59 protein-coding genes and 1 tRNA gene (2 of these 60 cut by a window edge) are annotated in these 56,997 nt (G+C 51.4%); 13 read left to right on the forward strand and 47 right to left on the reverse strand.

Features of this window, described 5'->3' with window-relative positions; all coding sequences use genetic code 11:
- The 11 genes from nuoF to tgt all read right to left on the reverse strand — a co-directional run.
- On the reverse strand, positions 1-638 hold the beginning of the coding sequence (gene nuoF / locus K7G70_RS10630) for an NADH-quinone oxidoreductase subunit NuoF (RefSeq protein WP_223788619.1). 640 nt of this gene lie to the left of the window's left edge; the window shows 638 of its 1,278 coding nt (coding positions 1-638); it begins with the start codon at positions 636-638; its stop codon lies beyond the left edge, outside the window.
- Positions 638-1,165 carry an NADH-quinone oxidoreductase subunit NuoE gene (gene nuoE / locus K7G70_RS10635; protein ID WP_223788620.1) on the reverse strand — a complete coding sequence of 176 codons (528 nt, stop codon included), beginning with the start codon at positions 1,163-1,165 and terminating at the stop codon, positions 638-640. The genes nuoF and nuoE overlap by 1 nt, the downstream gene beginning before the upstream one ends.
- Positions 1,162-2,415 carry an NADH-quinone oxidoreductase subunit D gene (locus K7G70_RS10640; protein ID WP_223788621.1) on the reverse strand — a complete coding sequence of 418 codons (1,254 nt, stop codon included), beginning with the start codon at positions 2,413-2,415 and terminating at the stop codon, positions 1,162-1,164. Before K7G70_RS10640 ends, nuoE begins: the two co-directional genes overlap by 4 nt.
- On the reverse strand, positions 2,415-3,128 hold the full coding sequence (locus tag K7G70_RS10645; protein WP_223788622.1) for an NADH-quinone oxidoreductase subunit C: 714 nt from the start codon (positions 3,126-3,128) through the stop codon (positions 2,415-2,417). The genes K7G70_RS10640 and K7G70_RS10645 overlap by 1 nt, the downstream gene beginning before the upstream one ends.
- Positions 3,125-3,658, reverse strand: coding sequence for a NuoB/complex I 20 kDa subunit family protein (locus K7G70_RS10650; RefSeq protein WP_488801380.1), 534 nt, complete (start codon positions 3,656-3,658; stop codon positions 3,125-3,127). The genes K7G70_RS10645 and K7G70_RS10650 overlap by 4 nt, the downstream gene beginning before the upstream one ends.
- Positions 3,628-3,984 (reverse strand): NADH-quinone oxidoreductase subunit A, encoded by a 357-nt coding sequence (locus K7G70_RS10655; protein ID WP_223788624.1) that lies wholly within the window; start codon positions 3,982-3,984, stop codon positions 3,628-3,630. Before K7G70_RS10655 ends, K7G70_RS10650 begins: the two co-directional genes overlap by 31 nt.
- A 28-nt stretch (positions 3,985-4,012) precedes the next feature.
- A tRNA-Leu gene (locus K7G70_RS10660) sits at positions 4,013-4,098 on the reverse strand.
- Positions 4,099-4,450: 352 nt separating this feature from the next.
- The gene (gene secG, locus K7G70_RS10665) at positions 4,451-4,969 is read right to left on the reverse strand and encodes a preprotein translocase subunit SecG (RefSeq protein WP_223788625.1); all 519 of its coding nucleotides are present in this window, start codon (positions 4,967-4,969) and stop codon (positions 4,451-4,453) included.
- 4 nt (positions 4,970-4,973) lie between these two features.
- Positions 4,974-5,759: a triose-phosphate isomerase gene (tpiA, locus tag K7G70_RS10670; protein ID WP_223788626.1), complete on the reverse strand. Its 786-nt coding sequence runs from the start codon at positions 5,757-5,759 to the stop codon at positions 4,974-4,976.
- Entirely contained in the window at positions 5,752-8,340 is a 2,589-nt protein-coding gene (gene gyrA / locus K7G70_RS10675) for a DNA gyrase subunit A (RefSeq protein WP_223788627.1), read from the reverse strand. Before gyrA ends, tpiA begins: the two co-directional genes overlap by 8 nt.
- Positions 8,341-8,547: 207 nt before the next feature.
- Positions 8,548-9,627, reverse strand: coding sequence for a tRNA guanosine(34) transglycosylase Tgt (gene tgt, locus K7G70_RS10680; RefSeq protein WP_223788684.1), 1,080 nt, complete (start codon positions 9,625-9,627; stop codon positions 8,548-8,550).
- Between the two features lie 216 nt (positions 9,628-9,843).
- On the opposite strand from tgt, the gene K7G70_RS10685 reads away from it, so the two are divergent.
- A complete protein-coding gene (locus K7G70_RS10685) occupies positions 9,844-10,839 on the forward strand; it encodes a DUF4253 domain-containing protein (RefSeq protein ID WP_223788628.1) in 996 nt (331 codons plus the stop codon).
- A gap of 125 nt (positions 10,840-10,964) precedes the next feature.
- Entirely contained in the window at positions 10,965-11,999 is a 1,035-nt protein-coding gene (locus K7G70_RS10690; protein WP_223788629.1) for an FAD:protein FMN transferase, read from the forward strand.
- Between the two features lie 43 nt (positions 12,000-12,042).
- Here the strand turns inward: K7G70_RS10690 and nqrM are convergent, their stop codons facing one another.
- The 8 genes from nqrM to K7G70_RS10730 all read right to left on the reverse strand — a co-directional run bounded on the left by nqrM (position 12,043) and on the right by K7G70_RS10730 (position 18,970).
- Positions 12,043-12,237, reverse strand: a complete 195-nt coding sequence (gene nqrM, locus K7G70_RS10695; protein WP_223788630.1) for a (Na+)-NQR maturation NqrM — start codon at positions 12,235-12,237, stop codon at positions 12,043-12,045.
- Between the two features lie 52 nt (positions 12,238-12,289).
- Positions 12,290-13,510: an NADH:ubiquinone reductase (Na(+)-transporting) subunit F gene (gene nqrF, locus K7G70_RS10700; RefSeq protein ID WP_223788631.1), complete on the reverse strand. Its 1,221-nt coding sequence runs from the start codon at positions 13,508-13,510 to the stop codon at positions 12,290-12,292.
- An 11-nt stretch (positions 13,511-13,521) separates the two neighbouring features.
- Positions 13,522-14,133, reverse strand: a complete 612-nt coding sequence (gene nqrE / locus K7G70_RS10705) for an NADH:ubiquinone reductase (Na(+)-transporting) subunit E (RefSeq protein ID WP_223788632.1) — start codon at positions 14,131-14,133, stop codon at positions 13,522-13,524.
- 17 nt (positions 14,134-14,150) lie between these two features.
- The gene (locus tag K7G70_RS10710; RefSeq protein WP_223788633.1) at positions 14,151-14,831 is read right to left on the reverse strand and encodes an NADH:ubiquinone reductase (Na(+)-transporting) subunit D; all 681 of its coding nucleotides are present in this window, start codon (positions 14,829-14,831) and stop codon (positions 14,151-14,153) included.
- A 9-nt stretch (positions 14,832-14,840) separates the two neighbouring features.
- A complete protein-coding gene (locus K7G70_RS10715) occupies positions 14,841-15,608 on the reverse strand; it encodes a Na(+)-translocating NADH-quinone reductase subunit C (protein WP_223788634.1) in 768 nt (255 codons plus the stop codon).
- Entirely contained in the window at positions 15,595-16,752 is a 1,158-nt protein-coding gene (locus tag K7G70_RS10720) for an NADH:ubiquinone reductase (Na(+)-transporting) subunit B (protein ID WP_223788635.1), read from the reverse strand. The genes K7G70_RS10715 and K7G70_RS10720 overlap by 14 nt, the downstream gene beginning before the upstream one ends.
- Before the next feature lie 3 nt (positions 16,753-16,755).
- Complete coding sequence (locus K7G70_RS10725; RefSeq protein WP_488801381.1) at positions 16,756-18,087, reverse strand: Na(+)-translocating NADH-quinone reductase subunit A; 1,332 nt, start codon at positions 18,085-18,087, stop codon at positions 16,756-16,758.
- Between the two features lie 406 nt (positions 18,088-18,493).
- Positions 18,494-18,970 (reverse strand): low molecular weight protein-tyrosine-phosphatase, encoded by a 477-nt coding sequence (locus tag K7G70_RS10730; protein ID WP_223788636.1) that lies wholly within the window; start codon positions 18,968-18,970, stop codon positions 18,494-18,496.
- A gap of 69 nt (positions 18,971-19,039) precedes the next feature.
- On the opposite strand from K7G70_RS10730, the gene K7G70_RS10735 reads away from it, so the two are divergent.
- Positions 19,040-19,891 (forward strand): PPK2 family polyphosphate kinase, encoded by an 852-nt coding sequence (locus K7G70_RS10735; protein WP_223788637.1) that lies wholly within the window; start codon positions 19,040-19,042, stop codon positions 19,889-19,891.
- 60 nt (positions 19,892-19,951) lie between these two features.
- Here the strand turns inward: K7G70_RS10735 and K7G70_RS10740 are convergent, their stop codons facing one another.
- The 5 genes from K7G70_RS10740 to K7G70_RS10760 form a co-directional block, all read right to left on the reverse strand.
- Positions 19,952-20,218: a YcgL domain-containing protein gene (locus tag K7G70_RS10740; protein ID WP_223788638.1), complete on the reverse strand. Its 267-nt coding sequence runs from the start codon at positions 20,216-20,218 to the stop codon at positions 19,952-19,954.
- 9 nt (positions 20,219-20,227) lie between these two features.
- Positions 20,228-20,371, reverse strand: a complete 144-nt coding sequence (locus K7G70_RS10745; RefSeq protein WP_223788639.1) for a hypothetical protein — start codon at positions 20,369-20,371, stop codon at positions 20,228-20,230.
- A 54-nt stretch (positions 20,372-20,425) separates the two neighbouring features.
- The gene (locus K7G70_RS10750; RefSeq protein WP_223788640.1) at positions 20,426-20,749 is read right to left on the reverse strand and encodes a hypothetical protein; all 324 of its coding nucleotides are present in this window, start codon (positions 20,747-20,749) and stop codon (positions 20,426-20,428) included.
- A gap of 105 nt (positions 20,750-20,854) precedes the next feature.
- Complete coding sequence (locus tag K7G70_RS10755) at positions 20,855-22,216, reverse strand: pyridoxal phosphate-dependent decarboxylase family protein (protein WP_223788641.1); 1,362 nt, start codon at positions 22,214-22,216, stop codon at positions 20,855-20,857.
- A gap of 2 nt (positions 22,217-22,218) precedes the next feature.
- Entirely contained in the window at positions 22,219-22,974 is a 756-nt protein-coding gene (locus tag K7G70_RS10760) for a helix-turn-helix domain-containing protein (protein ID WP_223788642.1), read from the reverse strand.
- A 122-nt stretch (positions 22,975-23,096) separates the two neighbouring features.
- On the opposite strand from K7G70_RS10760, the gene rhlP reads away from it, so the two are divergent.
- The 3 genes from rhlP to K7G70_RS10775 are packed head-to-tail and all read left to right on the forward strand — an operon-like array spanning position 23,097 to position 25,107.
- A complete protein-coding gene (rhlP, locus tag K7G70_RS10765) occupies positions 23,097-23,903 on the forward strand; it encodes a rhombotarget lipoprotein (RefSeq protein ID WP_223788643.1) in 807 nt (268 codons plus the stop codon).
- A complete protein-coding gene (locus K7G70_RS10770; RefSeq protein WP_223788644.1) occupies positions 23,903-24,499 on the forward strand; it encodes a hypothetical protein in 597 nt (198 codons plus the stop codon). The genes rhlP and K7G70_RS10770 overlap by 1 nt, the downstream gene beginning before the upstream one ends.
- Complete coding sequence (locus K7G70_RS10775; protein ID WP_223788645.1) at positions 24,478-25,107, forward strand: CAP domain-containing protein; 630 nt, start codon at positions 24,478-24,480, stop codon at positions 25,105-25,107. The genes K7G70_RS10770 and K7G70_RS10775 overlap by 22 nt, the downstream gene beginning before the upstream one ends.
- Positions 25,108-25,131: 24 nt before the next feature.
- Here K7G70_RS10775 and K7G70_RS10780 read toward each other — a convergent pair whose 3' ends face one another.
- Complete coding sequence (locus K7G70_RS10780) at positions 25,132-25,593, reverse strand: tRNA (cytidine(34)-2'-O)-methyltransferase (RefSeq protein WP_223788646.1); 462 nt, start codon at positions 25,591-25,593, stop codon at positions 25,132-25,134.
- Positions 25,594-25,708: 115 nt separating this feature from the next.
- Between K7G70_RS10780 and ubiA the strand changes: the two genes are divergently transcribed.
- Both ubiA and K7G70_RS10790 read left to right on the forward strand, forming a co-directional pair.
- Positions 25,709-26,566, forward strand: coding sequence for a 4-hydroxybenzoate octaprenyltransferase (gene ubiA / locus K7G70_RS10785; RefSeq protein ID WP_223788647.1), 858 nt, complete (start codon positions 25,709-25,711; stop codon positions 26,564-26,566).
- Positions 26,567-26,687: 121 nt separating this feature from the next.
- Positions 26,688-27,158: an Hsp20 family protein gene (locus K7G70_RS10790; RefSeq protein ID WP_431310021.1), complete on the forward strand. Its 471-nt coding sequence runs from the start codon at positions 26,688-26,690 to the stop codon at positions 27,156-27,158.
- Between the two features lie 72 nt (positions 27,159-27,230).
- Here K7G70_RS10790 and K7G70_RS10795 read toward each other — a convergent pair whose 3' ends face one another.
- The 10 genes from K7G70_RS10795 to K7G70_RS10840 all read right to left on the reverse strand — a co-directional run bounded on the left by K7G70_RS10795 (position 27,231) and on the right by K7G70_RS10840 (position 36,389).
- Positions 27,231-27,977, reverse strand: a complete 747-nt coding sequence (locus K7G70_RS10795; protein ID WP_223788649.1) for a hypothetical protein — start codon at positions 27,975-27,977, stop codon at positions 27,231-27,233.
- A 59-nt stretch (positions 27,978-28,036) separates the two neighbouring features.
- On the reverse strand, positions 28,037-29,290 hold the full coding sequence (locus K7G70_RS10800; RefSeq protein ID WP_223788650.1) for an arginine deiminase: 1,254 nt from the start codon (positions 29,288-29,290) through the stop codon (positions 28,037-28,039).
- A 5-nt stretch (positions 29,291-29,295) separates the two neighbouring features.
- Positions 29,296-30,348 (reverse strand): 2Fe-2S iron-sulfur cluster-binding protein, encoded by a 1,053-nt coding sequence (locus K7G70_RS10805; RefSeq protein ID WP_223788651.1) that lies wholly within the window; start codon positions 30,346-30,348, stop codon positions 29,296-29,298.
- Positions 30,341-30,808 carry a 1,2-phenylacetyl-CoA epoxidase subunit PaaD gene (gene paaD / locus K7G70_RS10810; RefSeq protein ID WP_223788652.1) on the reverse strand — a complete coding sequence of 156 codons (468 nt, stop codon included), beginning with the start codon at positions 30,806-30,808 and terminating at the stop codon, positions 30,341-30,343. Before paaD ends, K7G70_RS10805 begins: the two co-directional genes overlap by 8 nt.
- On the reverse strand, positions 30,808-31,560 hold the full coding sequence (gene paaC, locus K7G70_RS10815) for a 1,2-phenylacetyl-CoA epoxidase subunit PaaC (RefSeq protein WP_223788653.1): 753 nt from the start codon (positions 31,558-31,560) through the stop codon (positions 30,808-30,810). The genes paaD and paaC overlap by 1 nt, the downstream gene beginning before the upstream one ends.
- Before the next feature lie 11 nt (positions 31,561-31,571).
- The gene (gene paaB / locus K7G70_RS10820) at positions 31,572-31,844 is read right to left on the reverse strand and encodes a 1,2-phenylacetyl-CoA epoxidase subunit PaaB (protein WP_488801382.1); all 273 of its coding nucleotides are present in this window, start codon (positions 31,842-31,844) and stop codon (positions 31,572-31,574) included.
- Positions 31,845-31,852: 8 nt separating this feature from the next.
- Complete coding sequence (gene paaA, locus K7G70_RS10825) at positions 31,853-32,833, reverse strand: 1,2-phenylacetyl-CoA epoxidase subunit PaaA (RefSeq protein WP_223788655.1); 981 nt, start codon at positions 32,831-32,833, stop codon at positions 31,853-31,855.
- 72 nt (positions 32,834-32,905) lie between these two features.
- Complete coding sequence (gene pcaF / locus K7G70_RS10830; RefSeq protein WP_223788656.1) at positions 32,906-34,117, reverse strand: 3-oxoadipyl-CoA thiolase; 1,212 nt, start codon at positions 34,115-34,117, stop codon at positions 32,906-32,908.
- On the reverse strand, positions 34,114-35,589 hold the full coding sequence (locus K7G70_RS10835; protein WP_223788657.1) for a 3-hydroxyacyl-CoA dehydrogenase: 1,476 nt from the start codon (positions 35,587-35,589) through the stop codon (positions 34,114-34,116). Before K7G70_RS10835 ends, pcaF begins: the two co-directional genes overlap by 4 nt.
- Positions 35,586-36,389 carry an enoyl-CoA hydratase-related protein gene (locus K7G70_RS10840; protein ID WP_223788658.1) on the reverse strand — a complete coding sequence of 268 codons (804 nt, stop codon included), beginning with the start codon at positions 36,387-36,389 and terminating at the stop codon, positions 35,586-35,588. The genes K7G70_RS10835 and K7G70_RS10840 overlap by 4 nt, the downstream gene beginning before the upstream one ends.
- Positions 36,390-36,665: 276 nt before the next feature.
- On the opposite strand from K7G70_RS10840, the gene K7G70_RS10845 reads away from it, so the two are divergent.
- Both K7G70_RS10845 and K7G70_RS10850 read left to right on the forward strand, forming a co-directional pair.
- Positions 36,666-38,111, forward strand: coding sequence for a diguanylate cyclase domain-containing protein (locus K7G70_RS10845; protein ID WP_223788659.1), 1,446 nt, complete (start codon positions 36,666-36,668; stop codon positions 38,109-38,111).
- An 87-nt stretch (positions 38,112-38,198) separates the two neighbouring features.
- Positions 38,199-39,755 carry a serine hydrolase domain-containing protein gene (locus K7G70_RS10850; RefSeq protein ID WP_223788660.1) on the forward strand — a complete coding sequence of 519 codons (1,557 nt, stop codon included), beginning with the start codon at positions 38,199-38,201 and terminating at the stop codon, positions 39,753-39,755.
- Between the two features lie 63 nt (positions 39,756-39,818).
- On the opposite strand, the gene K7G70_RS10855 is transcribed toward K7G70_RS10850, so the two are convergent.
- The 4 genes from K7G70_RS10855 to rnhA form a co-directional block, all read right to left on the reverse strand.
- A complete protein-coding gene (locus tag K7G70_RS10855; RefSeq protein WP_223788661.1) occupies positions 39,819-40,634 on the reverse strand; it encodes an FHA domain-containing protein in 816 nt (271 codons plus the stop codon).
- Positions 40,635-40,719: 85 nt separating this feature from the next.
- Positions 40,720-41,997 carry a serine--tRNA ligase gene (gene serS, locus K7G70_RS10860; protein ID WP_223788662.1) on the reverse strand — a complete coding sequence of 426 codons (1,278 nt, stop codon included), beginning with the start codon at positions 41,995-41,997 and terminating at the stop codon, positions 40,720-40,722.
- Between the two features lie 109 nt (positions 41,998-42,106).
- Positions 42,107-42,808 (reverse strand): DNA polymerase III subunit epsilon, encoded by a 702-nt coding sequence (dnaQ, locus tag K7G70_RS10865; RefSeq protein ID WP_223788663.1) that lies wholly within the window; start codon positions 42,806-42,808, stop codon positions 42,107-42,109.
- A complete protein-coding gene (rnhA, locus tag K7G70_RS10870; RefSeq protein ID WP_223788664.1) occupies positions 42,805-43,302 on the reverse strand; it encodes a ribonuclease HI in 498 nt (165 codons plus the stop codon). The genes dnaQ and rnhA overlap by 4 nt, the downstream gene beginning before the upstream one ends.
- Before the next feature lie 30 nt (positions 43,303-43,332).
- On the opposite strand from rnhA, the gene gloB reads away from it, so the two are divergent.
- Together gloB and K7G70_RS10880 are read left to right on the forward strand one after the other, a co-directional pair.
- Positions 43,333-44,100 (forward strand): hydroxyacylglutathione hydrolase, encoded by a 768-nt coding sequence (gloB, locus tag K7G70_RS10875; protein WP_223788665.1) that lies wholly within the window; start codon positions 43,333-43,335, stop codon positions 44,098-44,100.
- A gap of 99 nt (positions 44,101-44,199) precedes the next feature.
- Complete coding sequence (locus K7G70_RS10880) at positions 44,200-46,758, forward strand: EAL domain-containing protein (protein ID WP_223788666.1); 2,559 nt, start codon at positions 44,200-44,202, stop codon at positions 46,756-46,758.
- Between the two features lie 51 nt (positions 46,759-46,809).
- Here K7G70_RS10880 and yaaA read toward each other — a convergent pair whose 3' ends face one another.
- Genes yaaA through recA form a run of 4 tightly spaced genes read right to left on the reverse strand, consistent with a single transcriptional unit; the run spans position 46,810 to position 50,357 of the window.
- A complete protein-coding gene (gene yaaA, locus K7G70_RS10885) occupies positions 46,810-47,589 on the reverse strand; it encodes a peroxide stress protein YaaA (RefSeq protein WP_223788667.1) in 780 nt (259 codons plus the stop codon).
- Positions 47,586-48,845: an adenosylmethionine--8-amino-7-oxononanoate transaminase gene (gene bioA / locus K7G70_RS10890; RefSeq protein WP_223788668.1), complete on the reverse strand. Its 1,260-nt coding sequence runs from the start codon at positions 48,843-48,845 to the stop codon at positions 47,586-47,588. Before bioA ends, yaaA begins: the two co-directional genes overlap by 4 nt.
- A gap of 13 nt (positions 48,846-48,858) precedes the next feature.
- The gene (locus K7G70_RS10895; protein WP_223788669.1) at positions 48,859-49,314 is read right to left on the reverse strand and encodes a regulatory protein RecX; all 456 of its coding nucleotides are present in this window, start codon (positions 49,312-49,314) and stop codon (positions 48,859-48,861) included.
- Positions 49,314-50,357, reverse strand: coding sequence for a recombinase RecA (gene recA / locus K7G70_RS10900; protein ID WP_348525081.1), 1,044 nt, complete (start codon positions 50,355-50,357; stop codon positions 49,314-49,316). Before recA ends, K7G70_RS10895 begins: the two co-directional genes overlap by 1 nt.
- A gap of 226 nt (positions 50,358-50,583) precedes the next feature.
- Between recA and mutS the strand changes: the two genes are divergently transcribed.
- Complete coding sequence (gene mutS, locus K7G70_RS10905) at positions 50,584-53,127, forward strand: DNA mismatch repair protein MutS (RefSeq protein WP_223788671.1); 2,544 nt, start codon at positions 50,584-50,586, stop codon at positions 53,125-53,127.
- A gap of 67 nt (positions 53,128-53,194) precedes the next feature.
- On the opposite strand, the gene K7G70_RS10910 is transcribed toward mutS, so the two are convergent.
- The 4 genes from K7G70_RS10910 to K7G70_RS10925 form a co-directional block, all read right to left on the reverse strand.
- On the reverse strand, positions 53,195-54,187 hold the full coding sequence (locus K7G70_RS10910; RefSeq protein ID WP_223788672.1) for an energy transducer TonB: 993 nt from the start codon (positions 54,185-54,187) through the stop codon (positions 53,195-53,197).
- An 85-nt stretch (positions 54,188-54,272) separates the two neighbouring features.
- Complete coding sequence (locus tag K7G70_RS10915; protein ID WP_223788673.1) at positions 54,273-55,067, reverse strand: enoyl-CoA hydratase-related protein; 795 nt, start codon at positions 55,065-55,067, stop codon at positions 54,273-54,275.
- Positions 55,068-55,083: 16 nt separating this feature from the next.
- Positions 55,084-56,691: a carboxyl transferase domain-containing protein gene (locus tag K7G70_RS10920; RefSeq protein ID WP_223788674.1), complete on the reverse strand. Its 1,608-nt coding sequence runs from the start codon at positions 56,689-56,691 to the stop codon at positions 55,084-55,086.
- A 3-nt stretch (positions 56,692-56,694) separates the two neighbouring features.
- A protein-coding gene (locus tag K7G70_RS10925) for a thiolase family protein (RefSeq protein WP_223788675.1) crosses the window boundary here: on the reverse strand, positions 56,695-56,997 show its final stretch. Its footprint extends 894 nt past the window's final position; 303 of the gene's 1,197 nt are visible here — the last part of the coding sequence; the start codon falls outside the window, past its right edge — the gene reads right to left on this strand; it ends in the stop codon at positions 56,695-56,697.

Below are 56,997 nucleotides of genomic sequence, written 5' to 3' on the forward strand. Positions count from 1 at the left end.
AATGATTCGGTGTTGTTGATGGTGGTGGGTTTGCCGTAAATGCCGAAATTGGCAGGGAACGGCGGTTTGAACCGGGGTTGGCCCTTTTTGCCTTCCAACGATTCCATCAACGCCGTTTCTTCACCGCAAATGTAGGCACCGGCCCCATGCACCGCATACAGGTCAAAATCGATCCCGGAATCTTTGATGTTGCGGCCCAACAAGCCGGCCTCATAAGCTTCTTTCAATGCCGCTTCAAAGTGCTCAAACGGTTCGTGGTGGAATTCACCGCGCAAGTAGTTGTAACCAACCGTGGCGCCCATCGCATAGCCACCAATCGCCATGCCCTCAATCACCGCATGCGGGTTGTAACGCAATATGTCGCGATCGTGGCAGGTGCCGGGTTCCGATTCATCGGAGTTACACAGCACGTATTTTTGTCCTGGGGCGTCTTTCGGCATGAAACTCCATTTCAAACCCGTGGGAAAACCCGCGCCACCACGACCCCGCAAAGCGGACGCTTTGACGGTGTCAATGATCTCATTCTGATCGGTTTTTTCAGCCAGGATTTTTTTCCAGGCATCGTAGCCACCTTTGGCCAGGTAATTGGCCAATGAATGGTCTTTGTCGGGATTCAAACAAACGTTGTATACCGCCATCAGGACAATCCTCCCAACAGTTTATCGATTTTTTCTTCGGTCAGGTTTTCATGGTAGTGGCCATCGATGATCATCATCGGGGCACCGACACAGGCCGCCACACACTCCTCTTCTTTGACCAAAGTGATGCGGCCATCCGCGGTGGTTTGACCCAATTGTATGCCGAGCTTCTGTTCGGCATATTTCACCACTTGATCGGCGCCTCTGAGCATGCATGAAATGTTGGTGCAAATGGCCACTTTGTGTCTGCCGACCGGCTCAGTGAAAAACATGGAGTAAAAATTCGCCGCTTCATAAGCCCAAACCGATGGAATTTCCAGGTATTGGGCCACCGCTTGCATGATCGGCTCACTGAGCCAACCCCCGTTTTGATCTTGAGCGGCATGCAAAGCGCCAATCAAGGCCGAACGGCGTTGGTCATGTGGGTATTTGGCCAACCATTGATCGATGTGACTGCGGGTCTCATCGCTCAACAGCTCCATCGCCAAAGATTTGTCGTCATGTTGTGGATTGACTTGATACATCATCGATCGATCTCCCCAAATACAATGTCCATGGTGCCAATCACCGCCACCACATCAGCCAGCATGTGCCCCTTGACCATGTCATTCATGGCCGATAAGTGAGCAAAACCAGGGGCCCTGAGCTTCAGTCGAAAAGGCTTGTTGGAATCATCAGATATCAAAAACACCCCAAATTCACCTTTGGGGGCTTCCACTGCGGCATACACTTCACCGGCCGGCACCGTATAACCTTCGGTGAACAGTTTGAAATGGTGAATCATCGACTCCATGTCTTCTTTCATCATTTCTCGGCTGGGTGGCGCCACTTTGTACTCATCGACCATCACCGGACCTGGGTTGTTTTTCAACCACTCCACACATTGCCTGACGATGCGGGCCGATTGGTTCATTTCTTCCATGCGCACCAGGTAACGGTCATAGCAGTCACCATTGACCCCGACTGGGATGTCAAAGTCCACTTTGTCATAAGCGGCGTAAGTTTGTTTTTTGCGCAAATCCCAAGCCACGCCGCTGCCGCGCAGCATGGGCCCAGAAAAGCCCCAAGCCTTGGCTTGTTCGGGTGACACCACACCAATGCCCACGGTGCGTTGTTTCCAAATGCGGTTGTCTTGCAACAGGGTGCGGTATTCATCCACTTTCTTAGGAAAGTCATTGGCAAAGGCTTCGATGAAATCCAATAAGGACCCCTCTCGCCATTCGTTAACGTAAGCCAGGTCTTTGCCTTTGGTCCATTTGCTCTCGGCATACTGTGGCATCTGATCAGGCAAATCTCGATAAACCCCACCGGGTCGGTAATAAGTGGCGTGCATGCGGGCTCCGGAGACCGCCTCATACATGTCCATACAGTGCTCCCGCTCACGAAACGCATACAAGAACAGGGCCATGGCACCCAAATCCAAGCCATGGGTTCCGATCCACATCAAATGGTTTCTGATGCGCGTGATTTCATCGAACATGGTGCGGATGTATTGTGCCCGGATCGGCACTTCGATGTTCAACAGTTGTTCAATGGCCCGCACATAAGCATGCTCATTACACATCATGGACACGTAGTCCAAACGATCCATGTAGCCTATGGACTGGTTGTAGGGTTTGGATTCAGCCAGCTTTTCGGTGGCTCGATGTAACAACCCCACATGGGGGTCGGCGTGTTCCACCACCTCACCATCCAATTCCAAAATCAAGCGCAACACCCCATGAGCGGCTGGATGTTGTGGCCCAAAGTTCATGGTGTAATTTTTGATCTCAGCCATTAGGAAGCCTCCTGATCATTCATGTTTTCAGCATAGCGGGAATCCCGGCGAATGGTTTTGGGCACCAACACCCTGGGTTCGATCGACACCGGTTGGTACACCACCCGCCCTTGGTCTTCGTCATAGATGACCTCGACGTTGCCGATCAAAGGAAAATCTTTGCGGAATGGGTGGCCAATGAATCCATAATCAGTCAAGATTCGGCGCAAATCCGGGTGGCCTTTGAAAATGATGCCATACAAATCAAACGCCTCACGTTCGAACCAGTTGACCCCCGGCCAAACTTCAATCAAGGATGGCACCATCAGCATGCCCTCATCGGGGGCAAAGCATTTGATGGTCAGGCGGCGGTTGTGTTTGACTGACAACAGTTGGGCCACCACCGCAAAACGATTTTCCATCGCTTCACTGCGGCGCTCACTCCAGGAGAAGCGGCCAGGTCCTTTGCCTTGTACACCACGACTGAAACCGGTCGAAGTGACGTCATCGGTCTGCCATTCGCTTTCGCCATAAGTCAGATAATCCACCCCACACAGGTCCATGCATTGTTCAAAGGCAAACGCCTCTTCATCCCGCAACAGCTTGGCCACTTCGGTCCAAGATTCAACCGGGATGGTGCATGTCACACCGTGTTCAGATTCATTGATTTGTACCAGGCCGTCGCTGAAATGCTCGGCCAATTCCTTGCTTAACTGAAATTTGTGGGTGCTCATGAGGTTCTGGAAATGGTGTTGGTGCGTTTGATTTTCTTTTGCAGCTGCATAATGCCATAAATCAATGCCTCGGCCGTGGGTGGACAGCCTGGCACATAGATATCAACCGGTACCACGCGATCACAGCCCCGCACCACTGAATAGGAATAATGATAATAACCACCCCCATTGGCACAAGAACCCATCGAAATGACGTATTTGGGTTCCGGCATTTGATCATAGACTTTGCGCAAAGCGGGTGCCATTTTGTTGACCAAAGTACCGGCCACAATCATCACATCCGATTGTCTGGGCGAAGGCCTGAAGATGACCCCAAAACGGTCCAAATCATAGCGTGATGCACCGGCTTGCATCATTTCGACGGCACAGCAGGCCAAGCCAAAGGTCATGGGCCACAAGGAACCGGTGCGTGCGCCATTGACCAAGGCATCTACGGTGGTGGTGATGAACCCTTTGTTGTCAACACCTGGGTCAACGACGGGTTGCAGGATGTTGTCGACTACTCCCATTCCAACGCTCCTTTCTTCCATTCATAGATGAAGCCAATGACCAACAAAAACAGAAAGATGAACATGGAAACCAAACCAAATGGCCCCAACTCTTCCAACACCACTGACCAAGGGAACAAGAACGCGATCTCCAAATCAAATATGATGAACAGAATCGCCACCAGATAGAATCGCACATCAAATTTCATGTGCGCATCATCAAAGGCCTCAAAGCCACATTCGTAGGCAGAAGTTTTTTCATCGTTGGTTTTGCGGGTTCCAAACAACAAACCCAAAGACAACAGAGCAACGCCCAAGCCGGTGGCCACCGCCAAGAACATCAAGATCGGAAAATAAGAAGCTATCATTCAGCTGTCCCCTGTTTTTTTAAAGTTTTGGTGCCGAAGGCCGGACTTGAACCGGCACGACCGTGGGTCACTACCCCCTCAAGATAGCGTGTCTACCAATTCCACCACTTCGGCACAATTTCAACCTGCTGGTTGATGTTTATTATTATAGTGCATCGCGGATCGACCGTCAGGACAAATTGCCATCTGATTACCGATCTTTGATGTGTTTGGCGGGTCTTGGCAAGCAATTGCCAGCCCGGCCATTTATTGTCATTATGGTTTGGCTCGAGTTGTTCCCTGGCCACTGGCAGCCATCCGATGTTTTAAGCTGCGACTCATGTGCTCGATGCCGTTTGGCTTAGGTCTGTTATGGTAGCTGTGACCTGGCCATTTATTAAAATTTTATTTTTGAATTTCGAAGCCAATTTGGCCTCCCTGACGGCCACTGGCTCGAAATTCACTGTGGTTCAATCAGCGGTTGGCTTCAGTTGCCTTCACCACCATCTTCTTCTGTTTCTTCCGCAGCGGCTTCGCTGGTGGCCGCTTCGGCTTCATTCATGGGTTCATCCACCCGACTCATGGCTGGCTCGGTGTCACCCGTTGTGGCTGCATCGGTGTCAACTGGATCGTTGTTGTCGTTCATGATCACATCTGCGGCCGGGCCATCAACAGGATCGGTTGATTCCATGGATGGTTCGGCATCAATGTCATCCAAAGTGCCAATCACCCCGAGGTCTTGCTCAGCTTCTTCACCGGTGGAAGCAAACTGACTGCTGGCATTCATGGCAATGGTCATGGTAATGATGAAAAAGGCAGTGGCCAGGATGGCGGTGGTTTTGGTCAAAAATGACGCCGAACCTTTGGCCCCAAATACCGTGCCAGATGCGCCGCTGCCAAAAGCAGAACCGGCCGTGGCCCCTGGGCCTCGTTGGATCAAGATAAAAATAATCAAAGCAACTGCAACAATCACTTGCAAGATGTTCAGAAAATTAATTTCGCTCATTTAGTTATACTCCTTGGGACAACTTGTCGGCTTGATGACAAATTGCCATAAAATCTTGGGCCGTCAATGAAGCGCCTCCTATCAGACCTCCATCAACATCAGGCATCGAAAAAAGTTCAAATGCATTGGAACCTTTACAACTTCCTCCATAAAGGATGCGGATGCGGCGCGCTATTGTATCATCAATCGCAGCCAATTGAGAACGGATATATTGATGAACTTCCTGGGCCTGTTCAGCGGTGGCTGTCTCGCCGGTTCCAATGGCCCAAACCGGTTCATAGGCCAACACCCCTTGGGCCAGTTGTTCCATGCCCACCAACCCCAAAACGGCGTTGATTTGAGCCCAAACAACGTCGAAAGCCTGGCCGCTTTGTCGCTCCACCAAAGATTCACCCACGCACAGCACCGGCGTTAATTGGTGCTGGATGGCCTGACGAAACTTCAAGGCCACTTCTTCATTGCTTTCTCGGTGCATGACCCGCCGTTCAGAATGCCCCACCAGCACCATGTCGCAACCCAAATCAGCCAACATCGCGGCACTGACCTCGCCGGTCACGGCACCGTCATCATGTTCACTGAGGTTTTGTGCCCCGCACAACAACTGTGCCGGCTTTTGTTGAATCACATCATATAAATGGATGTAAGTCGGGAACACGGCCACATCGTAAGCCATGGCTGCAGGCAATTCGGTTTGCAATGCCGCCATCATTTCTTGCACAAATATTTTTGAGCCGTGCATCTTCCAATTACCGGCCACCAACAGCCGGCGTTCAAGCATCGCTTCACTCATCAGTGGCCTCACTGTCTGGATCGGCTTCACCCGCACCCGACTCGGCGGTATCATCGGCATCCAGGTTGACCACTTTGGCGATGCTGACCAGGTTCTCTTTGTCGGCCAAGCGGATCAAGGTCACCCCTTGGGTGTTGCGACCAACCGTGGAGATGCCATCAACCGCTGTGCGCACCAAAGTGCCGGCATTGCTGATCAGCATGATCTGGTCTTCAGGCAGCACTTGGCAAGCGCCGACCACCGCACCATTGCGTTCACTGGTCTGAATCGCGATCACCCCTTGGCCAGCCCGTTTGATCTTGGAAAATTCTTCCAAACGGGTTTGTTTACCAAAACCATTCTCGGTACACACCAACACGTTGCCCTCCTCAGCCACAAACATGGAGACCACTCGGTGGTCGCCTTTGAGGGTGATGCCTCGCACACCCCGCGCGGTGCGTCCCATGGAACGCACATCATTTTCATCAAAGCGGATGCATTTGCCGGAACTGGAGAACAAGAACACGTCTTGCGAACCATTGGTCAATTCGACATTAACCAGGTAATCACCATCAAGCAAGCCCAAACCAATGATGCCATTGGCCCGTGGGCGCGAGAAATTGGACAACGGGGTTTTCTTCACCACGCCTTTGGCGGTGGCAAAGAACACGTATTTGTCTTCATCGTAATCACGCACCGGCAAAATGGCAGTGATTTTTTCGTTTTTGTCCAATGGCAACAGGTTCACCAGCGGCTTGCCGCGGGCGGTTCTGGAGGCCATCGGCAACTCATACACTTTCAGCCAGTACACCTGTCCCTGGTTACTGAAACACAACAAAGTGTCATGGGTGTTGGCGATCCACAACCGTTCGATGAAGTCTTCATTCTTCATGGCGGTGGCTGATTTGCCCTTGCCACCCCGGGTTTGCGCCCGATAAACATCAATTTGTTGCATCTTGGCATAGCCTTCGTGCGACAAAGTCACCACCACATCTTCTTCGATGATCAGGTCTTCCATGGTTAAGTGGCGTTGGCGATTCATGATCACCGTGCGTCGCTCATCACCAAAGTTTTCTTTGATCTCCTCCAGTTCCTCGGTGACCACCGCCATCAAACGATCGGGGTTGGTCAGGATTTCCAGGTATTCCTTGATGGCCAGGATGATTTCTTTGAACTCTTCGGTGATTTTGTCTTGTTCCAGACCGGTTAAGCGGTGTAATTGCAGATCCAGGATGGCTTTGGCCTGAATTGGCGACAATTGATAACCCGCTTCAAAAAAGCCATATTGATCATCCAGGTCTTCCGGGCGGCATAGGTGCGCGTCGTCATCCAACAAGGCTTTGATCAACGATGAATTCCACTTCTTGGCCAGCAGCTTGTCTTTGGCTTCAGCCGGATTCTTCGATTGTTTGATCAACTCGATGACTTCTTCGATGTTGGCCAAGGCCACGGCCAGTCCTTCCAGCACGTGTGCCCGATCACGGGCTTTCTTCAGCTCGAACAGGGTGCGTCTGACCACCACTTCCCGGCGGTGCTTGATGAATTCAGTCAGGATATCAACCAGTCCCAAAGTGCGTGGCTGGCCATTGATCAAAGCCACCATGTTGATGCCAAACACGGTTTGTAACTGGGTCAGTTTAAACAGTTGGTTGAGCAACACTTCGGCCACTTCACCCCGACGCAGTTCAAACACGATGCGCATGCCGTCTTTGTCAGATTCATCGCGCAAGGCACTGATGCCTTCGATCTTCTTCAGTTTGACCAGCTCGGCCACTTTTTCAATCAAGCGGGCTTTGTTGACCTGATACGGGATCTCTGTGACCACGATGGTTTGTTTACCGGTGGCCTCATCGGTTTCAATCTCGGTCCGGGCCCGCATGTAGACTTTGCCGCGGCCTGTGGCATAGGCTTCTTGGATGCCTTCGGCCCCATTGATGTAAGCGGCGGTGGGAAAATCCGGACCCGGCAAATGGGTCATCAACTCATCCAGGGAAGCTTCGGGGTTTTTGATCAAGGCCACAGTGGCATTGATCACTTCGGTTAAGTTGTGGGGCGGGATGTTGGTGGCCATACCCACGGCAATCCCGGACGAGCCATTGACCAGTAAGGCCGGTACCCGGGTGGGCAGCACTTCAGGTTCGGTGTCGGTTTCGTCGTAGTTGGGTATGAAGTCAACCGTGTCTTTGTCGATGTCGGCCAACATTTCATGGGAGATTTTGGCCATGCGCACTTCGGTGTATCGCATGGCAGCCGGGGAGTCACCGTCCACCGAGCCAAAGTTACCCTGACCATCGACCAGCATGTAGCGCATGGAAAAAGGCTGTGCCATTCGCACGATGGTGTCATACACAGCGGTGTCACCGTGTGGGTGGTATTTACCAATCACATCACCCACCACCCTGGCTGATTTTTTGTGCGCTTTGTTCCAGCTGACGCCCAACACATTCATGGCGTACAGCACCCGGCGGTGCACCGGTTTCAATCCATCCCTCACATCCGGCAGAGCCCTGCCGACAATCACACTCATCGAATAATCGAGGTATGATTTTTGCATTTCATCTTCGATGTTAATCTTGATGATATCGCTTGAATTTTCCGTCATTTTTTAATCATTGGCGCCCGAATAAATAAGCACAAAATTGTAACACAAAAGTCACGTTCAAAACGCAACAAAATGACGAAAATGGAAATATAACGGCTCAGGGCAACACAACCGCGCAAAACAAGGTGATTGAGGCACCCAGCGCTAAAAACGCCTCAGAATTGACCTGCTTGGCCAAACTGAATTGACTGCACCTTGTGTCCTGGCCTATTCTGCATGGGCTGCCGCCACCCTGGCGTAATACTTTTTGGCAAATTCTTGCAAGGCATCGGCTTCAATGGCCAGGCGAATCTCACGCATGAAATCTTGATAAAAATACAGGTTGTGAATGGTGTTCAAGCGCGAGCCCAAAATTTCCCCGCATTTGTCCAAATGTCGCAAGTAAGCTTTAGAAAAATTTTGGCAGGTGTAGCAACCACAATCCGGATCCAAGGGCCCGGTGTCATACTGGTGTTTGGCATTGCGGATTTTCACCACCCCGTCCCAGGTGAACAAATAGCCATTGCGGGCATTGCGCGTCGGCATCACACAATCAAACATGTCCACCCCCAACAACACGGCTTCTAAAATGTCTTCAGGTTTGCCCACACCCATCAAGTACCGCGGTTTGTCGGCGGGTAACAGAGGTGTGGTGGTGGTTAAAACCTGTTCACGCAAATCTTTGGGTTCACCCACCGACAAGCCCCCAATGGCATAGCCATGAAAACCGATGTCCACCAATCCCGCAGCCGAGGTTTTTCGCAGGTCATCGTACATGCCGCCTTGGACGATGCCAAACAAGGCGTTGGGGTTGTCGGCGAAAGCGTCTTTGCTGCGCTTGGCCCAGCGCAATGACAGTTCCATGGATGTTTGGGCCTCAGCATGGGTGGCCGGGTATGGGGTACACTCATCGAAAATCATCACGATGTCCGAACCCAGCTCGCGCTGCACTTGCATCGACTCTTCGGGTCCCATGAACACCTTGGAACCATCGACCGGCGAGGCAAAAGTCACCCCGGCCTCAGTGATTTTGCGGCGTTTGGCCAAGGAAAATACTTGAAAGCCACCTGAGTCGGTCAAAATCGGTTTGTCCCAGCCCATAAAGTCATGCAAGTCACCGTGCGCCTGGATCACGTCTGTACCAGGCCGCAGCAGCAAATGGAAGGTGTTGCCCAAGATGATTTCAGCCCCCAGTCCCTCCACTTCATCAGGCGACATGGCTTTCACCGTGCCATAAGTGCCGACCGGCATGAAGCATGGGGTCTGTACCTCACCGCGCGCAAAGGTCAAGGTCCCACGCCTGGCCATGCCCGACTGCTTTCCCACTGGCTGTTTCAACTCAAATTGCACCCATGCACTCCTGCTCAATTGAAGCGGCACATTATAACGTGTTAGGGCCAGAAAAACAGCGCAGCAAGGATTCTGCCAAGTATCAACAGATGAATCAATTGCCTGTTGCTTTTACCCCTTGAGATATGGTTTATAATGTTGGCAAATATAACCATAAAAACAGGGGACTCTCATATGTTAAACAATTGGTTTGGAAGAGGAAAAGCCAACACTTATGCCAAGAATGATCAAGGTTTCAAATACCACCCGACCGCTGATTTGAATCAAATCACCGAATTTCTGCAGCAACACCAAAAAGCCAAAAGACGGATCATCCGGTTGCCGATTCCCGGCGACCCCAATCATGCCTACGCGATTCAGGTGTTGCCCGATGAAATGTATGACATGTGGGAACTGTTGCGCTCGCAAGCAGAAACATTTCACATGTGGCCGGTGCTGCATGTCAGCTGGAACCAATACTCTCTTGGCTGGGAAAACGCCATCAAAAAGGACGACATTTTCAACCGCAACCCATTTGAATGTGAGATCAGTAAACAACCCCAACACCCCAGAACCATCATGGCCGGGGTAGATCCCAGCCACGTCCAACTGTTGGTCAACCATTACGATGGCCGTTACTCGGCCAATCTGTCTGAAAACCTGGCTTATTTATTGGACAACATGGTACTGAGTGACGGCTTGAAAAAACAAGCCAGGCATTTGGTCGATCAAGGCCACATCACCAGTTTTGTGGGATTGACCAAATGGATGATTGATCAGGAAGAAGTGAAAAACCAGCCCACCAGGGACCTCAAAGAACAAGCCACATACCTGTCGTGGTTTGAACCGGACAATGAGCATTATGCCTTGATTCTGTTACCGGTAGAACATTCATGGGAAGCCCTGGCCTACATGCGTTTTCATGGCACCGAAGGGGGTGGCAGTGCCGCGGTGGTTTCCATGCTCAAACATTGGCATGACCAATATGGCGCTGAACTGGTGAGCCACTACGGCACCATGCTGCAATTGAAGTCACAACGAAAACCCGCCACCCTGGAAGCGGCCCTGCAACTTTCATTGGAACATGAAGCCGTGGCAGAAAGCACCACCGTAACCCCTGGGGTGACCGTGATCGAACACGCACAAATCTTACAACACAAGAACCGTTGGTTTTTACATCAGGCGGTATGAGCCGATGATTGATCGACCAGTCGACTGGCTGGTTACCAGCGGCTTGAGCAACGCAGACAGGCACCCGAAGGTGGCGGCAAATGGCGCCAAATCCACGCGGTGTGGAACCCATTGAACTGCTGATAATGATGAAAAAAACAAGTCAAATCTTCGCCTTGGGTGGCTGGCTGTTGTTGAGCGGCTGCGGCCCCGACACCCCCGAAATCCAAATCTTTTCTGGCTTTGCCCAAGGCACCACCTACAGCGTCAGCTTTTGGACCGAACAACCGGTGGACGGTACCCACTTGGCACAGATGCTGGATGACGAGTTGCAACGCATTGACCAAGTGATGTCCAATTACCGTTCTGATTCGGTGATTGAAGATTTCAACCGCAGCCCCGCAGGTACCGTGCTGCATGATGAAATCCAACAATTGATGCAGCAAGGCCTGCAAGTCCACCAAGCCACCCAAGGTTGCTATGACCCCACCAGTTTGCCTTTGTTTGAATTGTGGGGCTTTGCCGATCGCCAATTGACCATTCCCACAACACACGATTTGAGTCAGACTTTGTCAGTGGTGGGCTTGGACCGCCTGCCGCTTGATCAGACCATCACCACCCAGGTCGACCCCCCGGTGCACCTGGATTTGTCCTCCATTGGCCAAGGCTATGCGGTGGCCCAGCTGGCCCAGATACTCCAAGAGCATGGCATCGAACATCATTTGGTGGAAATTGGAGGTGAGATGATGGCCACTGGACACAAACCCGACCAACAACCCTGGCGCATTGGCGTCGAAAAACCAATCGTTGGCAGCCACCAGATCAACGCCATCATTGCCGTCAATGGCACACAGCCCACGGCGGTGATGACCTCAGGCACATACCGGCATTATCATGACCAAGACGGCACCCGTTACAGCCACATCATCGATCCCCGCAATGGCCGTCCGGTGACCCACCAAACGGTGGCGGTGACCGTGTTGATGGCCGATGCCACCCTGGCCGACGCCTGGTCTACCGGATTGTTGTGTTTGGGGGCCGAAGCCGGGATGGCGGCGGCTGAGACGCATGGGATCGCGGCGGTGTTTTTCGGTTTGACCGAGGCGGGCGAATTACACCAACAATTGAGTCCGGCAGCCAGTCAAGACCAGAGCGGTTGGCGCATTCAATTCATCGATTGACACCACAACAACTGGATCAATCAGCAGTTGGTTCGAAGGCGGCTTATTTTTGATGCAAACGCACGCCGCCTCGGCGACGGCGATCACAGGGGTTATCACAATCGCAGGCTTTGTCCATGCCCACTTGGCCCAATCCGCCACAACTGCCTGAGATGGGTTTGCGCTTGAACATCACCCCAATCGCCATCAAGGCGATCATGCTGAGAATCATGCCAAATATCACCAAGAAAGTGATCATGACCCTCTCCCCAATTCATGCCGTTTGGATTCGATCTGCATGGACATACCCATCATCCGCCAAAATCATCCAACAAGATGTTGTCTTCTTCCACACCCAAATCTTCCAGCATGTTGATGACCGATTTGTTCATGATCGGTGGTCCACACATATAGAACTCACAATCTTCCGGTGCCGGGTGGTTTTTCAAATGATTTTCATAAACCACGTTGTGGATGAAGCCGGTGTAGCCATCCCAATCGTCTTCAGGTTGGGGGTCTGACAAGGCCACATGCCAAGTGAAGTTATCAAACTCTTCGGCCAAGGAGTCAAAATCTTCTACGTAGAACATTTCTTTCTTGGACCGGGCACCATACCAAAAGGTGATTTTGCGGTCAGAACCGAGGCGTTTGAGTTGATCAAAGATGTGTGAGCGCATGGGCGCCATGCCGGCACCGCCACCAATGAACACCATTTCTGCTTCGGTTTCTTTGGCGAAAAACTCACCAAATGGACCGGAAATGGTTACTTTGTCACCGGGTTTCAGGCTCCAAATGTAACTGGACATGATGCCAGGTGGGACATTGGGGTGATTGGGCGGTGGTGAAGCGATCCGCACATTGAGCATGATGATGCCTTTTTCCTCGGGGTAATTGGCCATGGAATAAGCCCGCATGCAAGGCTCCGCATTGACCGAGCGGTGGTCGAAGATTTTAAAGCGGTTCCAATCGCCATGGTATTCTTCTGGAATGTCAAAATCCTTGTATTGAATGTCGTAAGGCGGGCATTCAATTTGGATGTAACCCCCGGCCCGAAATGGCACCGATTCACCGTCAGGTATCTGTAGTTTCAATTCTTTGATGAACGTGGCCTTGTTGTCATTGGAGATGACCGTGCATTCCCACTTCTTCACCCCGAACACCTCTTCAGGGATTTCAATTTTCATGTCTTGCTTAACGGCCACCTGACAAGACAACCGTTCGCCACAACGGGCTTGGCGTTTGGTGATGTGGCTTTCTTCGGTGGGCAAGATGTCACCGCCGCCTTCAAACACTTTGACCTTGCACTGACCACAAGTGCCACCGCCGCCACAAGCCGAAGGGATGAACAAGCCTTGATCGGCCAAGGAACCCAACAGTTTGCCCCCAGCCGGCATGGCCAAGTCCTTTTCACCGTTGACGTTGACGGTCACATCACCGGTGTTGACCAATTGCTTGCGAGCCAGCAGAATGATGCCCACCAAGGTGGTCACGATCAACAAAAACAAGCCCACTGCATAAAATAACGTTGTCATCAATCACTCCTTTACAGAGAAATACCGGAAAAAGAACTGAACCCCAGGGCCATCAGTCCAGAAATAATGAACGTGATTCCCAAGCCTTCGAGGCCTTTGGGAATGTCGGCATATTTGAGCTTTTCGCGGATGCCGGCAATGGCCACCAAAGCCAATGACCAGCCAAAGCCCGAGCCCAGACCAAACACCACCGATTCTGGGAAATTCAAATCCCGCTCAACCATCAGCAAGGTGCCACCCAAAATGGCACAGTTCACAGTAATCAATGGCAAAAAGATCCCCAAAGCGTTGTACAGTGGCGGGAAGAACTTGTCCAACACCATTTCCAAGATTTGCACAATCGCCGCAATCACCCCGATGTAGACCACCAAGCCAATGAACGACAAATCAATGTCAACGCCCAATATCTGCCACAAGGCAGCGCCCTCCTTCAGGAAAAAGCCGTTGATCAGGTTGTTGACCGGCACCGTGATGGTCTGTACCACAATCACAGCAATGCCCAAGCCGATGGCGGTTTCGACCTTCTTTGAGACCGCCAAAAAAGTACACATGCCGAGAAAGAAGGCCAAGGCCATGTTCTCGACAAAAACCGCTTTGACAAATATATTCAGATAATATTCCATCGCACCATCTCCCCTGCTCAGTGTCCGTGTGTACTGTATAACGGTTTGGCTGAGTCGGCTTCGACGAAGCTGGGTGCTTCTTCTTGTTCAGGCTGGTAAGCCCGAATGGCCCAAATCAACAAACCAATGATGAAGAAAGATGAAGGCGGCAGCAGCATCAGCCCATTGGGAATGTACCACCCGCCATCGGCCTGAGTTTGCAACACCGTCATGCCAAACCATGTGCCTGAACCGAACACCTCGCGGATGGTGGCCACCATCAACAACATGGCCGAATAGCCCAAACCATTGCCCAAGCCATCAATGAATGAAGGCAAGGGCGGGGTTTTCATGGCCACCGCTTCGGCCCGTCCCATGACGATGCAGTTGGTGATGATCAAGCCGACAAACACCGCCAATTGCTTGGCCACATCGGGGAAAAAAGCCCGCAACAATTGATCCACAATGATCACCAATGAAGCGATGATGACCATTTGCACAATGATCCGAATGCTGCTTGGGATGACATTCCTGATCATGGAAATGAACAGGTTGGAACAGGCCACCACAGCGGTCAGTGACACCGACATCAAGGCCGCGGTTTCCATTTTGCTGGTGACCGCCAAGGCGGAACAAATGCCCAAGATTTGTAGACCAATTGGGTTGTTGGCCAATATCGGGTCAAGTAAGGTTGCTTTGAGTGATTTCTTTTCTGCCATGACAGTTTCCTATTCTTGTGACGCCAATTGGCTCAAATAAGGTCCGTAACCACGTTCGCCGAGCCAAAAATTGATGGTCGCCTCAACGCCCCGGCTGGTCAACGTGGCACCGGCCAAGGTGTCCACTTGGTGTTCAGCCACGTCTGGATTTGGACTGATGGCTTTGACCAAACGCATTTGTGGTATGTTGTTTTCATCGTATGGTTGCTTGCCAACCCAGGTGGCCTGCCAACTGGGGTTGGCAATTTCGGCACCGAGTCCCGGGGTTTCTTTGTGCTCATAGAAAGTCAGGCCTTCGATGGTCTGACCGTCTTTGTTCATGGCCAAAAAGCCATACATGGTGCCCCACAAGCCATAACCCCGAATCGGCAGAATCACTTTTTCGATGCCCGCCTCACCCTTCAGCTGATAAACCAACGCGTGGTTGGCGATGTAGCCGATTTTGGCAGGATCATCGTCCAGCGACTGCCCTGTGCTGGCGTCTTTGGCCGCTTTCACTGCATCGAAGGTGTTCACATCAATGTCATTCGCTGGCTGCCCAGAAGGAATGGCAATGGCGGCGACTTCAATGTTGTCTTTGAACAAGGCCTCAATGTCACCACCGTCTTGGTAGATGCCAGCCGCCATCAGGATGTTTTTCTTCTTTTCCTTGGCGGCATTGACTTCCTGAATGGGTTTGAGGCCGATGGCTGCCACCGACACCAAGGTGGCACAGACCAAACTCAGGACAATGGCCACGGTGACGACGAAACCAGTGGATTCTTTATTTCTTGGCATAGCGGATCTCCCGGCGTTTGACGTTGGCTTTGACCACAAAGTAATCGATGATGGGGGCAAACATGTTGCAGAACAAAATGGCCAACATGATGCCTTCAGGAAAGGCGGGGTTGATGACCCGGATCAAGACCGTCATGACCCCAATCAAAATGCCAAAAATCCAGCGGCCTTTGTTGGTCACCGAAGCGGTCACCGGATCGGTGGCCATGAATACCATGCCAAAGGCAAATCCACCCAAGACCAAATGCCATTCAGGTTCCATGTTCATCATTGGGTTGGTATCTGAGCCGATCCAGTTGAACAACAAGGCGGTGCCGACCATGCCCAACAACACCCCCAGCATGATGCGCCAGGAGGCGATGCCGGTGTAAATCAAGAACACCGCGCCCAACAAAATGGCCAGAGTTGAGGTTTCACCGATGGAGCCAGGAATGAAGCCCATGAAGGCGTCGTACCAACTGAATTGGGACTCCATGACCGCCAAGCCTTCATTGGGCGCCACACCCAATGGCGTGGCTCGGGTGACCCCATCCAGCACCCACACTTGATCGCCAGACATTTGCGCCGGATAGGCAAAATACAAGAATGCCCTGCCCGCCAAGGCCGGGTTGACGAAATTTCGCCCGGTACCACCAAACACCTCTTTGGCGATCACCACACCGAACGAAATGCCCAGAGCGGCCTGCCACAAAGGGATGTCGGGTGGCGCAATGAGCGCAAACAACACGGAGGTGACGAAAAAGCCCTCATTGATTTCATGGCCCCTGACAGAGGCAAAGATCACCTCCCAAAAGCCACCCACAATGAACACCGTCAAATAGACCGGCAAAAAGGATTCAAAGAATCCAGTGAAAAAGTTGGCCATGATGCCTGCATCCACCCCGTTGGCTTGTAAACCCACGTTGTATGAACCCACGAAGATGGCTGGAAAGGTGGCCAGGTAGACAAAAATCATCACCCGCTTCAGATCCAAGGCATCACGCACGTGCGAAGCACGCTTTGATACGTAGCCTGGGGTGTAAAAAATGGTGGCCGCCGCTTCGTACAAGGCATAAAACGACTTGAATTTGCCTTCGCCCACGAAGTGGTGTTCGATTTTTTCAAAAAAGTTTTGTTTTTTCGGTGGTTTGTTGTGTTCACTCATCGATCAACCCTCCCGTTCAATTTTGTCGAGGTTTTCGCGCAGAATCGCGCCAAACTCATATTTGGATGGACACACAAAAGTGCACAACGCCAAGTCTTCCTCATCCAATTCCAACACACCCAACTCCTGAGCCGCATCGGTGTCTTTCATGATGATGGCTTTGAGCAGCAAGGTCGGCAGGATGTCCAAAGGCATGACCCGCTCATAAACGCCGATGGGCACCATGGAACGGGGGGAACCGCCCGAAGAGGTGGTCAGCTTTTGTAATTTCTGGGTGATGCCACCAATGAAGGCATTGGTGACACTGAATTTGTTGCTGCCTGGCATCAGCCAACCAATCAACTCTTTGCGGTGGCCTTCTTCCAAGATCGCCACTTGCAAGGCATATTTGCCCAGATATTCGGTGCCTTCAACCACAAAGGAACCATTGAGCACGTTGCCATTGATCACCCTTTTGTCAGGACTCAAAGCCTGGTCTTCCAGCAACTCCTGCAGACACGCACCGACATCGGTCTTTACCAACTTGGGCTTGGCTGCGGCCGGGCCGGTGACGCCAATGATGCGGGTCAAATCCAATTGGCCAGTTTGCAGCAATCGACCAATGGCCATCACATCTTGATAATGCAAGTGCCACACGGTTTTGCTGGCATTCACCGGATCCAGGTAATGGATGTGGGTGCCCACCAATCCAGCCGGATGCACTCCACCAAACTCAACGGTCTCAACGCCCTGGCCAGTGGCCACCTGCAAACCAGTGTCAGCAGCCGTGCACAGGTAAGTGGTGCCCTCGGTCAAACGACTGACGGCTTGTAAACCCACCTCAAAAGCCTGGCGATCAGATTCAATCACATGCACCGGATCGATGGCCAATGGATTGGTGTCAACGGCGGTCACAAACACGCTGTTGGGCGTGCTGTCGATGGCGGGTATTTTGCTGTAAGGACGGGTTCTGAATGACGTCCACAGTCCGGATTCAACCAACAGATCCACCAGCTCTTCACGGGCACAATTGTTCAGGTCAGGCGTTGCAAAAGTCTCAGCGGCATCGCCTTGGCGTGCGATCACCACCGACAACAGCATTCGCTTGTCTCCGCGATTCACCGCCACCACTTCACCGGCGATGGGCGCGGTGAAATAAACCCCTGGGTTTTTCTTGTCTTCGAACAATTTTTGCCCACGCTTGACGGCATCACCCTCCTGCACCAGCATGGTGGGTTTCATGCCCAAGTAATCAGGTCCCAGCACCGCCACTTGTTGCGTTCTGTGCTCAACCACATCGCCAGTCGCGGCCCCAGTGATTGGAATGTTCAATCCTTTCTTTATCTTATACATCATGCTTTATTTATGCGGCGCCAGTGGTCCGCAGCCCATTCAGTTAGTCCATTGCTCACAGGTTTGTCGTGTGGCAACAGCGGATCAAATTTCGATGCATTTTTGTGCCACAAACACCCGTGGTCTCAACCAAACAGACCCCCCACAGGATATGATACAGATGAAAGTGAATTATGGCTCTGAAAAATGCGCGCGTATTTTACCATGAAAAACAATCAAAGATAACACACAGAGTGCTTCAGATGGCATTTTTTTGGTCTGTTTCCAGCCCCTGTTGACCGGACGCTGTCTGGCACCATCCTGGCAGCCAGATTACTGACCAATTGGGACCAATAACAGAACCAAAATCAGGGACCCAATTGGAACCAGCAATGCCGGTATCATGTGTTGCTGTGCTGGCGCGGTGTGGTCAGGCTTCATGGGCAGCGTTGACATGGTCCAACAGACCCAAGCTGGCATCTTCCAACAAATCCAACACCAACTCAAAACCATCGCCACCGCCATAATAAGGATCAGGCACTTCGGTCTGTGCGGACTGCTTGGCAAAATCCATCATGCCATGCACTTTGCTGTGATTGGCCGTCGGAAACATGGCCACCAATGAGTCCCGGTTGTCCTGATCCATCACCACCAACCAATCAAACCGATCATAATCCTCTGGCACCACTTGACGTGCCCGCAAATGGGCCATTTCGATACCGCGGTTGCGCGCGGCCCGCATCGATCGCCGATCAGGCGGTGAACCAACGTGGTAGGAGTGGGTTCCGGCCGAGTCAATCTCAAACTCATGATCTAAGCCCCGTTGTTTGACCAACTGTGTGAACACCGCCTCGGCTGAGGGTGAGCGGCAAATATTGCCCATACAAACAAACAAAACTTTTTTCATGTTCTCCATTTTCCGATCACTCATAATTGTTTATGATGTTAACCACCACAGCAGTCACCGTGTTCAATTATGCCAAAAACCAAAGTATTTAAACACCTCAATTCCACCCGCCCCACCCAACAACAAGCCAATGACTTTGTCCACACCAATCAAATCGACCTGAAAAAAAATGCCAAACTCATCGGCCGCCACCAGGAGGCATTGAAAGCCGAAGGCCAACAGGCTGTGCTGTTTATTTTTCAAGCATTGGACGCCGCCGGCAAGGACAGCACCATTCGCAATGTCTTTAAGCAATGCGACCCGGCAGATTTCAAGGTGGCTTCATTCAAGTCCCCCAGCAAGTTGGAAGCCGCCCATGATTTCATGTGGCGCTGTTATTCGCAGTTTCCGGCCAAAGGTCAAATGACGGTGTTCAATCGCAGCTATTATGAAGAAACCCTGATCGTCAAAGTCCATCCGGAATACCTCAAGGCCCAGGGCATCACCCAAAAACCCAACAAGGCGTTTTGGCAACAACGCTATGATTACATCAACCAAGTGGAAGCCCATTTGGTGGCCTCCGGGACCCGGGTGGTGAAATTTTTCCTGGATGTGGACCAAACCACCCAGCACCAACGCTTCATTCGACGTTATGCCACCCCGGAAAAACAATGGAAATTCAATGTCGGTGATTTGCGGGAAAGCCGCCAATGGGATGCCTACCAAAAGGCCTTCAAGACCATGCTGCAACAGACTTCCACCAAGGCCGCCCCCTGGTATGTGATCCCGGCCAACGACAAACCGGTGATGCGGGCTTTGGTGTCAGAAATCGTCAAACAACAACTCAAGGGCATGGGCTGCCAATACCCCACTTTGCCGGCCTATGATGCCGATGATTTGGCTTTGATTGACGAACTGGTCAAAAACCACCAACCGGATTGATTCAGGGGTATTGTTTGCGCAAGAGCAGGCGTTTGACGCCGCACAATGGGCAGGCCCGGGTCACTTACGGCTGCCGTAGTGAATCACCCCTGCGTGGTTGCGTGGTGGCATTTGCAAATGATAACCTTGCTCCGCCAAATTGGTTTTGACGGTGTGGATGTCTTCAGTGGCCAGCTTGTCGCGTTCGTCCAAGTTCAACTGCATGACCTGTTGACAGCCACCGAGTAATTGTTGCAGGGCCGCTGGCACAGCTTCCCAGTCATGCGTATCGGCCAGATACAGGTAAACACCGGCTTTTTTATCAGAACGCCACACAGTACAATTCATCAACTGACCTCATTCATCCGCTGGGGTTTGCTTGGGAGAATTTTCTGGGTCCTTGGGTTTGGCTTGATTACCGATCACGGTTTTCAGCGGACACACTTTTAAGATGGGGCATTTTTCACAGCCTGCCACCAAGGCATATGGACATAAGGTCATCAACAACTCCCATGAAAGACACAGAGCTGCTGATTTTACCTGATTTGCCCAGGTTTATCGAACCCCGGTGATGCGACAAGACTGCAGTTCTGGGTGGGTGTCTAAGATGGTGAACTCACCATTACCCATATCGGCCTTCAATTGGCGCACGCCACTGGTCAAGAAATACGTGACTTCGATGTTGCCTTCGGTTTTCAAATATGAATTCCAACGATCGCCTGGTTGGCGACACACCACTTCACAACCAGACTTGGCATCACAAACGATGGTTTCATGATGAATCAAATCATTCACCGGCGGTTGCGGGCTTGGTTCCTGCTCATGAGCCAGCGCCATGCTGCTCATCATCAAACCACTCAATACAATTAACTTTTTCATCTCACAGCTACCATAATAGATCAAACATGCTTCCATTCTATAGGCAAGGCATGAACCAACCATTAACGCCGATCATGGAGAATTGTGAAACAGTTCTCAGTGGTGTCAGGGTGTTTGTTTGAGGTTGGCCGCCACCCCGATGATGACCTGGGCACTTTGCTCCACAGCTGGGCGATCGGTTTGCCAATTGCACACACTGATGCGCATGGCCAGCCGGTCACGCCAGATGGTTTGACCGACCCAACAAGTCCCCTCTTTTTGCACCGCATCCAAGATGGCCAGATTGATGGCTTCGTCACCAAAACTCACCACCACTTGATTCAGCACCACATCATTGAGGACTTCGTGGCCGGCTTGCACCAACAACTCAGCAAAGTAACGGGCACAATCACAACAGCGTTCGACCAATTCAGCCACGCCTGACCGCCCCAAATACCGCAGCACCGCATAGACATCAACTCCCCTGGCTTTGCGGGACAATTCGGGGGTGTAATCGGATGGGTTGCGCCCTGCATTTTCGGTCGGCAAGTAAGACGCGGTGATGGCCATGGCTGCTTTCAGGGCGTGTTCATTTTTCACAAATGCCAGACCAGAATCATACGGCACATTGAGCCATTTGTGGGCATCGGTGGCCCATGAGTCAGCCAGCTCCAATCCAGATCCCAAGTGACGGTACTTGGCAGAGGCCATGGCCCACAAGCCAAACGCACCGTCCACATGCACCCAGGCATTTTTACCCGCCGCCAGCTGACAAATTTTACCCACCGGATCAAAAGCGCCGGAATTGATGTTCCCTGCTTGGGTGATGATGATGGTGTTGCCCTCAATGGCGGGCATTTGATCCACCCGCATGCGGCCCTGATCATCGGTGGGCACTTTGGTGACCCGATTGCGGCCCAAGCCCAGCATGGCCAGTGACTTATAGACCGTGGGATGTGATTCGGCTGAAATGATGATGTGTAAATCAGGCGCCCCAATCAAACCATCGGCTTCCACATCCCAACCAGCCCGCGCAAACACTTGATTGCGGGCAGCGGCCAAAGCCGTGAAATTCGCCACCGTGGCACCGGTCACAAAGGCGGTGGCACTGCTCGCGGGCAAGCCCAACAACTCCAGCATCCAGCGGGCCGAGACTTTTTCCAGCATGGCCACCCCAGGGGTGGTTTTTTCCAATCCCGTGTTTTGATCCCAGGCGGTGCCCAACCAACTGGAGGCCACACTGACGGGATAGGCGCCACCAATGACAAAGCCAAAGAACCGCGGCGATCCCATTTTCATGGTGGCCGGCGACACCCATTGATGCAACTCATGCAACACCTCACTGGCCGCCATGCCCTGCTCGGCCAAAGGCACATCCAAGTGTGCCAGGTTTTCGCGGTCTTGGTCACTGACCTGAATCGCTGCGTGGTTGGCCATGTGGATAAATTCGGTGGCATAGGTGAATGCCTGTTGATACAGTTCTTTCATGATCACGTGTAAATTTTGAGGTTTTGGTAGCGCCGCAAATCGGCAAACAACTTCATTTCCCAAGGCCGCATGCCGATCAACAGTGTGGTGCCGTGCCGTTGTTCCATTTTCAGGTGCTGGTCTTGTTCTGATAACAAGGTGAATTGTTGCTTGAGTCGGTTGATGTGTTTCTGCATGGCCTCATTGGACGCCTTGCTGAGCATGCCATTGGCCAACAAGCGGATTTCACCTGGCCCGACAAATTGGCTTTGCCAAAAATCATTTTGGATGTGTTGCTCGAAAAACCGTTGGATGGGGCCATTTTCAATCCAATGAAAATTGGGCGAAACCTTCAGTTTGATGACGTTGTTGGGCTTCAGTTCAAGCAAATCTGTTTGTTCCAGTTGCAACAACATGCTGATCAATTCAGGCTTTTCGATTTGATAGGTCTGGTGAATTTCGTCGAACGACCAATGGTTACAGACACAAACCGTGACCAGCAGGTATTTCACATCAGAAACCATCAACTGTTCTTGCGCCTCGGTCAATTGCACCAGGTCATTGGTCTGATTGCTGATCACCTGCAACAAGTCCACTAACTCCATGTCCATCAACTCACACACCTTGATCAACCGATCCAAACTGATGTGCCCCTGTGAAAATGACCGTTTGACGCTGGATTCTGACAATTCCAGGTGCTTGGCCACTTGCGCATAATTGATTTTGTGTTGTTTCAGCAAGCCTTTGACCGCCTGCAAGATGGTTTGGATTTGCGACATGAAAGTCTCGCTATGTTGAACTTCGGTGTCGATTATAGCGCCAATGCCACCACAAGCTGGCAATTTTTGGCACCCAATCTATATTGAAGGCCACGTTTAACCGAGGATTTAAAATGCGTCAGATGAGCTTGTTAATCGTCACCCTGATCTTGTCGTCTTGTTCGATATTTGGACCCGAGCGGGTGCGGCATGAAAAAACCACCAGTCTGGTGAACTTCTTGTATCCCGACGGCAACATACCCAAAGACATCAGGTCCCCCACTTTGCGCCTGCCATTGCGGGTTGGTCTGGCCTATGTACCCACCCAAGGCGGCGGCCGGGCCATCGATCCACGCCTGAAATTGGAACTGCTGAATGCCATCAAACAAGAGTTTTCCAGTCGCCATTACATCCAAGACATCCAAATCATCCCGCAAATGTATTTGAGTCATCGTGGCAGTGGCGATCAACTGCAGCAAATCAAGCAACTGTATCAATTGGATGTGATGGCCCTGGTCTCCTATGATCAAATCGTCAATCGCCAAGACAATTTGTTGTCGGTGACTTATTTGACCATCGTGGGCAGCTACCTGTTTCCAGGTACACAGTTTGATGTCAGTACCTTGATTGACATGGCCTTGATTGACCTGGACACCAAACGCTTGTTATTCCGGGCGGCTGGCACCCAAGGGTCCAGCGGTGGTGGCGCCGAGGCCTATGCCGCCAACCAATACAGCAAACACCAAAACCGAGACTTTGCCGCCGCCATGACCATGCTCAGTGGCAACTTGAATCAAGCATTGTATCTGTTTGAAGAACGGTTACGGGCCAAAGACCCCAACGACGACATCAAAGTGGAGGCCAGACCCGGCTACTCCATGGCCATAGACCGCTGGATGTTGCTGTTGTTATTGGGCTTGTGTTGGGCCCGTTGCCGGACCAGTGGGTGATGTCGGCAACCAGGGAATACAGTCACTGGCCATGGTTTGGCCTGGTGGCTGCCACTTTGACCTTGGTCGCAGTTCGCTTTGGCCTGCCATCCCCAGACACGGCCTACTTGAACGGCAATGAATCACCCATCCACACCCTGTTGACCACCCATTTGAGTCACCACAGCTGGCAGCATTTGAGCAGCAATGTGGTGGCCATGGGGTTGTTGTTGTATTTGTTCCCGGTGCGCATCAGCCATTGGCTGCTGGGGTTTTGGCTCACGGTAGTGGCCACGGCTGCTGTTGTTAAATGGCATGGCATTGAAGCCTATTTGGGTTTTTCCGCCATGTTATACGTCATCCCTGGCTGTTATGTGTTGAACCTGATGCTACGCCAGCAATGGTGGGTTTGTGGGGTGATGCTGTTGATTTTGCTGACCCACCTGCAAGTCAGTTCACCCCTTCGCGCCACCGCGCCTGAAGTGTGGATGCCAATGGGCATCGCGCATTGGATTGGTTTCATGGCAGGATTGATGAGCAGCCTGATCTGTGTTCAAATAAAGACCATGCGAAACCAGAAACAGTCACCAAAGCCATGTCACGAAAACTCGTCTTGATTTTGGCCCTGGGCATGATCACCAACGGTGCCAAGTCGCTGACCGCCGAAGATTGCGGCAACGATCCACTGGCCCGCCAATTGGCCCAGCTGATCCAAGCCCACCCACAACAACAGCGTCAAACCATACAGTGCAGCGCCAAATTGAGTGCCATTGCCGCCATCAAAGCCGGGCACATCCACGCCAATGAGGACATCTGGCACCATGCCGGTCGCATGGCACCGAATCAATTATTGCGACATCATGGCTTTCAATTGCCACCCACATACCCCATGTTTGGCAATCAAGTGGAGGCCTTGGCCGGCGGCGAAGAAACGGTGCAACAGGTGTTAACTGATTTTTTGAACAGCAAGCCTCACCGCATGTTGTTGCTGGGTGAAGATGCCTTCTTTCGCGAACAAGACCAAATCGGTGTGGCTTATCTGAACGACCCAGCCACCAACCACCAACATTATTGGGTGGTGATCATTGCCACAGAGAAGAAAAATTCCGTGAAACAAGATCCGGTGATTGAGGTCGAACCACCGGTCATCAGCAAGAAAAAACGCAAACGCGGCGAAATCAGAGAACGGCATTACCGCAATCGGGTGAAACGGCAATGGAATTGATCCAGGCCATTACTGCGGCTTGACTCATAACAGATTCGGATAATTCAAATCAGCCAAAGCCTTGTACAGCACGATGGCCGCGGTGTTGGACAGGTTCAAACTGCGACTGTCGGGGCGCATCGGCACCCGGATGTTATGGATGGCGGGGTTGTTGAGCACGTCATCGGGCAAGCCCCTGGTTTCTGGGCCAAACAGCAAGCAATCGCCTGCAGCAAAAGTCACCGTTTGCATGTAATCAGTGGCTTTGGTGGTCAATGCATACACCCTTGGAAACTCAGCTTGTTCCATGAATTGGGCGAAATCTGCATATTGTTTCACCTCGGCCCACTCGTGATAATCCAAACCGGCCCGTCTGAGGGCTTTGACTTCCATATCGAAACCCAGTGGATGGATCAAATGCAATTGCGCCCCGGTGTTGGCGCACAATCTGATGATGTTGCCGGTGTTGGGCGGAATTTCAGGTTGGTACAATGCGATGTGCAGCATAGGCTTATCAGCAAAAAGTACTTATTTTAGCTGAATCACCTGCGCCATGACAGCTGACATGGGATGAGATTTCCAGATAGAATAGGCATCCAAATCCAAGCATAATTTCTCAGTCATGAATTCAATCAGACCTTATTTGTTGTTGATGAGGATGGACCGCCCAATCGGCACCCTGTTGCTGTTGTGGCCCACTTGGTGGGCCTTGTGGTCAGCCAGCGATGGTCACCCCGATTTCAACACATTCTTGATCTTCACCCTGGGTGTTTTCCTCATGCGGTCGGCCGGTTGTGTGGTCAACGACATTGCCGACCGCAAATATGATGGACAGGTCAAACGCACCCAACACCGCCCATTGGCCCAACAACAGCTGTCGGTCAATAGTGCCTGGGTCCTGTTTGTGGCATTGATGCTGGGGGCGGCGATGTTGCTGTTGTTTTTACAACAACTGACCGTGCTGCTGGCCATGGTGGCGGCCTTCTTCGCCATCACCTATCCGTTGATGAAACGGCTCACCTATTTACCGCAAGTTTATCTCGGCATCGCGTTTTCCTTTTCGATCCCCATGGCCTATGCCGAAGTCACCGGCACCATCCCCCAATTGGCCTGGTTGCTGTTTGTGGCCAACATTTTATGGACCACCGCCTATGACACCATTTATGCCATGGTTGACCGCCGCGATGATTTGAAAATCGGGGTCAAGTCCACCGCCATCCTGTTTGGCGATCTGGACCGGGTGATCATTGGCATCATCCAGTTGATGATGGTTTTGGCCTTGTTTTTGTTTGGCAAACAAGCCGAATTCTCTTTGCCCTATTTTCTGGCCGTGATCACGGTGCTTTGGATGTTTGTCTACCAGCAGTTTTTGATCCTCAGTCGCCAAGAAGACCGCTGTTTCAAAGCATTCCTCCACAACAACTGGGTGGGACTGGTGATTTTCAGCGGAATTTTGCTGCATTTTCTCTTGAAATCCTGAAAGCCATTCATACATTGTCTTTGAGCTTGATCGCCGATGACGGGATCGAGCCATGACCCGACCTGGCCCTTGAGAATGGCAGGTCAATAAAAATTGAATATTGCTTAAACAGGAGAATATGATGAATTTTGATTTAACCCCTTTATTCCGCACGTCCATTGGTTTTGATCGCATGGCCCAATTGTTGGACCAGGCCAATCGCATTGACCAGGCCCCCAGCTACCCGCCTTACAACATCGAAAGCATTGACGAAAATAATTACCGCATCACCTTGGCTTTGGCCGGTTTCAGTGATCAAGATTTGGCAATCACTTCCGAACAAAACACCTTGACCGTCAAAGGCAAAAAAGACGGTGACGTCGAAGGCAAATTCATTCATCGCGGCATTGCCACCCGTTCTTTTGAACGTCGATTTCAATTGGCAGACCATGTGAATGTTAAATCAGCCAATATGGTCAATGGCTTGTTGAACATTGATCTGGAGCGTGAGATTCCAGAAGCCATGAAGCCCCGCACCATTGCCATTGGCACCGAGCAAAAAACCCTGGAACAAAAACCAGAAATTGTTAAGAGCAACAAAGACGTTGCCTGATCTTCGACTGATCAACAGATGAATAGAAAAAAGGCCTGCATTGCAGGCCTTTTTAATTTTGTTTTTAATGGATTATTCTATGTAACATTTAGATGGTAAAAGCAACTGCCTCGCTTTCAGGAAATTAATAATGAGCTGTTTATTTTCTTCAAAGTCTTCGATAGCACAAAATAATTCAATGCTGCCACCACCGATTTGACAGCCATCCACATAACCAACATTTTGATCCTTCAAGCAATCATCAATTATATCAACCAACTCATCTTTGAGTGCATAGTCTTCTGATTTGGGAGTTAATTTACCTTGAGTGGGAAAAGAAAGAACCATAATCAATTCATTCTGAGTGCTGAATTTCTCTTGACCTTCTGTCAATTCTTGCAAAAAAGATTGGTGAAGGCCTGATAAATATTGACTATTTATCCATTCAACAATTTCATTCTGGTTTTCCTGTTTGGCAAAATCAGCCAGCATATACAGGCATGCTGAAATCAAATGATTTGCCAATTGGTCACGTTTTTCAGCAAATAATTCATGGTTCTGGTCAATATATATACTCTCAAAAGACAAACTACAATTGATAGATCCCCAGGCATGTTCTTGGTGTTCGGAGTCCAATTCAACATAGGGATGATTTCCAAACCCAGTCGCACCATCAAACCACACCCAAACATCAACATCTACCCAATCCACATCTCCCAACCACTCAGACATCAAAGGTAATTGCAGGAAGGTTTGCAACTGCTGACTGAAATCTTTTGCAATCACTTGGTGATCAAAATTCAGCATATTTGAATTGTTGATAGTAAAATTAATTTTCATTTTTGTGATTGCATCAAATGGCAGAATGCCGACTCAATGTCGGTAACCAATAACAACTTTCACCAATCAACCGCTTCTCGATGCACCGGCATGGTCATGCAACGACAGCCGCCACCACCACGGGACAATTCGGATCCATCCATGGCCACTGCGGCTTTGCCAGCCGGCATGGCTTGGGCACCACTGATGATGTCATTGGCATCAATAATGGCAAAGCCGGCTTGATCCAAGGCTTCCATGGTGGCTTTGTTGTGTTTGTAGCCAATGATGTGACCAGGTGCAAAGGTGAAAAAGTTGGCCCCACTGGTCCACTGTTCTCGCTCTTGTGAAAATGGGTTGTCTCCACCACAATTGACAAAATTCAGTTCCAGACCAAAATTCCTCAAGGCTTTGGGCAACCCGGAATATTCATTGATGTAATTGATTTTGCCGTTGGTACAGCTGATGTGGAATGCTTTGCATTTACCGGCACCGGTGATCAATGGCGGGAAGTTCATCACGGTGTCAACGTCCAACATGGTGAAGATCATGTCCAAATGAATGGTGGCGCGTATTTTGGGCAACTCCACCACGACGATGTCCAGGTTTTCACGTCCCAAAGACAATTTCCCGGCCAACCGGTCAATGGCTCGGGCCGAGGTGCGTTCCGAATAGCCAATGACCAACAAATCATCGCGAATCACCAACAAATCCCCCCCCTCGATGGTCAACTCTTCGCTCTGACGTTGGGTGCCATCGAGGTGAAACCCCTGGCCTTTGAGCATGGGATGGTTGTTAAAAATTGATTTCAACAACAAGGCTTCGGTCAGGCGCACCCGGTGGGCCATGGAGCCAATGATGGGTTTGTCGTACACACACATCACCGCATCGCGGGTGAAGAACGCATTGGGCAATGGAGGGATCGCGTGGCGCGAGGGACTGAGGTAACGCTCCAAGGTGTTTTTCTTCAACAAGGTGCCTTGAAACAATTGGGCCGACAGATCTTTGGCGTCAAAGGCCATCAAATCATCAACCAACTCATTGTGCCCATGCAAGGAACAGACATCCTGAAGCAAATCCAATTTGACTTTAGAATCTTCCAGAACATCCGCCAGTAATCCACTGAATTCAAATACATTTTTAGTGACTTTTTTGAGCACACCAGACAACTGCGCGTGTTCTTTTAAGGCCAGATCCAAAGTCAGGATGTCATCATACAACACCTCATGGGCCGTTTCTGGGGTCATGTTTTCCATTTCCGGACCAGGCTGGTGAATGATCACCGTATTCAGGGGGCCGATTTCAGAGTAATTGGAGATTTTGGCGTCGGACATGGGGGTCACTCATCGAAAGAGATGTGGATTGTACTTGAGCGAGCCACCGATTGGCAACTGAGGATATAACCGGCATCGGTCTCCCACTTTTCCAAGGAGTAATTGTTGATCATTTCAACCTCGCCTTCAACCAGTTTACAACGACAGGTGGCGCAGACGCCGGCTTTGCAAGAGAATGGCAAATCCACCCCAGCCGATTCGGCCGATTCCAACAAAGTGGCCTGGGTGCCGGCGACCAAATTGAACTCGTGATTGGCCCCGTCGATGGTGACCGTAACCCCGGCATCTTCTTGAATGGTTTTTTCAGCCAAGGTGATTTCTTGTCCGTCACTGAGGAAGCGTTCATTGTGAATCAGCTCGGGAGCGATGTTCAAATTGGCTAAAGTGTCACAAACCACATCGATCATCGGACCCGGTCCACACACATAGTAGCCATCTGCTTGCCAGCTATGTAAGAAACTGCGGTACACTTCGTTGACTTTTTGCGCATCAAAACGGCCATGATACAAGGGCATATCGACTTTTTGTCGGGTTAAAAAGAAGTGCACACTGAAACGGGCGCCATAACGGTCTTTCAAAGCGGCAATGTCTGCATGCAACAGCACGTCACTGGTCTTGCTGTTGCCAAAGAACAACACAAACTGGGCCGTGTTGGTTTGCTCCAAGGCGGCATGGATCATGCCCATCACCGGGGTGATACCAGAACCGGCGGCGAACGCCACGTAGCGCCCGCCTTCTTTGGGTTCCAACACAAAATGACCCGATGGGGGCAGCACCTCAACGGTGTTGCCTGGCTGCATCAGTTGGGCTGCTTGGGAGAAGCGACCATCGTCTACGGCTTTGATCAACACGTCCATTTCACCGGTACGGGAAGGCGCTGAACACACCGAATAACTGCGGCGCAATTCTTCGCCATTGATGGTGGCTTTGAAGGTGAGGTGTTGACCTGGCAAGCAAGCAAATTCTGCCAATAATGACTCTGGAATGGACAAGGTCCAGATCACCGCATGGGGTTGGGGCTGGACTTGTTTGATGACGAGTGAATGGAATTTATGCATGGCATTTAAAATAATCAAAGGGTTCTAAACAAGCCTCACAGCGGTACAAGGCTTTACAAGCCGTGGAGCCAAATTGGCTGATACATGTGGTTTCGGTGGATCCGCATTGCGGACAAGCCACTGTCCGTTGGTCAGCCTGCAATGGCGGTGCGATGCCAAAAGCCCGCATGGATTCTCGCCCCTGCTCGGTGATCATGTCGGTGTTCCACACCGGTTCATGACACAATTGAATGGACACCTGTTCTATGCCATGGGCCTGCAGCACCTGTTTGATGTCGGCTTGAATGGCATACATGGCCGGGCAGCCTGAATAGGTGGGAATGATGTCCACAGACACGGACCCATCAGCCACCCGAATGCCCTGTAAGATGCCCAAATCACGGATGCTGATGACCGGAATTTCAGGATCTTTGACGGCTTCGAGCCATTGGAATATTTGGGCTTTTGATGGGCTGGCCATCACCATTCACAACCGGGGTATGCTCGAGGCAGGAATTGCATTTCCGCCAACATAAAACCCAGGTGTTCGGTGTGTTCACCTTGCAAACCACCGGTGGCCACCCAACCTGCTTGCGGCAAGGTCAAGCCACACAGTGCCATGAATGGCTCCACCCGTTGTTGCCACTGTTGTTGGATTGTGGCGTAATCAGGAGCCACCCCAGCGGCGGTCAGGCGTTGCATGGCCGCATCCGTTTCAAACAATTCCGGGGTGTAAAACCACAGATCATCCAGGGCCTGTTGGATGCGGGCTTTGGCCTCATCGGTGCTCAACGACAGGCGCTCACACCAGGCTTCACTGCGGGCCAGGTGGTATTTCACTTCCATCCCGGCTTTTTTCGCCACCGCGGCCAGTTCTTCATGGGTCGAGGTGGCCATGGCTTGGTACAAATACAGATTGAACACATCGATGAAGTATTGCTTCAAGGTGGTGTAAGCAAAATCGCCCCGAGGTAACTCGGTGATCAATGGATTGCGGTATTCATGGGCATCGCGCAAAAAGGCCAAATCGTCGGCCGTGACAGCCGGTTCTTGCATGGCCCCTGCCATTTGATAAAACATGTGCGCATGACCAATCAAATCCAAAGACACATTGGTCAATGCCACGTCCTCTTCCAAATAAGGTCCATGGCCACACCATTCGGCCAAGCGCTGCCCCATGGTCAAGGCCGAATCAGCCAAGCGCAGCGTGTATTGTGATAAATCTTTTTGCATATCTGGTCCGGTCACATGTTTTCCACTTCTTTATCCAATGGATAGAAGGTTGGGTGGCGATAAACTTTGTCTTCTGCGGGATCAAACCACTCGTGTTCTTGGGCTGGGTTTGAGGCCGTGATTTTTTCCGCCTCAACCACCCAGATGCTGACCCCTTCTTGCCGTCGGGTGTAAACATCGCGGGCATTGAGCAGCGCCATTTCAGGATCACTGGCGTGTAATGAGCCCACATGGCGGTGGTTCAGACCCGACTTGGCGCGGATGAACACTTCGTACAATTTCATTTCTGACATCAGGCAGCCTCGCTGTTGCTTTTTGCTTGGTTTTGTTGAAACACTTGGGCCGCTTCGCGCACCCAAGCACCGGCTTCGTGGGCATTGATTCTGGCTTGCATGCGTTCTTTGTTACACGGGCCATTGCCTTTGATCACCTGCATGAATTCATGCCAATCAATTTCGCCGTGGTCATAATGTCCCGTGGTTTCATTCCATTGCAAATCAGGGTCAGGCACGGTCAAGCCCAGATGTTCGGCTTGCGGCACCGTGGCGTCGATGAATTTTTGCCGCAGGTCATCATTGGTGAAGCGCTTGATTTTCCACTGCATTGATTGGGCTGAATGGGTAGAATCTTTGTCACTCGGCCCAAACATCATCAACGCCGGCCACCAAAAGCGATTCAACGCGCGTTGGGCCATGTCTTTTTGTGCTTGGCTACCGCGGGCCAGCACGGTCATGATTTCATAGCCCTGTCGCTGGTGAAAGCTCTCTTCTTTACAAATGCGAATCATGGACCGGGCATAAGGTCCATAAGAAGCCCGACACAACGGCACTTGGTTCATGATGGCTGCCCCATCCACCAACCAGCCAATGGCCCCAATGTCCGCCCACGAAGGGGTCGGGTAATTGAAAATGCTGGAATACTTGGCTTTGCCGGTCAACAACTCATCGGTCAACTGGTCGCGAGTGACCCCCAAGGTTTCGGTGGCCGAATAGATGTACAAACCATGGCCCGCTTCGTCTTGCACTTTGGCCAACAAGATCATCTTGCGTTTCAAAGTGGGGGCTCGGGTGATCCAGTTGCCTTCAGGCAATTGACCAACGATTTCAGAATGGGCGTGCTGTGACATTTGCCGGATCAAAGTTTTGCGGTAAGCTTCCGGCATCCAGTCACGCGGTTCAATTTTTTCCTCGCGATCAATCTTGGCCTGAAACTCAGCCATCAACTCTTCGGGTTCTGCTTGCCCTTTGGCATCGGTTAAACCTTGTGAATACATGTCATTCTCTTCATCTTGTGTAGTAAAAATAGCGCTGATGTTACCTGTTTCATGGTGATTTTTTCATCAAAATCAATGATCCACAGATTTCAACAACATGGCCATGCCTTGCCCCACCCCAATGCACATGGTGCACAAGGCATAGGTGCCGCCGGTGCGTTGCAGTTGGCGACTGGCCGTCAACGCCAGCCGGGCACCAGACATGCCCAATGGATGACCCAGGGCAATGGCGCCACCGTTGGGGTTGACCCGAGGATCGTCATCGGCGATTTTCAACAGGCGCAACACCGCCAATGCTTGTGAAGCGAAGGCTTCGTTCAACTCAATCACCGACAGGTCGGCAACACCCAAACCATACCGCTGCAGCAATTGTTGGGTGGCAGGCACCGGACCGATGCCCATCACGTCTGGATCGACGCCGGCCACGTTGGCTCCGATGAATTCGGCGATCGGTGTCAGGCCATAGGCTGCAACGGCCTCGGCGGAAGCCACCAGCAGCGCACAAGCCCCATCATTGACCCCGGATGCATTGCCAGCCGTCACGGTGCCATTGGCCCGGAACGGCGTGCCCAATTGCGCCAGTTTTTCCAATCGGGTGTCGGCCCTGGGGTGTTCGTCTTTGGCCACCACCACCGGTTCACCTTTGCGCTGCGGAATGCTCACCGGCACGATTTCGGCGTTGAACACATCGGCCTGTTGGGCAGCGGCGGTTTTCTGTTGGCTTTGGAAGGCAAACAAGTCCTGATCTTCGCGGCTGACTTTGAATTTCTCAGCCACGTTTTCTCCGGTTTCAGGCATCGAATCGGTGCCATACATCTGTTGCAGGCGCGGGTTGATGAAACGCCAACCGATGGTGGTGTCAAAGATTTCAGCCTTTCTGGAAAAAGCCGCATCGGCTTTGGGCATCACCAAGGGCGCTCTGGACATCGACTCAACCCCGCCAGCAATCATCACCCGGGCATCACCAAAGGCGATGGTGCGGGCGGCCATGGCCACCGCATCCAAGCCGGAAGCACACAGGCGATTGACCGTCATGCCAGCCACATTGGTGGGCAAACCAGCCAACAAAGCAGCCATTTTCGCCACATTGCGGTTGTCTTCTCCGGCCTGGTTGGCGCAACCGGCGATCACGTCATCGATGTCGTCTTTGGGCAAGCTGGGATTGCGTTCCAATAAAGTACTGATGACATGGGCCAGCAGGTCATCTGGCCGGACGGCAGACAAACCACCACCGTAGCGTCCAATTGGCGTTCTGATGCCGTCACAAATAAACACCCGATTCATGCTAAATTCCTGATGTATGGTGACAGGCGATAACGGTCATCGCCAAACCATTGATGCAAGTGTTCCAGGGCCTGGGCAATCTGTGACCAACCCAACTCCTCGGCAAAAGCCAACAAGCCTTTGGGGTAATTAACCCCATAACGCATGGCCAGGTCCACATCCCGGGCAGAACACACCCCATTGAACACCGCATCAGCGGCTTCATTGACCAGCATGGCGATGGTGCGCAGGGCCACCATGGCCGGTTGATCAGGACAAACCATCACTTGTTTGCCCATGTGGTTGAATAGGGCCACGATGCGATTGCGCATGAACTGATTGACACCGGGACTGAAACACACGTTGACCGATTGGCTGTTCAGGTAATCAAATGACAGGTCGACCAAACAGACGGGGCCATTGAGTGCCACTTCCAAGTCTTTGGCCAAGCGACCATCGGTCGGTTTGATGCGACAACCACTGACCACCACTTCATCGCCTTTCCACTTGCGTTGGTCATGCTCAAATTCACAAAACATGCGACTGAAATGGGTCATCTCTTCAGGCACCGTCAGCAAATCAAATTCGGCATCACTGTGGATGTATTCAGGTTTGGGTTTGGCTGCACCTTCGGCATGCGAATAAAAACCCTGACCGGTCTTGCGACCCAAGGTGTTGGCATGAACCATCTCTTGCTGGATCAGAGAAGGTCTGAATCTGGGGTCGTTGTGCATGGCTTGATAGACGGTTTGACTGACGGCATAATTGATGTCGATGCCAATCAGATCCATCAGCTCAAATGGCCCCATGCGAAAGCCAGCCGCTTCGCTCATGATGGCGTCGATTTGTCGGTGCCCAAGCAACTGCTCCTGACACATTTTCAAAGGTTCACCATAATAAGCACGGGCCACCCGGTTGACGATGAAACCCGGAGAAGACTGGGTTTTGACCGGGATTTTTTTCCAGGATTTACAGATTGCTGTGGCTTGTTCAATGTGGGCCTGGTCGGTCAACAAACCAGAGACCAATTCAACCAACTTCATGACCGGTGCGGGATTGAAAAAATGCAAGCCAAACAAACGACTGGGGTCCTGCATGCCCGCTGCTATGGCGGTGATCGAGATGGAGGATGTGTTGGTGGCCAATAAAGCCAAGCTGGAAGTGATGATTTCCAATTGTTTGAACAAAGCCTGTTTGATGGCCAAATCTTCGGTGATCGCTTCCACCACCAAATCACATGCACTGAAATGGGCCAAATCATCAACCAGCTCAATCCGTGCCAGCCATTCGGTGATTTGTTCCTGACTGATCTTGCCTTTGAACGCCCGCTTTTTCAGGCGCTCTTGTAACTGGGCCATGGCCTGTTCGGCAAAGCCTTCCTGGGCGTCATACAGCACCACCTGCTGACCATGGCTGGCCGCCACTTCGGCGATGCCAATGCCCATGGTACCAGCCCCTATCACGCCCACTTGTTTGATCGCTTCACCCATCATCGACCTTTGAATTCCGGGGTTCTCTTTTCATTGAATGCGGCCACCCCTTCGGCAAAATCATCACTCAGACCACAAACCCGCTGCACATCCCGTTCGCGATCCAAATGCTCACCAAAGCGGTTGGAATAGGATTCATCAAAAATGTTCTTGATGAAGGACAAAGCCCGGGTTGGGCGGTTGGCCAGCTGTTGCACCAAGGCTTGGACCTGGTCCTCAAATTGATCGTCCTCAATGGCCTGGTAGATCATGCCAATGCGTTCGGCTTCTGCGGCGGCAACGGGTGTGCCCAACATGGTGATGGCCTTGGCCCGGGCCAAACCAATCAATTTGGCCAGAATCCAAGTCCCATTACAATCAGGTATCAAGCCAATGGAAGAAAATGCCTGGATGAACTTGGCCGATTGCTTGGCCACCACGATGTCACAATTCAAGGCCATGTTGGCCCCAGCTCCGGCGGCCACCCCATTGACCGCACAAACCACCGGTGCCTGAATGGATTTCAACAAGCGCAGGTTTTTGTTGAAGCCATTTTCCAATTTTTCACCCAAGTCGGTTTTCTCGCCGGGTTGGGTGATGCGCTCACCCAAGTCGGCACCGGCACTGAAGCCCCGGCCAGCCCCGGTCAACAACACACAACGCACTTGACTGTCATTGACCAAATCATTCAGCACCAAGAACAATTCCTGATGCATTTGGTCATTGAATGCGTTGAGTTTGTCGGGGCGATTGAGGGTGATGGTGACGACTTGATCGACTTTGTGGTAGGTGATGGTGGTTAAATCTTTAGACAGGTCTGTCATGGGGGCCCCAGTGGTCAATTTTATCAACGCAATATTATACGTTAGTTTTGTCACTTCATTCATTCGGATCCGCGCTTTTTTTGCCAGTCGCCGGATTCAATCAGGTCACTTTTCACCTCCAATAAGCCGCGTAAAAGTTTGACTACATGGACAAAATTTGACACAGTCAGTGACGGCTCTTGCGGCCAAGACCCAGACAAGTACCAAACCACGCCAATCAAACCATGACGGTGTCTTTGATTTACATTGCAGGTCCTTTCTTTTAAACTGATGATTGTGTGTAAAGTCTGTGTATTCCTGTTTTGGACTTGGCTGGGTCTGTCTCTGTTGACGCCTGCCGCCGTGGCCCAACCGATAACCGCAGCTGTCGACCCATCGATCCCAGCTGTGGTGCGCTATTGCATTGACCCCAACTGGTTTCCCTATGAAAGTGCCATCCAAGGCAAACACCAAGGCATTTCGGCAGATTTCGTGCAGCTGTTGCAAGCACGCACTGACCTGCAGCTGCAATGGGTGAAAAGCAAAAACTGGTTACACACCATTGAGTTGCTGCGCAACGGCTCATGTGACATGACACCCATGCTGAACCACACCGAGGAACGGGATGAGTTTTTGGATTTTACCGATGTGTGGTACCGCTCGCCGAATGTCCTGATTTCTTTGCGTGATGAACCCTTTTTGCAAAGCCTGGACCATTTGGATGGTCGCAAAGTGGCACTGACTGCCGGTTATCGCATCACCAGTTATGTGCAACAACATTACCCAGCAATCGACTACCTGGAAGTAACGGATGAATTGGCCGGCATCCAAGCGGTGATCGATGAGCAAGTGGACGTGTTCATTGGTAGCATGCTGTCGGTCAATAACCACATCCAAGCCAATGGTTTGAATGAAGTCAAGATCGCTGGCTGGGTCGGTCCCGAAGACTTGTTGCGGGTTGGCGTGAGGCCCTCGCACCAGGCTTTGATTCCGGTGATCAACCAGTTCATTGCCCAGATCAGTGAAGCCGATCGCATTGCCATGCACAAAAACTGGAATGACATCACCCTGATCGACAACAGCAACCAAGAACTCCTGAGGCAAGTGATCTTGGGTTTCAGTCTGATCTTGTTGGTTGGCATCATGTACCATTTGTTGATCCGCAAGATGAACAAAAAGTTGCTGGCTCAAAATGCAGAATTGCAGTCCTTGAAAGCAGCCTTGACCGAAACCAACCAAGAACTGGTGTTTTTGACCAACCATGATTTGTTGACCCAAATCCACAATCGCCACTATTTCAACCAATTGTTGGAACGCCTGTCCAGCAAAAAAATCAATTCCAACTCATTTTGCATGGTGTTCTTTGATTTGGACCATTTCAAATCCATCAATGACCGTTTTGGTCATCAAGTTGGAGACCGCGTCTTGAAACAGCTCACCGCCACCATTCGCCCATTGTTGGGTGACAAGCATGTGTTCATCCGTTGGGGCGGCGAAGAATTCGTGATCCTGTGTCAGGACACCAACGAACTGAGTGCCAGGCGTTTGTGCCTGGAAATCAAGCAGGCCTTGGATGACCTGTCCATCGATCCGGTGGGTCACATCACGTGCAGTTTTGGCATTGCCAGTAAACAAGCCGATGAATCCATCATGCAATGCATCGAACGGGCTGATCGGGCCATGTATCAGGCCAAAGCCAATGGCCGCAACCAAATCATCACCGCGCAGAAAATGGGTTCTTGATTAAACAGTTGCTGTGGATTTCAGTCATTTTTGGATTATACGAAGACAGTCGGAAGTATGCTATGATGTTTTTATTTGAGCTTTGCCATGCGCCAGATCGTCCGCTGCTTGCTTTGTTTATGGATCGCCACCCCTTCTGCCCAGACATGGCCTGAGGCCACGCCGGCAGAGGTGAACATGGATGTCACCCACATCAATGCCGCCATCAACATGATCGAATCAGGTAACTATGGGGCCATTCGGTCACTGGTAATCATCAAAGATGGGTATTTGGTGACCGAGCGGTATTTTGGCAACCAAGGAGAAAAAAGGCCGGTTTATTCAGTCACCAAGAGTGTTGGCTCGGTATTGCTGGGCATCGCCCAATACCAAGGAGCTGACATCGATGTGAATGCTCCCATGATGAATTACCTGCCACAATACAGTGACATCCCCAATATCAACCAGGCCAATGCCATCTCCCTGCATGATTTATTGACCCAACGCCATGGCTATGGCTGGGATGAATGGAGCGTGCCCTACGGCACCCCCAACAACCCCCTCTCGCAAATGTTGCAGCAAAGTGACTGGTACCGCCATGCCCTGCAGTGGCCCATTGTGCGCGCTCCTGATCTCAAATTTGCTTACAGCACCGGTCATTCTTCATTGATGAGTCCTATTTTGCAACAGGCCACTGGCGAAGACGTTTATGACTTTGCCACCAATGAATTGTTCATTCCATTGGGCATCGAAGACACCCATTGGGAATTGATCGACGGCGGCGGCGCCCAAGGACAAGGCATCACCGAGTTTCCATTTGGCATCGAACCCTTGGGCTTTGGTCTGTGGCTGCGGCCCCTGGACATGGCCAGAATTGGCGAATTGTATCGGCTGGGCGGCCAGTGGCAAGGACAAAGAATCTTAAGCCAGGAATGGATTGAGCAGTCGGTGCAGAGGTACAGCGACGGCAACAGCGATGGTGACGTGTTCATTGATGAGTACAGCGGTTACGGCTACCAATGGTGGACGCTGCGTTTTGTCGATGACGCGGCACAGAGCACCGATGCCTATTACGCCAATGGCTATGGCCGACAATTCATCATGGTGCTGCCGGCATTGAACAGTGTCATCGTCTCCACCGCAGATGATTACGGTTACTCAGGACCGGGCATTGGCACCGTCATGCGCGAGCAATTGTTGCTGGCTTATGATCGGGAAGACACCCCGGTGCCCCTCACCCATGACTACAATGGTTCGTGGCATTGGCCGGAAAATTCGGGCCAGGGCATTGATTTCCAGATATTGAATGACAACAGCACCATCATTGGCTTTTGGTACACCTACGACGCCACCGGTGGCGGCCAGCGTTGGTTCACTTTTCAAGGAACGGTGCAAGACACCTTGGCAGAATTCACCATCTATACCACAAGCGGGGGCCAATTTGTTGAGGGCACCGCACCCGAGTTGGGGGTTTGGGGGTCTGGTAGCTTGGTCATTCATGGTTGTACAACCGGTCTGTTTCAATTCAATTCAGATTCAGAAGGGGTCGCGGGCGAGATCCCCTTGTCGCGCATCACCGCCGCTTTTGGCAATTGCTTGCCATCCAACAGCCAAGCCAAACAACAATCACAGCGTAAGGCCCAACCCTTGGGTTACATTCATTGAACCAAAAAAAACGGGCCTGAGCCCGTTTTTTTTGTTGTTGTCGTTGGCCTGGCTGGACTTGAATCAGCCGCCCAACAAGCCATTCAAATAACCCATTTTCCAGGCACCGGCCACGGCACCACCCAATACCAAGATGGTGATGACCCATTTCAACATACCCCCGCCGCCACCGGAGTCAGCTGGCACTGCATGTTGCGCAGTGGGGGAGGATTTGGCTGGTTTGTCTTTACTGGCACCTTCCAGCGCCGGATCGGTCATGCCCGGGGTTTGTACCAGGAAACGGATGTTATCGAGTTTCAACTCATCGCCCACGCTCAAGTCGGCTTTTTCCACTTTTTTGCCATTGACGAAAGTGCCATTGGAAGAACCCAAATCAGTCACCACCAAGCCCGTGGCCTCGGCATCAATTTGCGCGTGTTTGCGAGAAATGCCATCGGCATTGACACAAATGTGGCATTCTGAATGGCGGCCGATGATGGTTGAACCTCGCAAGGGATAAGTCTTACCAAAGTAAGCACCGGACACCCCACGCAGGATGAATTTGGGTAAGGCCATTCTGACCCGGGTGCGGTTGTCGTCTTCTTCCTCTTCAACGGCACCTGATGGCATCGCTTTCATGTGCACCTGGGCCGCAATCAACAAGTCACCTTCCCGAACTTCTTTGGACGATTTGACCAACTTACCATTGACCGAAATCAAACGGGCTTCATTGTCGACGCTGACCGAACAATCACTGCCATCGACGGTGATGGTGGCATGGATGGAACCCAAGCCTTTGTCTTCAATTCTGATGTCAGCCTGTTCAGAGCTGCCAAGGGTGTACTGACCGGATTGCAAATCCACATCTGCATGATCACCATGAGGAAAATGTAATTTCATAAGTATGACCCGTTAAATTTCGTTCGATTATAGCAAACTATTGATGGCAGACAAAATTTTAAGCCTGCCACCAGAGACTTCTTATTCAGGATGCCAGATTGATCACAGTTTTGCCGCCCATGTAAGGCTGCAATGCAGTGGGCACGTTGATGCTGCCATCTGCATTTTGGTAATTTTCCATCACCGCAATCAAGGCGCGCCCGACGGCCAAACCAGAACCATTCAAGGTGTGAACCAGCTGTGGTTTTTTCACATCAGGAGCCCGAAACCTCGCCTGCATGCGGCGGGCCTGAAAGTCGGTGCAATTGGAACACGAAGAAATTTCACGGTAGGTGTTTTGCGCCGGTAGCCACACTTCGATGTCGTATGTTTTGGCGGCCGAAAAGCCCATGTCCCCGGTGCACAGCACCATCACTTGATAAGGCAATTCCAAAGCTTGTAATACCGCTTCGGCATGACCGGTCATGGCTTCCAATGCCGCATATGATTCATCGGGGTGCACAATTTGCACCATTTCCACTTTGTCAAACTGGTGCTGTCTGATCATGCCTTTGGTGTCTTTGCCGTAACTGCCTGCTTCCCGCCGAAAACAAGGGGTGTGGGCGGTCATCAATACCGGTAACTCGGCCTGCTCCAGGATCGTGTCTGCCACCAAGTTGGTCAGCGGCACTTCAGCTGTGGGAATCAAGTACCGTTCATCTTCGGTGATGAACGCGTCATCGGCGAACTTGGGCAATTGACCACTGCCTTGCATGGTGGCGGCATTGACCATGTACGGCACATAGTATTCCTGGTAACCATGTTGGGTGGTGTGCAGGTCCAGCATCAGCTGTGCCAAAGCGCGGTGCATTTGGGCCACTTCGCCAGTCAACAGGGTGAAGCGTGAACCGGACAAGTTGGCTGCTGATTCGGCATCCAGACCCCGCTGCACTTCGCCCAAGGCCACGTGATCCTTGACTGGGAAATCAAATGCTTTGGGGGTACCCCATGAACGGATCACCACATTGTCATTTTCGTCTTGACCCACTGGCACCGATTCATGGGCCAGATTGGGGGTATACAAAGTGATGCCCTCCATCGCCTGTAAGATTTCTTTCAAGCGGGACTTGGAGTCTTCCAACTGTTCACCCATTTGTGCCACCTCATCCAACAACGGCTGAATGTCTTGTCCTTGGCTTTTGGCTTGACCAATGGATTTGGAAATGGTGGTTCTTTGGTTTTGCAGGGCTTCGGTTTCAACTTGAATGGTCTTGCGCTCGGCTTCCAACTTTTGCCACTCTTCCATTGGCAAAGCATAACCTCTGTGGGCCAACTTTTCTGCGGTGGTGTCCAACGCTGTGCGCAACAATTGGGGATCTAACATGTCCGATAATCCAGGAAATTTTCAAAGGGCGACATTGTAGCCCAGATGCATTGGCTTGAGAAGCGCAGTACCGGCTAAATCAAGCAGAATGGCAGACGCTGGGGGGCGATCAATCCGGATCCCAACCAAAGGGGGTGTCGGCCGAACGGTATTTATCCAGCCATTGCCGATGGGCTTGTAATTCGTCGGCACTGGGGGTCACCATTTGCAAAGGTGGGATGCCTGACAAATCGAAGGTCATGCCTTGTTGTGCGGCCTGATCATTCAGGTTGAGCTTGAGCTTGGTTTGACCACCGGTCATGGCCATGTAAACTTGGGCCAATATTTCCGAGTCCAATAAGGCCCCATGCAAGGTCCGGTGTTCGTTGTTGATGGCGTAACGTTTACACAAGGCATCCAGGTTGTTTTTGGCCCCGGGATGCTTTTTCTTGGCATATTCCAGGCTGTCAGTGATCACACAGCGGTCTTCCAATTGAAAGTCCTTGCCACACAAACCCAACTCATGGTTGATGAACCCCACATCGAACGGGGCATTGTGGATCACCAGCTCTGCCCCATCAATGAATTCGATGAAGTCGTCCACAATGCGGGAAAACACCGGTTTATCTGACAGGAAATCATTGCTCAGTCCGTGGACTTCCAGGGCTTCGTCATCGACCCGATACATCGGGTTGATGTATTGGTGGTAATGTTGGTTGGTGATTTCACGGTTGATCACCACCAAGGCACCGATCTCAATGATTCGATGCCCGTCCTGTGGTCGCAAACCGGTGGTCTCGGTGTCCAACATGATCAATTTATTGTGGGTCATTTCAATTGCTCCGCTTGGGTTCTGGCGGCCTCATCCACCCGTTCATTTTCGGGGTGACCAGAATGGCCCTTGACCCAATGCCAATGGATCAGATGCGGGCTCATCTGCTGCTCAAGAAGCTGCCACAAATCTTTGTTTTTGACTGGTTTTTTGGCGGCATTTTTCCAGTCTTTGGCTTTCCAGCCAGTCAACCACCGGGTGGCCCCGTCCATCACGTACTTGGAGTCGGTGTACAGCTCAATCTCGCAGGCCTGGCGCAAGCGTTTCAAGGCCTCAATCACCGCGGTGATTTCCATGCGGTTGTTGGTGGTGTCGGCCGCTTGACCCGCAATCATTTTTTCTGTTTTTTGGTACTTCAACAAAGCCGCCCAACCCCCAGGCCCGGGATTGCCCAGACAGGATCCATCGGTGAAGATTTGAATTTTTTTTCGGCCAACGGCTGCGGTCACTTGGGTCACTTGTAATTGCACAAAACTTGGTGCATGATAATTCATTTGCGGTGAGAAAAACACCACGATTGTCACATGAGTTTCCAGATCACCCCCATCCCCGCCTTCAATGACAATTACATTTGGGTCATCGACAACGGCCAACTGGCAGTGGTGGTGGACCCAGGTGTGGCCGCACACGTGGATCAATTCCTCAGCGCCAAGCAGTTGCATTTACACAGCATCCTCATCACCCACCACCATTGGGACCATGTCAATGGGGTGGAGTCACTGCAACAACAACATGCCTGCCCCGTTTATGCCCCAGCGGATGAGCGCATTCCAGGTCAATGCACCGTGGTGCAAGAAGGCAGCCTGGTCGAGCTGACCGAATTGGGACTGCAGTTCCAGGTCTTGGAAACCCCCGGTCACACCCTGACCCACGTGTGTTATGTGAATCAGGACTGGTTGTTTTGTGGTGACACCTTGTTCAGCATGGGCTGCGGTCGCATGTTTGAAGGCAAACCCAATCAATTCAATCATTCACTGAATAAAATCAAATCTTTGCCTGATGATTTGAAAGTGTTTTGTACCCATGAATACACCCTCAGTAATTTGCAATTTGCCCGCCACCTCGAACCAGACAACGCCGACATCGCGGCCTTCGAAGCCCAAATCCAGGCAAGCCGTCAAGCCAATCAACCCAGTTTGCCCAGCCAATTGGGCTTGGAAAAGCAACTCAATCCATTCCTCCGAACCGATCAAGCTGAATTGCGACAAGCGGTGGCCCAAATCCAAGGCTCCGCAATCACCGATGAGGTGACGTGTTTTGCCCACATCAGGGCTTTGAAAGACCAATTTTAACCGGCCTTGGCCACACCACCGATTTAACAACTGTTTACCGCAAAAACATGGCCATCATGGTAAAAAATGGTATGATATTGGTGGGGGAAAAACGAACGAATGAAAGAATTTGTCCACACAGTTGTTGCGCTCTCGTTGCTGATCTTTCAAGTAACGGCCCACTCACAAGCCAACAATGCACTGAAAAAAACCTACCGCATCGGTTATTTCGACACCCCTCCTTTGCAATTCAGAAATGACAAGCTGAATCAGCCCGATGGCTTGGCCATCGAAATTCTCAACAAAATGGCCGAGGAACATGGGTTCACCATCGACTGGGTCTATGGTGACTTTCCTGATTTGATGGCCATGATGAAGGCCAAACGACTGGATGCTTTACCATCACTGGGCTACTCGGTACAACGAAGTGAATTTTTAGACTACCCCAAAACCAACTTTTCCAATGTCTGGGGCCAAGTGTTTTTGTCCAGTGACTCAAAGATTGAAAGCCTGTTTGACCTCGATGGCAAAACCATAGCCTTGCTGGAAAACGGTGTCAATGGCCTGAATTTCATCAACCAATGCGAACAATTCGAAGTGGATTGCCGCTATGTTTACGGCAAGAGCTATGCCGAAGTGTTTCAAATGGTGGCCAACAAATCGGCCGATGCCGCGGTGTCCAACAACCTGGCCGGCTTGGACTTCCAACAGGATTATAACCTGTTGGTCAGCAGCATCATCTTCAACCCATTCAAAGTCTTTGTCACCACCCCCAAAGGCACCAATGCCGAACTGTTGGCAGCCTATGACCAGACCCTGGGACGGTGGAAACAAGAACCCGATTCATTTTATTACCAGGCCCGCAGCAAATGGACTTTGGCCCAAGAAGACAACACCATTCCGAGTTGGATATGGTATTCATTGTTGGGTCTGTTGATATTCGGCTTGGTCACCATGGTGGCGGCGGTGTTGTTCAAACGCCAGGTCAAATACCAAGTGACCAAACTGATGCAGCGAGAGATCCAACTGAATCAGGTCATCAACATTGTGCCGCACATGATTTTTGCCAATGATTATGAAGGGAAAATCATTTTGGCCAATGAAAATGCCTGTCAATTTTTCGGCATTGACAAAGACGACATCGAAAGCAAGAACATCTACAGCATTTTGCGCAGCAACGCCAACTTCGAAAACCTGATCAACTACACCACCTCTTCCAACCCCTTCAACACCGAAGTGGTGGCCAAAGACATCACCGGCACCACCAAGACCTTGATGATGTCCAAGGTGCCCTATTCTGGCCGCCAGGACTTGGAGCCGGCCATGGTTACTGTGGGGGTGGACATCAGCCAGGTCAAAGCCTATGAAGAAGAAATTTTGTATATGGCCCATTATGATTCATTGACCGATTTACCCAACCGGGAATTGCTCAAAGACCGCTTAAAATCCTCATTGGCCCGGGCCAAACAGTTCAATCATGTGGGCGGCATTTTGCACATCGACCTGGACAACTTCAAAAACATCAATGATTCGCAAGGACATCAGGTGGGTGACAAGCTGATCAAAAAAGTGGCATTGCGAATCAAATCCTGTGTTGGTCCGGGTGACACCCTGGCCCGCTTGGGTGGCGACGAATTCATCATCGAATTACCGGAATTGAAAAATGAACTGGTCACGGCCGAGAAGCAAGCCATCGAAGTGGCCGGCATGGTGTTGAAAAAATTGAAACAACCCATTGGCATAGAAGGCAACCACTACCACATCACAGCCAGTGTGGGCATCGTGATTTATCCGCGCGATGGCAACCACCAATCGGTCCTGTTGCAACGGGCCGACACCGCCATGTTTGAAGCCAAAATCAAGGGCCGCAACCGCATCCAGGTGTTTGAGGAAGGCATCGAGTCGCGGGTTAAAAAGAATCACCAGCTGGAAAATGATTTGCGTCTGGCCCTGAAAAACAACGAAATCAACGTCCTGTACCAACCGGTGGTGGATGCCGAAACCGAAACCATTGTGGGCTCTGAGGTGTTGTTGCGCTGGCAGCACCCCACCGAAGGGGAAATCATGCCCACCGAATTCATCCCCATTGCGGAGCAGGCCCAGCTGATTCTGGAAATCGGTTATTGGACCATTGAAGAGGCCTGTAAACAAATCATCAAGTGGAAAGACCGGGCGCAAAGACCATTTTTCCTGGCCGTCAACTTATCGGTCATCCAAATCCGGGACCGCAATTTTCTGGAACGGGTTACCGCCCTCATCCACCAGTACAAAATCCCCAAAGACTATTTGGAGTTTGAAGTCACCGAATCGATTTTATTGAGCGAGAACCAACGCTCCATTGAAATCATCAACCAATTGAAATTACTGGGCATCAAACTGTCCATTGATGATTTTGGCACCGGTTATTCATCGTTTGATTACATCCGCAAGCTGCCGTTGGACAAAATCAAAATCGACAAATCATTCATCAAAGACGTGCCGGCAGACACCAGCAGCACCACCATCGTCAAAACCATCCTCAAAATGGCCGAAGAAATGCAACTGGAAGTGGTGGCCGAAGGGGTGGAAACCGCCACCCAAATCGCCTTTTTGAAGCAGCACCATTGCCAGTATTTTCAGGGTTATTACTTTTCCAAACCCAAGACCGAAGCCCAGTTACTGGCCAAACACAAACTTTAGGCCCGGAACTAGCGGCCCAGCCCCATGGATTGAGGTGCCCCAGGACTCAAATCAACCGTTCTTTGGTGGTGGCTGCTGTCGCTCAAAAATCCATTTTTTGGGTGTCGACAAACCCTCGTGGTAGCGGTACCCATCAACCTCCAAAGACTTGATTTGATCAACTTCCTTGATTTGGTGATTGATGATGGCCCGGGCCATCATGCCTCGGGCTTGTTTGGCGAAAAATGAAATGCTGCGGGTTTTGCCTGCTTTGGTGTCTTTGAAGTCGATGGTCAGCACCTCACCTTTAAGGGCTTTGGGTTGCACGGCTTTGAAATACTCATTTGAAGCCAGATTGACCACCACATCCCCGGATTTAACTTCCTGATTGATTTTTTGGGTGATCTTGTCACCCCAAAATTGGTACAAATTATCGCCCCGCTCATTGGCCAGGCGGGTCTTCATTTCCAAGCGATAAGGCAAGATCAAATCTTGGGGACGCAAATAACCATACAGGCCTGACAGGATGCGCAAATGGTTTTGCGCGTATTGCCATTCATCGGCACCCATGCTGTCGGCGTCCAAGCCGTTGTACACGTCACCTTTGAAGGCCAGCGCCGCTTGTTTGGCCACCCCCAGACGCAAAGGTGTTTTAAAACGTTGAAAACGACCGTGGTTGAGCTCGGCCAAGGACTCACTGACCGACATCAGTTGCGCGATTTGTTGGGGACCAAAAGTCTTGAGCTCTTTGACCAAAATTTTGGCATCACGAAGCATGGCAGGTTGACTGTGTTCGGCGTATTCATGGGCAGTGAAATCCTGCCCCTTGGAGGGTGACAGTAATAGGATCATAATAATTCTTGTAGTGTAGTGGCCAATGCTTCTGTTATGTGGTCAATTTCAGCGGCTTCAATGATCAATGGCGGCATCATGTAAATCAAATTCATGAAGGGACGAATCCACACCCCTTTGGCCACCATGCGCTCTTGAATGGCTGCCCAATTGATGGTTTGGTGCAATTCCACCACTCCGATGGCGCCCAGCACCCGCACGTCTTTGACCGCTGGATGAGCAGACAAATCCTGCAGGCCCTGTTGCAACGAGCTGGCGATGGCAGACACCCGTTGTTGCCAGTCACTGTTGACCAACAGTTGGGTGCTGGCCAAAGCCACGGCACAGGCCAAGGGGTTGGCCATGAAAGTGGGCCCGTGCATGAAGTGGGTGCCGATGCCATCGGCCACCATGCGGTTACACAGCACCGCCGACAAGGTCATGTAACCGCCGGTCAATGACTTACCCAAACACAGGATGTCTGGCGCCACAGCGGCATGTTCATAGGCAAACATCTTGCCCGTGCGAGCAAATCCGGTGGCGATTTCGTCAAAGATCAACAACACCTGGTATTCATCACACAAGGCCCGCACCTGTCGCAGGTATTCAGGCGAATAAAAATTCATGCCCCCGGCCCCCTGTACGATGGGTTCAAAGATCACCGCAATGATGGACTCATGATGTTCCGCCAAGGCTTGCTTGAATTCATCCATGCAATGGTCTTCCCAAGCTTGGTCGAAACCACAGCGAGGCGATGAAATAAACAGGTGTTGATGCAACAAATGGCTGAATTTGTGGTGCATGCCAGTCACGGGATCACACACCGACATGGCACCAAACGTGTCGCCATGATAGCCCTTGGCAAAAGTCAGGAAGCGGTGCTTTTTCGTCAAGCCTTGTTCAAAACAGTATTGCGCTGCCATTTTCATGGCCACTTCGACGGCCACCGAACCGGAATCGGCAAAAAACACCGCATCCAGTGACGGGTCGGTCATGGCGACCAGCTGTTGACCCAGCTTAATGGCCGGCTCATGGGTGAGGCCACCGAACATCACATGCGACATGTGTTGTAATTGATCGGTGACGGCTTGGTTCAACACCGGGTGGTTATAACCATGGATGCAACACCACCAGGATGACATGGCATCGATCAGCTGGCTGCCATCGGCCAACTGAATGCGCACCCCATTGGCCCCCACCACCGGATAAGTTTTGGTGGGATCAGACAAACTGGTATAGGGATGCCACAAATGCTGGCGGTCAAAGGCTATGTCCATGCAGTCCTGTCCCTCAATCCATGACCGTTCGAATCAAATCCATGCCAAAGCCACGACGAAACAAAAACCCTTGTCGTTTGGCTATTTCCTTGAGATCAGCACATGGTTTTCCTCGATACTTCTTCTCATAAACTTGGGCAATCACGGCCATGAAATCGATGTCTTCGGCCGCTCGGGATTGTTTGATTTGGTGGTCAGCCACCCCTTTGATTTGCAGCTCTTTGGCAATCCGTTCTGGGCCGTAGCCGCGGCTGGAACGCAGGCGCCAGTATGCTTCGGCAAAACGTTGGTCTGATAACAGGTTATCAGCCACCAAATCGGCGAGCAAACCTTCCACCACGGCCGCATCGTGGTTTTTGTTGAGCAACTTTTGTCGCAACTCTTCACAGGAATGTTCGCGCATGGCCAAACTGGCCACAGCCGAGGCACGGGCCCGCGCCTCGGGCGTGTGTTGGGCGGATTCTGCCATCAACCCTCGAACGGATCGATGTCGGCCGTCGCTTCGGAGGTTTGCACCGCTTCGGCTTTGGGCAGCAAGATGTCTCTGATTTTTTGTTCTAACTCAGCGGCTTGTTCAGGGTTGTCTTTGAAGTATTGTTTGGAGTTTTCTTTGCCCTGGCCGATGCGGATGTCACCATAGCTGTACCAGGCGCCGGCTTTACTGACCAAGTCATGGGCCACACCCAGGTCAATCAACTCGCCCAACAGCGATATGCCTTCGCCATACAGGATTTCGAATTGCACTTGTTTGAAAGGTGGGGCCATTTTGTTCTTAACCACTTTAACCCGCGTGTCATTACCGATCACTTCATCGCCTTTTTTGATGGCACCGATGCGGCGAATGTCCAGACGCACGGATGCATAGAACTTCAAGGCATTACCACCGGTGGTGGTTTCTGGACTGCCAAACATGACACCAATTTTCATCCTGATTTGGTTGATGAAAATGACCATGCAATTGGTGCGTTTGATGTTGGCGGTCAATTTACGCAGGGCTTGTGACATCAAGCGGGCTTGCAGGCCCATGTGCGAGTCACCCATGTCGCCTTCGATTTCGGCTTTGGGAGTCAAAGCCGCGACCGAGTCCACCACAATCATGTCAACCGCATTGGAGCGCACCAACATGTCACATATTTCCAAGGCCTCTTCACCGGTGTCCGGTTGTGAAACCAACAAATCATCAATGTTCACCCCCAACTTGGCGGCATAGGTGGGGTCCAAGGCATGCTCGGCATCAATGAAAGCCGCGGTGCCGCCTTTTTTCTGACATTCGGCCACTGCATGCAAGGTTAAAGTGGTTTTACCACTGGACTCAGGCCCATAAATCTCAACGATGCGCCCGCGGGGTAAGCCACCAATCCCCAAGGCCACATCCAATCCCAATGAGCCGGTAGAATACACATCGGTGGTCAACGCTTTGTTGTCACCCATGCGCATCACAGAGCCTTTGCCAAATTGTTTTTCAATTTGTCCTAAGGCCGCCGCCAATGCTTTTTTCTTGTTGTCATCCACTTTGTTTTGCTCCACAAGTTTGAGGTTATTTTTCATGATTTAGTCACCTATTATCGCATGTTCTGAAGATCGAAAAAATCAGTTAATTCTGATTAGTCAGTCCATAAATACTGAGTTCTTATGTATTATCAATGGTTTATTCTCAAAACTTGAGAATGGATATTTTTTAATTTTTTCCAGGCCCTTTTGTTAGAATGTCAGGTTTGAAAAAAATGCCGCCAACGCCATGAGCCAATCATCAAAGCACACCCCCATGATGCAGCAATTCCTGGCCATCAAAGCCGACTACCAGGACATGTTGTTGTTTTATCGCATGGGTGACTTTTATGAGCTGTTCTTCGACGATGCCATACAAGCGGCCAAGCTGCTGGACATCACTCTCACCCACCGCGGCAAATCCAATGGTGACCCCATTCCCATGTGTGGTGTGCCATTTCACGCAGCCGATAATTATCTGGCCAAATTGGTCAAACAAGGCTTGTCGGTGGCAATCTGTGAACAAACCGGTGATCCGGCCACCAGCAAAGGCCCGGTGACCCGCGAAGTGAAACGCATCCTGACCCCAGGCACGGTCACCGAAGAGGCCTTGATGGACGCCCACAAAGAGAACCTGTTGATGGCCATCCACAGCAACTCCCGGGGCCATGGTTTGGCCTATTTGTCTTTGGGCAGTGGCGAGCTCAAAGTGCAACAGATGGCCGACAAATCCACCCTCGAAGCGCAACTGACTCGGCTGGCTCCCAATGAGGTGCTGGTGGCCGAAAACCAGGATGTTGGGGCCAGCTTCAAAGCCTTCAACTGTGTGGCCAGACCGGCCTGGGACTTTGATCCAGAATCGGCCGAACATGCCATCAAAAAAACCTACCAAGTGCATGATTTGAGCCCATTTGGCATCCACGAATCCGACGTGTTTTTACCCGCCATTGGGGCCTTGTTACAATACGTCAAACACACACAAAAGGTCGACTTGGCGCATTTACAAGCGATACAAATCGAACACTTGGATCACTGTCTGCACATCGACGCCCAATCGCGCAAGAATTTGGAAATCAACCACCACCCAGATGGCAAAGATGAATTGACCCTGTGTGGCTTCATTGACCAATGCAGTACCGCCATGGGTTCCAGAAAAGTCCGGCGCTGGGTCAACCAACCGTTGCGTGACCGCCCCATTTTGAACCAACGCTTACAGTCCATTGCAGCGTTGATTGACTCTGGTCTCAACCCAGAATTGCAAAATCAGCTCAAAAGCATCGCGGACATTGAACGCATCGTCACCCGCATCAGCTTGTTGACCGCCCGCCCCCGCGATTTGGTGGCACTGCGTGAATCCTTGGCAGCCATCGACACCTTACAAGCCAGTGCCCAAGGCATTGACCAACCACCACTGGCAGATTTGGTGGCCAAACTCGATCCCCACACCGGGGTGCATGACTTGTTGTCGCGGGCCATCAAAGACAACCCACCGGTGGTGATTCGTGATGGCGGTGTGATTGCCGATGGCTTTGATGCCGACTTGGATGAATTGCGCACCATCAGCAGTGATGCCGGACAGTACATGCTGGATTTTGAGAACCAGCAACAGACCGAATCAGGCATCAGTTCTTTGAAAGTGGGCTACAACCGGGTACACGGCTATTACATCGAAGTGTCGAAGGTCAACAGCAACAAAGTCCCTGAACACTACATCAGGCGCCAAACCCTGAAAGCGGTGGAACGCTACACCACGCCTGAATTGAAGCAGTTTGAAGAAAAAGTGCTGTCCAGCAAAGAAAAGGCGCTGGCCCATGAAAAGGCCCTGTATCAAGCCTTGTTGGAAGGCTTGTCACCCAACATCGCTGCCTTACAACAATTGGCCGATGCCGTCAGTGAACTGGATGTGTTGGCCAACTTGGCTGAGCGGGCCATGACCCACCGATTTTGTCAACCCACCCTCAGTGAAAAGGTGGTCATTGACATCAGCAAAGGCCGCCACCCGGTGGTGGAAACGATCCAGGAAACCCCGTTTGAGCCAAATGATCTGAACTTGCATGAGCAACAGAAAATGTTGATCATCACCGGCCCCAACATGGGTGGTAAATCGACTTACATGCGCCAAACAGCGATCATAGTGCTGTTGGCATCCATCGGCAGTTTCGTGCCTGCAGAACGCGCTGTGATTGGTGACATTGACCGCATTTTCACCCGCATTGGTGCCGGCGATGACTTGACCCGTGGGCGCTCAACCTTCATGGTGGAAATGTCTGAAACGGCCACCATCTTGCACAATGCCACCCACCAATCATTGGTGTTGATGGATGAAATTGGCCGTGGCACCAGCACCTATGATGGTTTGTCATTGGCCCATGCCTGTGCCATGCATCTGGCCCAAGTGAACCAATCATTCTGCCTGTTTGCCACGCATTACTTTGAAATCACCCAACTGGCCGATCAGCTGCCTACCGTCAGCAACGTGCATTTGAACGCCGTTGAACATGGTGACAGCATCGTGTTTCTGCACACCGTCAAAGCCGGTGCTGCCAACAAAAGTTATGGTTTGCAAGTGGCTGCCTTGGCCGGCTTACCAGCGGCCACCTTGAACAATGCCCGGGCCTATTTGAAACAATTGGAAAACCAAGATGAGCACCCACAACCGGTGCAATTTTCCTTATTTCAAGAACCACCGGCAGAACCCAATAAACTGGCCCAGAAGCTGCGTGAAATCGACCCCGATGAGCTGACAGCGAAACAGGCATTGGATCTGATGTATCAGTTGAAAAAATTACTGTAACTGATTGATAAAAAAAGGCTGTCATCATCGACAGCCTTCGTTTCTTATTCTTTGAACGGTCGCCCCGTCACAGTTCAAATTCAATCTTGTAAATCCGGGTCTGGTTTTCGGTGATGCCCAAGGTGCTGGGTGGCTTGAATATCCATTCATTGACTGACTGCACCGCCGGTTTGCCAAAAATTCGTCCGCGGGTTGAGTATTTCACTGGAGACACACTGACCACCCTGCCACTGGGATCGATGGTGACCTCCACATCCACCCATCCTTCCTGATTCTCCATGGCGGCCCGAACCGGGTATTTCACCGGTGCTTGCTGTAAAATTTCCCACTGGTAGGTGACCGTTTCAGCCGCCTCGGCAACCGGATCCAAATTGCCGGTCATGACTGGTGGATCAATGGAAGCGATGCTTTGATCGATTTCATTGCTGGCTGTGTCAGTGTCGGCACTGTCAGCCAACGATACTTCAGCTTGGGGTTCGGTGATGGACTCCTCCGCACCCGCTGCATCATTGGCATCAGCCACCGTGTCTGCCACTGCTTGGGTGGTCGCTTCATCCACCGGTGGTGGTGTGTTGGTCATGGTGGCCGCATCGGTCACCTCTTCGGCCGGTGGTTGGATCACGGCAGGCTCTTGCACCACTTGTTCTTCAATCACCGGTTCAGCCACCGCAGCAGGCACTGTGTCCTCATTTTCAACCGCAGCCTCTTCGGTTAACAGTTCATTGGCATCAAAGTCGTCTTCGGCATTGAGTTCTTCATTGGCCAATTCGGCGGCCATTTCTTCGGCCGTGGGTTTTTCGGCTTTGACTGAAATGGTTTCACCGATGGGCAAGTCCATTTCAATTTCAGTGGTTTCTTGCAGGCCGAAGTCAGACATGTCTATTTCAATGTCATTGTCTGGTTTGAAGTCGGGCTTATTGAGGTCAGCCGCTTTGGTGCGTTCAGGCAGCCCAGCTGACCAACTGGGTCTTTTGGTGTCGTCTTCTTGGGTTTCCTCTTCTTGTGCAACCGCCACAGAAAACGTGAAAAACAACAGAATGGTTAACAGGTGATGCAACATTTTTTATCTCGGGAATAACGCTTATTAACATCATTTTAACGACTGCATCACACTTTGCAATAAAATTGAAATTAATTCTTGCTTTTTACCATGTAATGGTATCTTTGTTCAAAAATGCATTTAACCCCTTTTGACCCTCCGCTGAAACCCGCACGGCAGCGATTACTTGGGTGGTGTATTCATCAATTTTCTTTTGCTGCGGTAAAGTTCTGCCAACCACTGAGAGCACCAGTTTTTTGCTGATTTCTTTGGCATTGGGTCCGGTTGCTGCCAACAAGTCCAGTTGATTTTCTACCCACGCATCCATCTCATCGGCGGTCACCACTTCCGAGGCAATGCCCAATTCTTTGGCTTGATGGGCATCAAAAATTTCTGCGGTTTGGAAATAGCGACGGGCTTTGCGGGTTCCTATGGCGTCAATCACATAGGGTGAAATCACCGCCGGCACCAGTCCCAATTTGGCTTCAGTCAGACCAAATTTGGCCCCCGCTTCGGCCACCACCAGGTCACAACAGCACGCCAGGCCTACGCCGCCGCCCAAAGCCAGGCCTTGTATTTTGGCGATGGTGGCTTTGGCATTGAAGTTGATCGACCGCATCAAAGCCGCCAATTTTTCCGAGTCGGCTTTGTTTTCTTGTTCGGTGGCCTGGGCCATGCCTTTCATCCAATGGATGTCGGCGCCGGCAGAAAATGATTTGCCGTTGGCTTGCAAAACAATGACCCGCACCGCGGTGTCATCGTTCAGCTTTTTGAACACCTGCGTCAACTCATCAATCATCTGCGCATTGAAGGCATTGTGCACATCAGGCCGGTTCATGGTCACATGGGCCACGCCGTTCTTGTGGGTTTTGAGTTGTATGGTTTGGTATGAATTAAACATGGAAATTCCTCTGAAATCACATCCTGAACACGCCGTAATTCACTGAGTCTACCTCAGCACACAAGCTGGCTTCAATGGCAAGTGACAAAATTTGTCGGGTATCTGCAGGATCGATCACCCCATCATCCCACAAACGGGCGGTTGAATAGTACGGATGACCCTGGTCTTCGTATTGAGATTTGATCTTTTCGTAAAATTTTTCTTTTTCTGCGGGATCCCAAGCTTGACCTTTTTTGTCCAGGCCATCCTGCTTCACTGTGGTCAACACCGAAGCGGCTTGATCGCCACCCATCACTGAGATTCGGGCGTTGGGCCACATCCACAAAAAGCGGCCCTGATACGCCCGGCCATTCATGGCATAGTTACCGGCCCCAAATGAACCACCTATCACCACCGTGAATTTGGGCACTTGCGCACAGGCCACTGCAGTCACCATTTTGGCGCCGTCTTTGGCGATGCCGGCATTTTCGTATTTCTGCCCCACCATGAAACCGGTGATGTTTTGCAAAAACACCAAGGGGATCTTGCGTTGATTACACAATTCCACAAAGTGCGCCCCTTTCAAGGCCGATTCTGCAAACAAAATGCCATTGTTGGCGACGATGCCTACCGGATATCCATTGATGTGGGCAAATCCACAGACCAAAGTGGTGCCGTAACGGGCTTTGAATTCTTGAAACTCAGAACCGTCGACCAAACGGGCAATGATTTCTTTGACGTCGTAAGGGATGCGGGTTGATTGCGGGATGATGCCATACAGCTCATGGGCTGGGTACAAAGGCTCGCGAGCCGGTTTGCGCTGTAACCAATTATGCTGTGGTCGATTCAAAAACTGCAAGGCATTGCGCGCCATCTGCAAAGCGTGCGGGTCGTTTTCGGCAAAATGATCGGTCACCCCGGATTTTGAGGAGTGGACCTCGGCGCCGCCCAAAGATTCGGCATCCACCTCTTCACCGGTGGCGGCCTTGACCAGTGGCGGCCCGCCCAAAAATATGGTGCCTTGCTCTTTGACGATGATGGCCTCATCACACATGGCTGGGACATAGGCCCCACCAGCGGTGCATGAACCCATGACCACGGCTATTTGGGGGATGTTTTTGGATGACAGCTGCGCTTGGTTGTAAAAAATGCGGCCAAAGTGCTCTTTGTCTGGAAAGACCTCATCCTGCAAGGGCAAAAATGCCCCACCTGAATCCACCAAATACACACAAGGCAATTGGTTTTCCAGGGCGATTTCCTGCGCCCGCAGGTGTTTCTTTACGGTCATGGGGAAATAAGTCCCACCTTTGACCGTGGCGTCATTGGCCACCACCATCACCGGTTGACCATGCACCAAGCCCACCCCCGCCACCATGCCGGCTGCCGGTGCGGCATCCTGATACATGCCATTGGCAGCCAACGGGGCCACCTCCAAGAACGGGCTGCCGGGGTCGAGCAACAAATTGATGCGGTCACGCACCAACAACTTGCCTCGGTCGGTGTGCTTTTGGCGAGAAGCGGCCGAGCCACCTTGGGCGGCGGCATTCAATTGGGTTCTTAAATCATCAACCAACTCGGTCATGAACGACCGATTGGACTCGTATTGTTCGGAGGCCGCGTCAATCTGGGTTTTGATGATTTTCATGGTTTATACCAATTCAACGGCAATGGCTGTGGCTTCACCGCCGCCAATGCACAAGGAGGCCACACCGCGTTTCAAACCGCGATTTTTCAGGGCGTGCAACAAGGTCACCAGGATGCGGTTACCGGATGCCCCAATGGGGTGACCCAACGCCGTGGCGCCACCATTGACATTGACCCGATCATGCGGAATAGACAGTTCATCCATCGCCGCCATGGTCACCACGGCAAAGGCTTCATTGATTTCAAACAAATCCACATCTGCCACTTGCCAGCCGATTTTGGCCAACAACTGCTGCATGGCCGAGAC

The organism is Marinicella meishanensis (assembly GCF_019931145.1).
Taxonomy (GTDB): Bacteria; Pseudomonadota; Gammaproteobacteria; order Xanthomonadales; family Marinicellaceae; genus Marinicella; species Marinicella meishanensis.

Coding starts and splice junctions, on each gene's coding strand:
- nuoE (WP_223788620.1), bottom strand. CDS start 1,165: ATGATGTATCAAGTCAATCCACAACATGACGACAAATCTTTGGCGATG.
- K7G70_RS10640 (WP_223788621.1), bottom strand. CDS start 2,415: ATGGCTGAGATCAAAAATTACACCATGAACTTTGGGCCACAACATCCA.
- K7G70_RS10645 (WP_223788622.1), bottom strand. CDS start 3,128: ATGAGCACCCACAAATTTCAGTTAAGCAAGGAATTGGCCGAGCATTTC.
- K7G70_RS10650 (WP_488801380.1), bottom strand. CDS start 3,658: ATGGAAGAAAGGAGCGTTGGAATGGGAGTAGTCGACAACATCCTGCAA.
- K7G70_RS10655 (WP_223788624.1), bottom strand. CDS start 3,984: ATGATAGCTTCTTATTTTCCGATCTTGATGTTCTTGGCGGTGGCCACC.
- secG (WP_223788625.1), bottom strand. CDS start 4,969: ATGAGCGAAATTAATTTTCTGAACATCTTGCAAGTGATTGTTGCAGTT.
- tpiA (WP_223788626.1), bottom strand. CDS start 5,759: ATGAGTGAAGCGATGCTTGAACGCCGGCTGTTGGTGGCCGGTAATTGG.
- gyrA (WP_223788627.1), bottom strand. CDS start 8,340: ATGACGGAAAATTCAAGCGATATCATCAAGATTAACATCGAAGATGAA.
- tgt (WP_223788684.1), bottom strand. CDS start 9,627: ATGGCCAGGCGTGGGACCTTGACCTTTGCGCGCGGTGAGGTACAGACC.
- K7G70_RS10685 (WP_223788628.1), top strand. CDS start 9,844: ATGTTAAACAATTGGTTTGGAAGAGGAAAAGCCAACACTTATGCCAAG.
- K7G70_RS10690 (WP_223788629.1), top strand. CDS start 10,965: ATGATGAAAAAAACAAGTCAAATCTTCGCCTTGGGTGGCTGGCTGTTG.
- nqrM (WP_223788630.1), bottom strand. CDS start 12,237: ATGATCACTTTCTTGGTGATATTTGGCATGATTCTCAGCATGATCGCC.
- nqrF (WP_223788631.1), bottom strand. CDS start 13,510: ATGACAACGTTATTTTATGCAGTGGGCTTGTTTTTGTTGATCGTGACC.
- nqrE (WP_223788632.1), bottom strand. CDS start 14,133: ATGGAATATTATCTGAATATATTTGTCAAAGCGGTTTTTGTCGAGAAC.
- K7G70_RS10710 (WP_223788633.1), bottom strand. CDS start 14,831: ATGGCAGAAAAGAAATCACTCAAAGCAACCTTACTTGACCCGATATTG.
- K7G70_RS10715 (WP_223788634.1), bottom strand. CDS start 15,608: ATGCCAAGAAATAAAGAATCCACTGGTTTCGTCGTCACCGTGGCCATT.
- K7G70_RS10720 (WP_223788635.1), bottom strand. CDS start 16,752: ATGAGTGAACACAACAAACCACCGAAAAAACAAAACTTTTTTGAAAAA.
- K7G70_RS10725 (WP_488801381.1), bottom strand. CDS start 18,087: ATGATGTATAAGATAAAGAAAGGATTGAACATTCCAATCACTGGGGCC.
- K7G70_RS10730 (WP_223788636.1), bottom strand. CDS start 18,970: ATGAAAAAAGTTTTGTTTGTTTGTATGGGCAATATTTGCCGCTCACCC.
- K7G70_RS10735 (WP_223788637.1), top strand. CDS start 19,040: ATGCCAAAAACCAAAGTATTTAAACACCTCAATTCCACCCGCCCCACC.
- K7G70_RS10740 (WP_223788638.1), bottom strand. CDS start 20,218: ATGAATTGTACTGTGTGGCGTTCTGATAAAAAAGCCGGTGTTTACCTG.
- K7G70_RS10745 (WP_223788639.1), bottom strand. CDS start 20,371: ATGACCTTATGTCCATATGCCTTGGTGGCAGGCTGTGAAAAATGCCCC.
- K7G70_RS10750 (WP_223788640.1), bottom strand. CDS start 20,749: ATGAAAAAGTTAATTGTATTGAGTGGTTTGATGATGAGCAGCATGGCG.
- K7G70_RS10755 (WP_223788641.1), bottom strand. CDS start 22,216: ATGAAAGAACTGTATCAACAGGCATTCACCTATGCCACCGAATTTATC.
- K7G70_RS10760 (WP_223788642.1), bottom strand. CDS start 22,974: ATGTCGCAAATCCAAACCATCTTGCAGGCGGTCAAAGGCTTGCTGAAA.
- rhlP (WP_223788643.1), top strand. CDS start 23,097: ATGAGCTTGTTAATCGTCACCCTGATCTTGTCGTCTTGTTCGATATTT.
- K7G70_RS10770 (WP_223788644.1), top strand. CDS start 23,903: ATGTCGGCAACCAGGGAATACAGTCACTGGCCATGGTTTGGCCTGGTG.
- K7G70_RS10775 (WP_223788645.1), top strand. CDS start 24,478: ATGTCACGAAAACTCGTCTTGATTTTGGCCCTGGGCATGATCACCAAC.
- K7G70_RS10780 (WP_223788646.1), bottom strand. CDS start 25,593: ATGCTGCACATCGCATTGTACCAACCTGAAATTCCGCCCAACACCGGC.
- ubiA (WP_223788647.1), top strand. CDS start 25,709: ATGAATTCAATCAGACCTTATTTGTTGTTGATGAGGATGGACCGCCCA.
- K7G70_RS10790 (WP_431310021.1), top strand. CDS start 26,688: ATGAATTTTGATTTAACCCCTTTATTCCGCACGTCCATTGGTTTTGAT.
- K7G70_RS10795 (WP_223788649.1), bottom strand. CDS start 27,977: ATGAAAATTAATTTTACTATCAACAATTCAAATATGCTGAATTTTGAT.
- K7G70_RS10800 (WP_223788650.1), bottom strand. CDS start 29,290: ATGTCCGACGCCAAAATCTCCAATTACTCTGAAATCGGCCCCCTGAAT.
- K7G70_RS10805 (WP_223788651.1), bottom strand. CDS start 30,348: ATGCATAAATTCCATTCACTCGTCATCAAACAAGTCCAGCCCCAACCC.
- paaD (WP_223788652.1), bottom strand. CDS start 30,808: ATGGCCAGCCCATCAAAAGCCCAAATATTCCAATGGCTCGAAGCCGTC.
- paaC (WP_223788653.1), bottom strand. CDS start 31,560: ATGCAAAAAGATTTATCACAATACACGCTGCGCTTGGCTGATTCGGCC.
- paaB (WP_488801382.1), bottom strand. CDS start 31,844: ATGAAATTGTACGAAGTGTTCATCCGCGCCAAGTCGGGTCTGAACCAC.
- paaA (WP_223788655.1), bottom strand. CDS start 32,833: ATGTATTCACAAGGTTTAACCGATGCCAAAGGGCAAGCAGAACCCGAA.
- pcaF (WP_223788656.1), bottom strand. CDS start 34,117: ATGAATCGGGTGTTTATTTGTGACGGCATCAGAACGCCAATTGGACGC.
- K7G70_RS10835 (WP_223788657.1), bottom strand. CDS start 35,589: ATGATGGGTGAAGCGATCAAACAAGTGGGCGTGATAGGGGCTGGTACC.
- K7G70_RS10840 (WP_223788658.1), bottom strand. CDS start 36,389: ATGACAGACCTGTCTAAAGATTTAACCACCATCACCTACCACAAAGTC.
- K7G70_RS10850 (WP_223788660.1), top strand. CDS start 38,199: ATGCGCCAGATCGTCCGCTGCTTGCTTTGTTTATGGATCGCCACCCCT.
- K7G70_RS10855 (WP_223788661.1), bottom strand. CDS start 40,634: ATGAAATTACATTTTCCTCATGGTGATCATGCAGATGTGGATTTGCAA.
- serS (WP_223788662.1), bottom strand. CDS start 41,997: ATGTTAGATCCCCAATTGTTGCGCACAGCGTTGGACACCACCGCAGAA.
- dnaQ (WP_223788663.1), bottom strand. CDS start 42,808: ATGACCCACAATAAATTGATCATGTTGGACACCGAGACCACCGGTTTG.
- rnhA (WP_223788664.1), bottom strand. CDS start 43,302: ATGAATTATCATGCACCAAGTTTTGTGCAATTACAAGTGACCCAAGTG.
- gloB (WP_223788665.1), top strand. CDS start 43,333: ATGAGTTTCCAGATCACCCCCATCCCCGCCTTCAATGACAATTACATT.
- K7G70_RS10880 (WP_223788666.1), top strand. CDS start 44,200: ATGAAAGAATTTGTCCACACAGTTGTTGCGCTCTCGTTGCTGATCTTT.
- yaaA (WP_223788667.1), bottom strand. CDS start 47,589: ATGATCCTATTACTGTCACCCTCCAAGGGGCAGGATTTCACTGCCCAT.
- bioA (WP_223788668.1), bottom strand. CDS start 48,845: ATGGACATAGCCTTTGACCGCCAGCATTTGTGGCATCCCTATACCAGT.
- K7G70_RS10895 (WP_223788669.1), bottom strand. CDS start 49,314: ATGGCAGAATCCGCCCAACACACGCCCGAGGCGCGGGCCCGTGCCTCG.
- mutS (WP_223788671.1), top strand. CDS start 50,584: ATGAGCCAATCATCAAAGCACACCCCCATGATGCAGCAATTCCTGGCC.
- K7G70_RS10910 (WP_223788672.1), bottom strand. CDS start 54,187: ATGTTGCATCACCTGTTAACCATTCTGTTGTTTTTCACGTTTTCTGTG.
- K7G70_RS10915 (WP_223788673.1), bottom strand. CDS start 55,067: ATGTTTAATTCATACCAAACCATACAACTCAAAACCCACAAGAACGGC.
- K7G70_RS10920 (WP_223788674.1), bottom strand. CDS start 56,691: ATGAAAATCATCAAAACCCAGATTGACGCGGCCTCCGAACAATACGAG.